A 57,671-nucleotide genomic window follows, 5' to 3' on the forward strand; every position below is an offset into this window, starting at 1 on the left:
TCTCGAAATAGTCCTCGTGCCGAACGAAGCCGCCGAGCGCGCGTGCAAGGTCAGCGGCTACGGAGGGTTTCTCGGCGATGATCAGTTTCTTGCTCATGGGGTCTTCATCAGTCCGGGAAAATGGTCACAATAGTGCTGGCGGGATGGCGCAAGCTTACAGGCTTGGGCGGGCCATGATAAGAGTACTCTGCCGCGCTTGGCAAGCAAGGCGGGCAGCAGGATTGCTTTCGCAAAGTCGCCGAAAGGGTTGCCTGACCTGCTGTAGCCGGAGTCCCGGCAGCCTCATGACAGCGAAGGGGATCGATACTCAGTGCAGCAGTCGATGGTCGCCGTCGTCGAGGAGTTCCTCGACGATCAGGGGCTCAAGTGCCTGATCGCGACTCCAGAGAATCATCAAGACGATGATCTTGAACTTGGCCAGAGGCACCGGGTTGTCAGCGAGCAGCATCGCACCTTCGACGACCAGTTCGCGCAAAGCGGGTGCCAACATGTCAGCCGCCTCAAGAAAGGCGATGAAAGCGAGGCACTCGAAGCCCAGCTTGCGCTGTTCTTCCGGCAGGTAGATGCGCAGCGCACGTTGATCGCAGGGATGCTCGATCACGGGCGTTGCTTTCAGACCGTCGAGCCAGCGCAGGGCGGTACTGATCGCCTCTTGCTCGAAGCCGACGGCGCTCAAGCGCCGCTTGAGCGTCTTGGTCTTGGGGCGGGCGCTGAAGTCGTGATAGTTCTCGAAAAGGTAGACCAGAATGTCGATCATCAGAAAGGGCTCTCAGGCTTGGGAAATTCGTTGATAGCGACCGCCCGGCAAAGTGGCGACCTGACCATCCAATTCCAAGTGGAGGAGCATCACCGAAACGACGTCAGCCGTCAAGCCGCTCCGCTGCACGAGCTCGTCCAGGCTGCAGGGATCGAATCCCATAGCCGGCAGTAGTCCGTTGTCTTGCGGACGGGCGTCACCGGGTTGCGCCGGCGTCGCAGCCGAAAGTAGTGGCCGCAGTGGGCAGGAGAGTTCGTCGAGGACATCCTGAACCGTTTCTACCAGCTTGGCACCGTCTTTGATCAACTTGTGGCAGCCGCGCGAATGCGGCGAATGAATCGATCCGGGAATGGCGAAAACCTCGCGTCCCTGTTCGGCGGCGAGGCGCGCGGTAATCAGCGAACCGCTATCGACGCTGGCCTCGACGACCAGGGTGCCGTGCGAGAAACCCGAGATCAGGCGGTTGCGGCGCGGGAAGTTGGCGGCGGCGGGCGGTACGCCAAGGGGAAACTCCGAAACGATTGCCCCTCTGGCGCTTATATCCAGGGCCAGCTGTTGGTTGGCAGCCGGGTAGAGGCGATCGATCCCGGTGCCGATGAAAGCCACGGTGTTTGACGAAGTTCGCAAGGCGCCGCGATGGGCGGCGGCGTCGATGCCCAGGGCCAGGCCGCTGGCGATGGTCAGTCCAGCCTCAGCCAGGGCGGCGGCGAAGCGCTCGGCGTTGTTGAGTCCTTGCGGAGTCGGGTTGCGACTGCCAACGACAGCCAGCGCTGGTTCATTGAGCAGGTCGAGGCGACCGCGGACGTAGAGCAGGGTCGGCGGATCGGCAATTTGCAGCAGCGCCTGCGGGTACTCCGCGTCGGCGAGAGTGAGCAGCTGTTGGCCTGGGGCTGCAGACCAGGCCAGGGCCCTTGCAATGACTGCGCGATTGTCGGTATCGAGCAGCAGGTTTGCCGCCTGGCTGCCGATGACGCCGGCGATGGTGGCGCGACCAGCTGCGAAGATGGCCTCTGGAGGTCCGAAGGCCTCAAGGAGTTTACGTTGGGTCTTGCCGCCAATCCCTGGAATCAGCGTCAGTCGTAGCCAGGCAGCCAGCGACTCCGCTGCGCCCATCTCTAGGGTGTACGGACGAAGTCGTTGACGTCTACGGTGCCTTCGGACTGCACGACCAAGCCGTAGGAAATCCGATCGAAGGTACGAAAGACGAAGAGTAGGCCGATGCGCGAGGGCGGAATGTCGATCACCGCCTTGTGGCCCTGCTCGTCGCGTTCATGAATGACGCGATTGCGCTCGAGGGCCAGGACGTGTCCGATCTCGATCCCGTCGGCTGTGCCGCGGTTGATCGAGATGATCGAGCCGCGGCCGGCCGCGTCGACGCCGCCATAAACCGAAACCACGCGCCCATCGACGTCAAAGTCCGGTTTGTGGGGAACGTAGGCGATCAGCGGGGGCGGGTTGGCGGGCAGCAGGCGGTCGCCAAAGCCGACTTCCTGCGTGGCTGTGAGCACCTCGAAGGTGGCCGGATTGCCCGCTTCGACCTGCTTCGCAGTGCCCAGGTAGAAGGCTTCATAGCCGAGGATGTCGTCGCTTTGGGGGTCCCGCAAGGGCTTGCCGTTGCGATAGATATGCCAGTCACGAGGCGCGGGATCGGCATTGGCAACGTAGGCCAGGTCGCCGTTGCCGAGGAACACCCGATCGAGCTGGGTGGCGACGATGCGCGCCACGTTGTCGAGCGCATTCGCGTCCACGACCAACGGGTCGGAGAGGAAAGGCCGGATGACGTTGGGTGGAATCGCGGGGATAGCCTGTTCGTTCATTTCGGAATGAATCTGTGGGTTGAGTCGGCCGCGCTGCAGACGCAGCATGGCGTTGCCTTGCGCGTCGCGATCGAGGACGATTACGTCACCCGGATAGATCCAGTGTGGGTTCCTGATTTCCTGCCGATTCATCCGCCAGATTTCCGGCCAGCGCCAGGGTTCCTTGAGGAAGGTTCCGGAGATTCTCCAGAGCGTGTCACCGGGCACGACCACGTGCTGTGTGGGGGCGCTATCCGCCAGTTGGAGAGCTTGCCCGGCAGCGAAACTGAGCGCGCTGACCATGGCCAGAATGAACGCGGATATAATGCGGATCATCGTGTTATCCTCGTACGAGCCTTCGTACATGGCGGTGGGGCGGGATAGCGGCGTCGCCGCATCACGTTTCGGCTGCGGGGTTCGCCCTGTTTCGCTGTTTAAGTCGCGTATGGCCGAAGTCATCCTGCGCCCGGCGCAACAAGCGTCGGAATACCCGAGACAGTACATTAGATTCTGCACGTAGTTATTTCTTCGATCAAGCCTTTTATGCCTCTACTACCGATACTCCGCTTTCCCGATCCTCGTCTGAAGCAGGTCGCCGCGCGCGTCGAATGCATCGATGACAAGCTTCGCCGGTTGGCGCGCGACATGGCCGAGACGATGTACGAAGCGCCGGGAATCGGTCTCGCCGCGACCCAGGTGGACATCCACCAGCAGTTGATCGTCATTGATGCCTCGGAAACGAGAGATCAACTGCTGACGTTGATCAACCCGGTGATCCTCGAGCAGAACGGTCTGCAGGTTTGCGAAGAAGGTTGCTTGTCGGTGCCCGGGATTTACGACAAGGTTGCGCGCGCCGAACACGTCGTGGTCCGCTATCTTGACCTTGCTGGCGAGGAGCAGACTGTCGAAGCCGTGGGTTTGCTGGCCGTTTGTCTGCAGCACGAAATTGATCATCTGCAGGGGCAGGTCTTTGTCGAGCACCTTTCGCCGCTCAAACAGTTGCGGATCAGGAACAAGCTCGCCAAGCAGGCGAAAATCACCGCGTGAAGCTGATTTTCGCCGGTACCCCCGACTTCGCACGCCTTGCCTTGCAGTCGATCATCGCGGCCGGTCATGAGGTGGCTGTGGTCCTGACGCAGCCCGACCGTGCATCGGGGCGCGGCATGGCGCAGCGAGCTTCGCCCGTCAAACAGCTGGCCCTGGCGTCCGGGATCGAGGTCCTGCAGCCATCGAGCTTGAGGGCCCTTGCCACGCAGGAACAGCTACGCGCGTTTGCTGCCGAAGCAATGGTTGTCGCCGCCTATGGGCTGATTCTTCCGCAGGCGGTGCTGGATATCCCCGCTTTTGGCTGCATCAACATCCATGCGTCGCTTTTGCCGCGCTGGCGCGGTGCGGCACCCGTGCAGCGGGCGATTCTCGCTGGCGATGCGGAGAGCGGGGTGTGCATCATGCAGATGGAGGCCGGGCTGGATAGCGGCCCGGTGCTGCTTTGCGAGCGTTTGCCGATCAATGGCGACGATACGGCAGCGGCGCTCACCGACCGCCTCGCCTTGCTCGGTGCTCGCTTGATCGTCGATGCTCTGGCTCGTCTGCCGCTGCCCCCGCAAGCGCAAGCCGAGACGGGCGCCACTTACGCGGCCAAGATCGACAAGGCCGAAGCGCCCCTCGACTGGCGTCTGCCGGCCGCGCAGCTGGCCCGCCGTGTCAGAGCCTTTAACCCTTTTCCTGGAGCTTCTTGCGTGGTCGACGGCACTCTGCTCAAGGTTTGGCGCGCCAGGGCGATCGCCGGCAATGGCTGGCCTGGCGAGATCCTCGTTGCCGACCGCGATGTTGTCGTCGTTGCTTGTGGGGACGGCGCTCTGCAGCTCGAGGAGCTTCAGAAAGCCGGCGGCAAGCGTCTGCCGGCGGCTCAGTTCCTGTTGGGAACACCTGTTGTCGCGGGTTCGCGGTGTGCTTTGCCCGCCACCTGAGTGCCCGCAGTCCGAGACTGGATCAAGGGCGACAGCCCGCGCGCGTGCGCGGTGTGGCGTGCTTGAAATTTGCGCTGCTCGGCACCACCTGAGTTGCCCTACCAACTGCTTGGTGCACTGCTGTTTTCTCGGAGGTTTCTGCAATGTTCGGTAATTGGGTAAAAACTTCGCTTCTGATGGCTGCCATTGTGGCGCTGTTTGGCGCCATTGGGGCGATGGTCGGTGGCCAGACGGGGATGTTGCTGGCGCTGCTTTTTGGCGGCGCGATGAATGTCTTCGCCTACTGGTACTCGGACAAGATGGTGCTCAAGATGTATCAGGCGCGCGAGGTTGACGAGGCGTCGGCGCCGCAGTTCTACGGCATGGTTCGCGAGCTCGCGCAACGGGCCGAGTTACCAATGCCGAAGGTGTATCTGATCGATGAAGCGCAGCCGAATGCCTTTGCCACCGGTCGCAATCCGGACAATGCTGCGGTTGCGGCGACAACCGGGATTCTGCAGTTGTTGTCGGCACGCGAAATCCGGGGCGTGATGGCGCACGAACTGGCGCATGTCCGGCACCGCGACATTCTCATTTCGACGATCTCGGCGACCATGGCCGGAGCAATCTCCGCACTCGCCAACTTCGCGATGTTCTTTGGTGGGCGTGATTCGGAGGGCCGCTCAAATCCTGTGGCGGGCATCCTGGTCGCCCTGCTTGCGCCGTTGGCCGCCTCCCTGATTCAGATGGCCATTTCGCGGGCACGCGAGTTCGAGGCTGATCGTGGTGGTGCGGAGATTTCCGGCGACGCGAATGCCTTGGCCGATGCACTGACCAAAATCGATGCTTACGCGCGCGGCATTCACCTGGCGCCAGCCGACGCGCATCCTGAAACGGCACAGATGATGATCATCAATCCCCTCTCGGGCGGTGGTATCAAGGGCCTGTTCAGCACGCATCCGGCGACCGAGGAACGCGTCGCGCGTCTGCGCGCCTTGGCGCGCACTTGAGCGGCTCTGCGGCTGATTCCATGGACTAGTGCGGGGCTGGTTCGGCGGCAATGTTTCACGTGGAACACTGCCGTGCTCCTGCTTTTCCAAACAGGCGCCGCAGTTGCTCAGCCAGGCGATAGCCGGCTTCGACAAGGCGGCGGCCGGCAATCTCCAGCGCGCTGGCGTGGAACTGGGCACTGATCGTGAGTACGGCGTCGTTGCCCGGTGGGTAGGCTGCCCGCTGTGCGAGCTGCCAGCTTTCCTCGAGCCATTGCGCGGGTTCTCCCGCTGGCGCCGCTTCTGGGTAGAGACTTGTCAGTGCCTTGACGGTGCTCTCCAGGCGCTTGTCGCGTAGCCATGGCTTGCCCGGGAGATCGTCCCAATAGTTGTGCAGGTTTGTGAACTGATGCTTCGGCTGGAAAGGGTTGATAATCCGCTGCGCGTTGCCACCGCTATCATCTTTGCCGTTCGGGCGATTGCGGCTGGCCGCGTGCAGTGGCTGATGCGCGTCGCCGACCAGATGGATCAGCCAGGGCAGCGCATAAGCGCGCTCAGTGTCGCTGCGTCTCGCGTCGCACAGGACCGTCGCTAGCGCAGTCAATTGGCGGTCCAGCGTTCCTGGCGATGAGCGCGACGACCTGCGCTTGGGATGCAAAGGGCGATCGACATAGTGCCAGCCGAGTCGACGTTCCATGTCCGGAAAGCCTTTCAGCGTTGGCGTTGGCTGCGCACGTCCGGCGGTGTAGAAGCGCCGGTCGCGGCGAATGTCGTCCGGCCAGGTCGAGGCTTCGAGAAACGCTGCGCGGTCCGCATCAGGGTCTTTGGAGCGTTCCTGCCAGCGTTCGAAGTCGGGGTGCTTGCGCAGCAAGGCAGACAGCGCAGATTTGCTGCGCTGATCTAGTTTTTCCCAGGCGATCAAGGCGGTGATGCGATGGCCAGCGGCGTTCCAGGCGGACGCCGGTGACGGGACAAGCAGTAGCAGCAGGAGTAGGGCTGTGGCCACAAACCCTGGCCGAAGCAGCAAGCCTCGTCGCGCAGACGCGGCACCTGGCCTAGCGGTCAAGGCCGAGGTCCTGATGCGAGGCCGGGTCTTCGAGCGGCTCGATGTGGATGAACACGCTGGCGTGCGGCAGTTCCCGGCGCAGCTCGCTTTCGAGCTCTTCGACGAGTTGATGCGCTCGCATTACGGTCCACGCGCCCGGGACGAGAACATGTAGCGAAATGAAGCTGCGGGCACCCGCCTCGCGGCTGCGCAAGGCATGGAAGTCGATCCCCTGGCGGCGATAACTCTTGAGGACCTCGAGAATCTGAGCCTGTTGTTCGGGCGGCAGGCTAGCATCCATCAGCCCATTGGCTGAGCGGCGCAGCAGCCGCCAGCCGGTCCAGACGATGTTGCTGGCGACCAGCAGGGCCAGGATCGGGTCCAGCCATAGCCAGCCGGTCAGCGCGACGGCGCCGACGCCAATAATGACCCCGAGCGAGGTCCACACATCGGTCAGCAGATGATGGGCATCCGCTTCCAGGGTGATCGAGCGCTGTCGTCGCCCGGTGAGCAGCAGGACCCGTCCGACGAGTAGATTGATCAGCGCGGCGACTGCCGACACCGCGAGGCCGGCGCCAACGGCCTCTAATGGCTGTGGGTTGAGCAGGCGTTCGCCGGCAGCCATGGCCATGGCGATAGCGGCGAAAAGGATCAGCAGACCTTCGAAGCCGCTCGAGAAGTACTCGGCCTTGCCGTGTCCAAAGCCATGCCCCGCGTCCTCCGGTCGTTCGGCAATCGAGAGCATGGCCAGCGCCATGCAGGCGCCGGCCAGATTGACCAGCGATTCGAGCGCATCGGAGAGCAGACCGACCGAGCCGGTGAGCAGCCAGGCAAGTGCTTTGAGAGCAATTGTCACCAGTGCTGCGGCGATGGAAAGCCAGATGTAGGGTTTTAAGGAGGGCGACGGCGAGGGCGAGGGCATGTGGCTATTATCGCCCCCCGGCGACCAGGCCGCCATCGCCAGGCATCGTGCTAAACTCGGCACACACCCTAAAGAAAAGCATCCGTCGTCGTGTCCACTTCACCTCCCTCCCCATCGCCGTCCGCGCGTACGGTGCGCATACGCAAGCCCGCCAAAGAGCAGCAGGCGGCGGTCGGGCGCGCTAGCGCGTCGGCCGCTTCGGCGTTGGCGGCCGATTCGCTGGCACTTAGCCTCTTGCTGGCGGCGCGGGTAATCGCTGCGGTTCGCGGCGGGCAAAGCCTGACGCAGGTACTGAGCACGCTCAGCAGCGAACATTCGGAAGCGCGCGCTGCTGCTCAGGACGTCGCCTACGGCAGCCTGCGTCGCTACGCTTGTGGCGAGTTTCTCCTCGGGCGCTTGCTGACGCGCGCCTTGCCGCATCCCGAAATTGAAGCGCTGCTGCTGGGCGCCCTATACCGTTTGCAGACCCGCCCTGATTCGGCGTACATGGTCGTCGACCAGGCCGTCGCGGCGGCTGCCGAGCTCGCGGGCGGGGCCTTCAAGGGCTTGGTGAATGGCGTACTGCGCAACTACCAGCGGCAGAGTCATGCCTTGCATGCGGCCATGGCCGACGACGACGAAGCGACGCAGCAGCACCCGCGCTGGTGGTTGGCCCGCCTGCGTCGTGCTTATCCGGATCGCTGGCCGGCAATCGTCGCTGCCGGCAACGCGCAGCCGCCGATGACTCTGCGCGTCAATCAGCGCCGGATCACTGTCGCTGACTACCTTGCCCGCCTGCAGGCGGCGGGCTTGTCCGCGCGCCCGCTTGGCGGTCAGGCCTTGCTCCTCGACAAACCCATGCCGGTCGATGGCTTGCCGGGCTTTGCCGACGGACTGGTATCGATTCAGGACGCTGGCGCCCAGCGTGCTGCCGAGCTGCTGGCGTCGACTGCGGGCCAGCGCGTGCTCGACGCCTGCGCGGCGCCTGGCGGCAAGACCGCGCACCTGCTTGAAGCGGCCGACCTCGATCTGCTGGCCATCGATATCGATGCCAGTCGTACGCGTCGCGTCGAGGACAACCTGCGCCGACTGGGTCTGACGGCGACGGTCAAGCCTGCTGACTGCCGAGCTCCCGAGCGATGGTGGGATGGCCAGTTGTTCGATGCGATTCTGGCCGACGTGCCCTGCTCCGCGTCCGGCGTCGTTCGTCGCCATCCGGATATCAAGTACTTGCGCCGGGAGAGTGACATCAGAGGCTTTGTTCGCGTTCAGGCGGAAATTCTGGACCGCCTCTGGCCGCTATTAAGACCGGGCGGCAGGCTGCTCTATGCCACCTGTTCCGTTTTTCCGGAAGAGAACCGTGCGCAGATCGATGCCTTCGTCTTTCGCCAGCCCGAGGCTCGGCGCCTGGCCGAAGAAGAACTCCTGCCGCAGCCTGAACATGACGGGTTCTTTTATGCCTTGTTGCAGAAAGCGGCTTAGCGCGGCTTTTTTCTTGCTGTGGCTGCTGTTCGCCTCAGCCGGCGTGCAGGCAACAGACATCAGCGCCCGCAATCCCTTGCTCGCGCTCGCTGATGAAGGTTATGTCCTGTCTGCCGACTTCAGCGTCAGTCTGAATGCGCGCCTCGAAGATGCCGTTGCCAGGGGCGTCGGGCTGTACTTCGTCATCGATTTCGAGCTCAGCCGCTCGCGCTGGTACTGGCTCGACGAACAACTTGCCAGCCGCAGCCAGTCGCTACAGCTTTCCTATCATGCCCTGACCCGCCAGTATCGTTTGTCCAGCGGCACATTGCATCAGAGCTTTGCCTCGCTCGAAGAGGCCTTGCGCATCTTGTCGCGCCTGCGCAACTGGCTAGTCTTCGACGCCAGCGTCGTGGAAGCGGATCAAACCTATCTTGCCGCGGTGCGCATGCGCCTCGACCTGAGCCAGATGCCGAAGACCTTGCAGGTCAACGCCTTGGCCAACCGGGACTGGAACCTCTCGTCGGACTGGGCTCGGTGGACCTTTACGCCGGGCGACGCCGTGCAGCCGGGGGGAACGGGCACGCAGGTCGTGCCGGTGGCGCCACCCGCGCACCTGCCGGCGGCGCCATCGAGTGGTGATGGCAAATGAAGATTCTGATCGTCGCCGCCGCATCGTTTGGCGCCATCCTGCTTTTCTTGTTGGCCTCGGCGAGCGCCAATACCGCGCTCTTTGCCAGCAACTACGCGTGGCTGCTGGCATTGAACGTCATCGTTGCCTTGTCGCTTCTGGCGCTGATCAGCTGGCAGTTGCGCTCGCTGTGGGCGGAGCATCAGGCCAAGGTCTTCGGTTCCCGCCTGAAGCTGCGCCTGATGTTGATGTTCGGCCTGATGGCCGTGCTGCCGGGCGTCTTGATCTACGCCGTGTCGGTACAGTTCGTCACCAAGAGCATCGAAACCTGGTTCGACGTCCGCGTCGAGAAGGCGCTGGAGGCAGGGCTGAACCTTGGCCGTAGCGCACTCGATTCCCTGCTTGAAGATCTAGCAGCCAAGGCGCAGACGATGGCCATGGAGCTCAGCGAACGTTCCGAAACGCAGCGTCGCCTAGAGCTCAATCGCTTGCGCGAGCAGTACGGCTTGCAATCGGCGGCGCTGTTTGCGACCAACGGCGAATTGCTGGCGACAGCCACCGGTGAACTGGCGACGCTGCTGCCGAAAAAGCCGGCAGGCGACGAGTTACGCAGAGTACTTAGCGAGCGCCGCTTGGCGCTTCTCGAAAGCCACGGCGAAAAAGACCTGTCCTTGCGGGTTCTTGTCGCCGTGACGCCGCCGGGCCTCGGCGGCGAGACGCGCATCCTGCAGTTGAGCGACCCGGTGCCGGCCGCCCTGGCGCTTAACGCCGATAGCGTACAGACCGTCTATGCGGACTATCAAGAGCTGTCGCTGGGTCGCGAGGGACTGACGCGGATCTACGCCATGACGCTGACACTGACCGTGCTCCTGGCGTTGTTCACGGCGATCGCGCTGGCTTTCGTGCTTGCCCGTCGCTTGTCGGCGCCGCTGTCAATTCTCGCCGAGGGGACGCAGGCGGTCACTGCTGGCGATTACACGCCTCGCCAGGAGGTCTACAGCGGCGACGAGCTGGGCGTGCTGACGCGCTCCTTCAAGCAGATGACCAGCCAACTCAACGACGCTCGTCGTGATAACGAGCGCCAACGCGCCGAGCTGGAAGCGGCGCGCGCTTATCTGGAATCGATTCTCGCCAACCTCTCCGCCGGGGTGCTGGTTTTCGATGCACGCTTCGTCTTGCGCACCGTCAACGAAGGTGCGCTGACCATTCTGGCCGATGACTTCAGTGTGCTGCTCGGCGTCGCGGCAGCCGATTGGCCGCGCCAGCAGGCGCTCGGCGAGGCCATTCTCGATGCCTTTGCCGAACACGACAGCAGCGAATGGCAGGAACAGATCGAGCTCGCTGCGCTGGGCAGCTTGCCGCAGCAGATCCTGCTGCTGCGCGGCACCAAATTGCCGGGTGAATCCTTGGGTGGCTACGTGGTGGTGTTCGACGACGTGACGCGGCTGATTGCCGCTCAGCGCAGTGCCGCCTGGGGCGAAGTCGCACGCCGATTGGCACACGAAATCAAGAATCCGCTGACGCCGATCCAGCTCTCGGCCGAGCGCTTGCAGATGAAGCTGGCTGACCGGCTCTTCGGCACCGACGCCGACATGCTCGCTCGCTCGACACAAACCATCATCAGACAGGTCGAGGCGATGAAGCGGATGGTCAATGATTTCAGCGACTACGCGCGCCTGCCGGCTCCCGAGCTCGCCGCCCTGGACCTCAACGCGCTGATTCGCGAAGTGCTTGGCCTCTACGAGACTTCGCGAGCGGCGATCAAGCTCAAGCTCGCGGGCGACTTGCCGCCCGTCTGGGGTGACGCCACGCAGCTGCGGCAAGTCATCCACAATCTCTTGCGCAACGCCGAGGATGCGCAGGAAATGGTCGATTCGCCGCGTATCACGATCAGCACCCTGCCCCTAGATAACATGGCCGAGATGGTGGTCAGCGACCGCGGGCCGGGCTTCCCGCCTGAAGTCATGGCGCGTGTCCTGGAGCCCTACGTGACCACCAAGGCGCGTGGCACCGGCCTCGGTCTGGCGATCGTCAAGAAGATCGTCGACGAACACCAGGGCCGCATCAAGGTCAACAACCGCCAGGCGGTCGGCGCAATGGTCAGCATTACCCTGCCGCTGGCAGCGCTGCCGACTAGCGGACATCGCTCGCACAAACTTTCCTCCGAGGCCTGACATGGCGCAAATACTGATCGTCGATGACGAAATGGGCATTCGCGAGCTGCTTTCCGAAATTCTTGCCGACGAAGGACATTCGATCACGCTCGCCGAAAATGCCGCCGCGGCGCGCAAGGTACGCGCCGATATGCGCCCCGATCTAGTCCTCCTGGACATCTGGATGCCCGATACGGATGGTATATCGCTGCTCAAGGAGTGGGCGGCGAGCGGCCTGCTGACCATGCCGGTGGTGATGATGTCCGGACATGGAACGATCGATTCGGCGGTCGAAGCCACGCGCATCGGCGCCTCCGACTTCCTCGAGAAGCCGATCGCTCTGCAGAAGCTGCTGGCCACGGTAAAGAAAGCGCTCAAGCACGAAACGGTGTTGCAGAAGAAGCCGCTGACGCTCGACGCCTTTGCACGCTCGCCACTGCTCAAGGACCTCAAGAGACGTCTCGAACAGGCCGCAGCCAAGACCTCGGTGCTGCTGCTGAAAAGTGCCTCGGGCAGCATCGCGGAAATTTGCGCGCGTACCCTGCAGACGCACCGCACGCCGTGGCTGGATCTGTCGACGGCGAGTACGCCCCTGACCCAGGAGATGCTGCACAACGCCAGCGGCGGCCTGGTCTTCATCGCCGACCTGGCGCAGCTCGGCAAGCTGCAGCAGATGAATCTTGTTTTCGCGCTCGAACGTCTCGAGCGACACAATCTGCAAATGGTCGCCGCTTCCAGTCGCTTGCTGCCGGCTTTGGTCGACGCGGGCTGGGATCCTCTGCTGGTCAATCGGCTCGGCGAAGTCTGGGTCGCGCTGCCGCAGATTTCCGGGCACGCCGACGACGTTCCCGAGATTGCCTCCTTGCTGCTCGCCCATCTTGCCGAGCGCGGTGAAGTGCCCCTGCGCGTGTTTTCGAGCGGTGCGCGTAATGCCCTGCGGCTGCATCATTGGCAGGGCGAATGGGCGGAACTGCTGGCCGCTGTAAAGAATCTCGCGCTCTCGGCGCTTGACGAAGAAATCGCCGCTGACGACGTCGAACGCCTCTTGCGGAGCGAGTCTGGCAGCGCGACCTCGCCGCTGCCGGCGCTCTTTCTCGATCAACCGCTGCGTGAAGCCAGAGAAGCCTTCGAGCGAATGTATTTCGAATATCATCTGGCTGGCGAACGCGGTAATATGACGCGTTTGGCCGAGAAAACGGGCCTCGAACGCACCCACCTGTATCGAAAGTTGAGGCAGCTTGGTCTCAATATCGGCCGGCGCGGCGACGAGCGCGAGTAAACTCTCGCCGCATGCTGCTGAGGGAGGGAAAAGTAAATGAGGATCGTCATTCTGGGCGCCGGCCAGGTCGGTGCCAGCGTTGCGGAAAGTCTCGTCTCCGAGAATAACGATATCACCGTTGTCGACAGCGATCACGAGCGCCTGGCGTTCCTGCAGGATCGCCTCGACCTGCGGACCGTGATCGGTAATGCCTCCTACCCCTCCGTACTGGCCAATGCAGGCCTCGAAGATGCCGACCTGCTGATCGCCGTAACGCAGAGTGACGAAACCAATCTCGTCGCCTGCAAGGTGGCGCACAGCGTCTTCAACGTCCCCGCCCGCATTGCCAGGTTGCGCGCGCGTGATTTCCTGGACAGCGAAACACTGCTCTTGCCCGAAAATTTCGCCGTCGATTACGCCTTGTGCCCGGAACAGGTGATCACCGAGTACATCGCGCGACTGATCGACTTTCCTGAAGCGCTGCAAGTACTCAGTTTTGCTCGCGGACGCCTGGCACTGGTCGGCCTGCGCGCTTACGCCGGTGGTTTGCTGGTCGGTAGCCCGATTTCCGAGATGCGCAACCACCTGCCACCCGAGATCGACGGGCGCATCGCTGCCATTTATCGCCATGGCGGAGCAATCACGCCGACCGGCGAGACGATCATCGCCGACGGCGACGAGGTCTTCGTTCTCGCTGCCGACGAACACATCCGCATCGTGATGCGCGAACTGCGCCGCTCGATGGAGCCGGTGCGGCGCGTGATGATTGCCGGCGGCGGCAACATTGGCCACCGTGTTGCACAGGCTCTGGAGGGCAAGTGCGAGGTCAAACTGATCGAGGTCGATCGCCGCCGGGCCGAGTTCGTTGCCAACTCGCTGAAATCGGTGCTGGTGCTCAATGGTGACGCCACCGACGAGGAGTTGCTGCAACAGGAGGGCATTGAAGAGATGGAACTCTTCCTTGCCCTGAGCAACGACGACGAAGACAACATCATGGGCGCGTCGCTGGCCAAGCGCATGGGTTGTAAGCGCGTGGTGGCCTTGATCAACCGGCGCGCCTACGCTGAACTGGTACAGGGCGGGCCCATCGACATCGCCATTTCGCCGGCACAGGTGTCGATCGGCACCTTGCTGACCTACGTTCGCCATGGTGACGTGGTGCAGGTACACAGCCTGCGTCGCGGCGCTGCCGAAGCACTCGAGATCGTCGCCCATGGCGACAAGAAAAATTCACGTGCTGTCGGCCGCCGCGTCGGCGAATTGCCGGTCATTCACGGCGCCTTCATCGCCGCCATCGTGCGCGACCTCGGCGAAACTGAAGACTTCAACTTCTTCCGCCTGGGAGCGAAGAAGCAGACCGGGCAGGTGCTCATCGCCCACAAGGACGTCGTCATCGAGACTGGTGACCACGTGATCATCTTCTGCATCGACAAGAAGGTCGTCAAGCAGGTTGAGAAACTATTCGCGGTTGGCTTCCACTTCTTTTGATCTGCAGGCATGAAACGCTTCTACCCCGTGGTCCGGGTGCTCTCGCTGGTGATCCTGATGTTCGGGTTGACCATGCTCTTTCCCTTGTCAGTTTCGTGGTTTCTCGACGACGGTGCTTTGGCGTCCTTTGACGAAGCGTTTGTGCTTACCGTCGCTACTGGCGCCGGCCTGTGGTACGTCACCCGCAAGGAAACCCGCGATCTGACGATTCGTGACGGTTTTCTGATGGTTGCGCTGGTGTGGACCCTGCTGCCGATCTACGCGGCCTTGCCGCTGGTCCTCGAACTTAAGCTCAGTTTTACCGACGCCTATTTCGAAGCCGTGTCCGGGCTGACGACCACTGGCGCGACCGTTCTCACCGGCCTCGACCAGCTACCGGTGTCGATCAACGTCTGGCGAACGCAGATGGTCTGGCTTGGCGGCATGGGCCTGATCGTTCTCGCGGTGGCCATTCTGCCCTTGCTGGGGATCGGCGGCCGACAGATGTTCAAGGCCGAGACGCCGGGGCCGATGAAGGACACCAAGATGACGCCACGCATCGCCGAAACGGCGAAGGGCCTGTGGACCGTCTATTCGCTGGCCTCCATCTGCTGCGCACTGGCCTATTATTGGGCAGGAATGAGTGGGCTGGATGCGCTCATGCACATGTTCGCCACCATGGGACTCGGCGGTTTTTCGAGTCACGACGCGAGCTTTGCCTATTTCGCCTCACCGACCATCGAAGTGGTGGCTATCGTTTTCATGCTCTTCGCCGGGATGAACTTCGCGACCCACTTCGTTGTTCTCTCCGGGCGTTCGCTGCGTCCCTACGTCTCCGACCCGGAAGCCGGCTGGTTTTTGCTGGTGACTCTCGGCAGTGTCGTTGGCATCGCCGCCTTTCTCGTCTTCCACGATGTCTATGCAAGTTTCCACGAAGCCCTGCGCGATGCCGCCTTCAACGTTGTCTCCATTGCCACGACGACCGGCTTCGCGAGCACCGATTATGCGCTGTGGCCGTTCTTCGCGCCGCTGTGGATGTTGTTTCTGTGCAGTTTTGCGACCAGCGCCGGCTCGACCGGTGGCGGCATCAAGATGATTCGCGCGCTGGTACTCTACAAGCAGGTGTATCGCGAACTGACCCGTGCCATGCACCCCAGCGCCGTTCATCCGGTAAAAGTCGGCGGTGACATCGTGCAATCCAACATTCTCTTCGCCGTGCTCGCTTTCGGCTTTGTGTACATGGTCTGCATCGCCGGCATGACCCTGCTTCTTTCCTTGTCCGGGTTGGAGATCATCACCGCCTTTTCGGCAGTCGTCGCCAGCATCAACAACACCGGGCCGGGATTGGGCCAGGTCGGGCCGGCCAGCAATTACGCCGGACTGAGCGACTTTCAGATCTGGGTGTGCACCTTCGCCATGCTCCTCGGCCGCCTCGAGATTTTCACCCTGCTGGTCGTGATGACACCGGCTTTCTGGCGGAAGTAGCGTGGAAAGGGGATAATCGCGCTTTCCGAGCACCTTTCGCTCGCCGCCGGAGTTTGCCGTGACCCGCCCATCCAACGATACTTTTCTGCGCGCGCTGCTCAAGGAGCCGACCACGCACACGCCGGTCTGGTTGATGCGTCAGGCTGGTCGCTACCTGCCCGAGTATCGTGAAACGCGTGCCCGCGCGGGCAGCTTCATGCAGTTGTGTACCAACCCTGGCCTGGCTTGCGAGGTGACTCTGCAGCCCCTGGCGCGCTTCGATCTCGACGCCGCGATTCTCTTCTCGGACATCCTGACCATCCCCGACGCGATGGGCCTCGGACTGTATTTCACCGACGGCGAAGGGCCGCGCTTCGAACGTCCCCTGCGCGAAGAATGGGCGATTCGCGACCTCAGCGCCCCCGATCCCTGGGATCACCTGCGTTATGTGATGGATGCGGTGGTGGAAATCCGGCGCGCACTGAACAACTCGGTGCCGCTGATCGGCTTTTCCGGGAGTCCTTACACCCTCGCCTGCTACATGGTCGAAGGCGCCTCGAGCACCGATTACCGCCGCGTCAAGGGCATGCTCTACGACCGACCGGACCTCTTGCATCGCATTCTTTCCGTCACTGCCGACGCCGTGGTTGCCTACCTCAACGCGCAGATTGAATCCGGTGCCCAGGCGGTGATGATCTTTGATTCCTGGGGCGGCTCCCTGTCGCCCGCAGCGTATCGCGAGTTCTCCCTTGCGTACATGCAGCGAATCGTTGCCCAATTGATCAAGAACAAGGACGGCGAGCGCGTGCCATCGATCGTGTTTACAAAAGGTGGTGGCCTGTGGCTGGAAGCGATCGCCGAGATCGGCTGTGACGCGGTCGGCCTGGACTGGACGATCGACATCGGCGAAGCCCGCCGACGCGTCGGTGACAAGGTTTCCTTGCAGGGCAATATCGACCCGGCGGTACTCTTTGCCGCACCCGAAACGATTGCCAGCGAGGCCAGGAAAGTGCTCGACGCCTACGGCCCGGGGGACACCGGGCACGTTTTCAACCTTGGCCACGGCATCTCGCAGTTCACGCCGCCGGACAATGTCAAAGCGCTGCTTGATGCGGTGCACCAGCACAGTCGGATTCTGCGCCAAAAAGCGTGTTGAGTCTGCGATTAGTGCTTGACTTGTTCACAGAACAGACTTCCGAGTTTCTGGCACGGTGGAAACTTCCTTGTAAATCAGACTTGTAGTTATAAGTTGCTGATTTATAAAACGTTTTTTAGTAGCCTGTTTTTCCGGCAACGGCTCTGAAACCCTGTCAGGACGGGCTCTTGCGGGGTTTCTCAGCGCCCTCATCCACAGAGTTATCCACAGAAACTGTGAATGAGCTAGAAACCTTAAATAACAGAAGATCTTATGCCGTACTACGAGAAGTGGCGCGAGCTTCCGCTGCTAACTAGCGATCGTTTTCTCCTCCCGACTGTCAATGGCTCTCCGACCTGATGTCCTTGCCGCAGATTGCCCGCGTCGCCCTTGATGTTCCGCTGCGCCGCCTCTTCGACTACCGCGTCGCCGATGGCGAGTCGCTGTCGGCGGGCGATATCGGCTACCGCGTACGTGTGCCCTTCGGTCGCAACGAAAAAATCGGCATTCTGGTCGAGCTGCCGGCGGCAAGCGATCTTCCGCTGGAGCAACTCAAAGTCCTTGGCGAGGTCTTTCGCGACTTGCCGCCTTTGCCCGCAGACTGGTTTCGCCTTAGCGAGTTCTGTGCTGCCTACTATCACGTAGCGCTCGGCCAGGTGATGCTGTCGACCTTGCCGGCCGGCTTGCGCGCCCTCAAGCCCGTCAAGCCCAGAGCGCCGCGGCAGGCTTCGCCAGGCGCGGCCGTGGCGGCGCCAGAACTGACTGGCGAGCAGCAGGCGGCGCTAGACTCCATCGCCGAGCTTGGCGCCGGCTTCCACGCCTACCTTTTGCACGGCGTGACCGGCAGTGGCAAGACCGAAATCTATCTCCGGCTCATTGAGCGGGCCCTGGCCGATGGACAGCAGTCGCTGCTGCTGGTCCCGGAAATCAATCTGACCCCACAGCTTGAAGCTCGCGTCGCAGCGCGTTTTCCCGCCGCCGGGCTGGTCAGTCTGCACAGCGAGCTCGGCGAGGCCGCGCGTAGCCGCAACTGGTGCGCCGCCTTGACCGGCGAAGCGCGCATCGTGCTCGGCACCCGCCTGGCGATCTTCACTCCGCTGCCCGAGCTTGGCTTGATCATCGTCGACGAGGAGCACGACCCCTCCTTCAAACAGCAGGACGGCATCCGCTATTCGGCGCGCGACCTGGCTGTCTTCCGTGCCCGCCAGCGCGCCATAAAAATCATCCTCGGTTCGGCGACGCCTTCGCTCGAAAGCTGGGCCAACGCCACCGCCGAGGCTGGTCGCGGTCGCTATCACCTGCTGCGGCTGAGTGAGCGGGCGGTTGAAGGTGCTCGACTGCCGAGCGTGCAGCGTATCGACACCCGCCTCGACAAGCCCCGGGACGGGCTTAGTCGTGTCTTGTTACGCGCCGTCGAGGAGCGCCTGGCGCGCGGCGAGCAAAGCCTGCTCTTCCTCAATCGCCGGGGCTACGCACCGGTGCTGGCCTGTGCCGCTTGCGGCTGGACCTCGCACTGCCATCGCTGCGCCGCCAATCTGGTGCTGCATCTGGTCGACCGCCGCCTGCGCTGCCATCACTGCGGCTTCGAAACGCGCTTGCCGACAGGCTGCCCGACCTGTGGCAACCAGGACCTGAGCGCCTTCGGGCGCGGCACGCAACGCCTGGAAGCGGTGCTCGCCGAGCACTTTCCCGAGGCTCGCGTGCTGCGCGTCGATCGTGATGTGGCGCGCAGCCGCAAGCAGTGGGAAGTGCTGGTGGCGAGGATTTACAGCGGCGACGCCGACATTCTGGTCGGCACCCAGATGCTCGCCAAAGGGCACGATTTCCCCAAGCTCACCCTGGTCGGCGCCATTGCTCCCGATGCCGCCTTGTTTGCCGCCGACTGGCGCGCGCCCGAGCGTCTCTTCGCGCAGTTGATGCAGGTCGCCGGCCGCGCCGGTCGCGCCGAACGTCCAGGTGAGTTTCTGATTCAGACGCAGTTCCCCGAGCATCCGCTCTACGCCGCGCTCGTCCACCATGATTTTCCCGCCTTCGCCGCCGAACAGCTCAGCGAGCGGCAACAGGCCGGCTTCCCTCCCTATGCGCACCAGGCCATGCTGCGTGCCGAAGCGCCGCTGATGGCCGACGCCCTCGGTTTTCTGAAAAGTGCGCGTACTTGCCCGGCCGTGGGCAGCGAACATTCGGTGACCTTCTACGACCCGGTGCCGATGCGCCTGGCCCGCCGCGCCAGTTTCGAACGTGGCCAGTTGCTCGTCGAGTCGCCCGCACGGCGAGTGCTGCAGCGCTTTCTTGCCGACTGGCTGCCGCAGCTGGAAGCAATCAAAGCGCCATCACGGCTGCGCTGGCACCTGGAAGTCGATCCGCTGGAGTTCTGATGCGGGGGATGGGCTATGGCTTGCCGGGATTTGTCACGCGCCGCTCTTGCGGAGATGAAATGGCTGGCCAAGGCCCTGCTCCCCTCCACCCTTGTGGGGAGAGGGGGGTTGCACTCGCTGCAAGCGGCGCGGCGCAGTGATGACCGCCGCGGTGATTGATTGACGACGACCACAGTGGCAGGGATACTCTGCCTGCATGCCGGTTAGCGGTCCTGTGGCGTGATTCATGTCACGCCGGTCAGCGAGCACATCGGCTATCTTTCCGTTTGCCGGGGAATGAGTTGCGCGCTGTCATCCACTGCGCCTGCCGCCAGCTGGCGGGGCAGTCAAAGTCAGCCGGAGCCCGTTTCCCGGCGCCAAGCGCTGCCGTGTGCCCGCCCCCGTCGAACATGATGAATATGATGAATATGATGAATGCGATGAAAACGACGAACAAGGTGCTGGGCGTGACGGGCTGCCAGCGGAAAGCAGACACAGCGCGCAGCGGACTACCCCGTCGGCGCTTTTTTTCCCAGTAGCGGCAAGGAGTCCTGACATGCCTTCCGAATTCGTAGCGGCGATTGACCTCGGGTCTAACAGCTTCCATATGATCGTCGCCCGCCTGGTCAATGGGCAGGTGCAGGTTCATGACCGTTTGCGCGAGATGGTCCAGTTGGCGGGCGGTCTCGATGCGCGCAACCGCCTGTCGCAGGAATCGCAAAAACGCGCCCTCGAATGCCTCGCACGCTTTGGCCAACGGCTGCGTGACATTCCGCCCGAGCAGTTGCGCATTGTCGGTACCAATACCCTGCGCCAGGCACGCAACAGTGCCGAGTTCGTGGCGCGCGCAGAACAGGTTCTCGGCCACAAAGTGGAGATCGTCCGCGGCCAGGAAGAAGCACGCCTGATCTACCTGGGCGTGGCGCACAGTGTCGGCGATGTCTCCGGGCAGCGCCTGGTGATCGATATTGGCGGCGGCAGCACCGAGCTGATCATCGGAGAAAAATTCGATCCCCTGCACCTGGCCAGCTTGAAGATGGGTTGCGTCAGCTTGAGCCGTGCCTGCTTTGGCGATGGGCGCTTGACCGCGAGCCGCCTGCGCGAGGCCGAACTTCTGGTGCAACTGACCCTGGAGCCGGTGCGCCAGGAATATCTGGCGCGTGGCTGGGGCGTGGTCACCGGCGCGTCGGGCTCGATCAAGGCGATCCAGGACGTGCTCATCAGCGAAGGCTGGAGCCGCGAGGGAATCACTTGCGAAGCCTTGCGCCGGCTGCGTGCCGAGCTGCTTGAAATGCGCGACACGGCGGCGATTGCCGGCCGCTGGCAACTCGACCCGGCGCGGGCGCGGGTCTTTGTCGGCGGCTTCGTTGTCCTGCACGGGCTCTGCGAGGCGCTCGCCATCGAGGAACTCGAGGTCTCCGAAGGTGCCCTGCGCGAAGGCCTGATCTATGACCTGCTGGGCCGTATCCGCCACGAGGACGTGCGCGACCGAACCATCGCCGAAGTCATCAGCCGCTTCAACCTGGACGAAGGCCAGGCGGGCCGCGTCTGTGCGACCGCACAGGCTCTGCTGCGGCAGGTCAGCAGCAAATGGCGGCTCGCCGACGAAGCGGCGGCGCCGGTGCTCGAACGCGCCGCTCGCCTGCATGAAACGGGTCTCCTGCTGACCCACGACCAGCACCACAAACACGGCGCTTACGTGCTTGAACATGCCGATTTGCCCGGCTATTCGCGCGACGATCAACTGCTGTTGTCGGCGCTGGTCAGGCGCCACCGCCGCTCTTTCCCGAGCAAGGCCTTCGCGCATTTGCCGAGCGACTGGGCGCGCATGGCGCCGCGCCTGTGCGTCCTCCTGCGCCTGGCGGTGGTGCTGCACCGTAGCCGCAGCAGCGTGCCCTTGCCGGCCATTGGGCTACGCGTCGACCGGGGACAGCTTGAGCTGCGCTTCCCGCCTGCCTGGCTTGAAGAGCATCCGCTGACCCGCGCCGACCTGCAAAACGAAGCGCGCCTGCTGCGCAAGGCGGGTTTCGCCTTGCGGCTGGGTAGCCCCGACAGCAAGCTGACGCCAGCGACCTCGGCCACGCCGGCCGCGCCATGAACAGCCAGCCGGGCCGTAGCGCTGCGCCGCGGCAGCTTGCTGCCGGGGTGTTGCCGGCGCAGGGGCCTTGTGCTGGCCGCCCGACGATCCGTGCGCCGCGCCGGTGATACGCATCTTCCTGCTCCTGCCGCTGCTCGCCGCCGCAGTCCTTTTTCTGGCCGGCCTCGAGACGGCGCCGCTGGTCAGCCGCAGCGCAAGCATTTCTCCCGCGTCGGTCGCCGAAGCTCGTGGGCTTTTGCTCAGCAACGACCCGCGCCGACTGCACCGTGGCGAACAACGAACGGCGCAGATTCCGGTGGCGCTGATCGACGAGGCCTTCAACCATCTGGCCACCCGCAGCCTGCACGGACGCGGCGCATTTGCCCTGGTCGACGAGACGGGTGAGTTCCGCTTTTGCGTTCCCGTCCAGCTTCCCGGTCTAAGCGGCGCTCGCTATCTGAATCTGCGCGCCGTTTTTCACGCCGGAGGTGGGCGTGGGCAAGCGCAGCTGGCATCCGCGTCGCTGGGATCGCTGTCGATACCACCGCGCCTGTTCGAGTGGCTGAGCGTTTCGGTGATCGAGATTGCCGGTCTTGGCGAGCAGTGGCAGCTGTTGCGGAAAGCTTTTCGTCGCCTCGACTTCGTGCCAGCGCGCAGCGCGGTCGCTTTTACCTACGTCTGGGAGCCGGGCCTGCTCGATCGTGCCCGCGCCCTCGCCTTTACTCCGGGCGATAACCAGCGTGTCGAGGCCGCGCAGCGCGCGCTGGCCAGCCTGCTCATGAACTACCCGGTCAACGCCCGCGTGCCCCTGAGCGAGGTTCTGCCTCCCTTGCTGGCCGGTCCTGAGGGTGAAGAAACGCTGCAGAAACGACGCGCGGCGCTGCTCGTCCTGGCCGCCTATGAGTCGGGAAAAAGCCTCGACGCTCTTTTTCCACAAGCCAGCGACTGGCCGCGTCCACGGCGCCTGAAGCTCGAGTTGCTGGGGCGCTACGACAGCGCGCAGCATTTCGCCATTTCGGCCGCTCTGGCGGTCTGGGCCGGCGAACCGGCGGCCAACGCCATAGGCGTGTACAAGGAAATCGACGACTCTCGCCGCGGCAGCGGATTCTCGTTTGCCGACCTGGCCGCCGATCGCGCCGGGACCCGCTTCGGGGAATTGCTGCTGGACGACCCAGCGCGCGTCAACGCCGCCCTGCGCGGGTCTCTGCGCGACAGCGATCTGGCACCGCCGCTGGGCGGGCTCCCCGAGTATCTGTCGGCAGCCCAGTTCGAGCGCCGCTACGGTGGCCAGGATAGCCCTGCCTATCGGCAAGTGAGCGCCGACATCGAGGCGCGGGTGGCCGCACTACCCCTGTATCGCTGAGCACTGGCCCGGCCAGAACAGCCGGGAAGCTGCGGCAATGCTTCTCTCTGTGACTCGCTTCAGCCTTGGCGGGGATGGAACAGCGTCCGTGCGACTTCCGGCGTGCCACTGTTGGCGCGTAGCCAGTTCAGGCGGTCTTGCAGCTTCTTCTGCCAGCTGGGCGTCAAGCCGGGCGCTGCTGACAAACGTTCCAGGATCGCCGGATCGGGTCGGTGTTCGCGCCAGATTTGCCATAGCTCGGCAAGAGAAACTGCGCCCGGCAGACGCTCGATCAATTCGAGCCGGTCGCCGCTGCTGATCGTCGCTCCTTCGAGCACACGGTAGTACCAGCCAGTCAGACCGGTCTCGGCGATCAGCCGTGCGACGCCATCGTGAGCGTAGCGATGGTCGATCTTCCAGCACGGGCTGCGCGGCTGGCTGACCTGAACCCGGGCGCGCCCGAGGCTGAAGATGTCGCCGATGAAGACCGTCCTTTCGTCGACCGCGGCGGCCGAAATGTTCTCGCCGATACTGCCGACGAGCAGTTGCGCGGCAATCGCCGGTAACTGCTCGGCCAGACGCCGATAGCTGTCCACGGCGTACTGATGCAGGGCTTTCTCTGGCCCGCCGTGGACCCGCCGGTCGGCCTGGATGTCTCCGGCCAGACCTGCAAGGCTCAGCTCCACCGGGCCAATGACCGGTTTCTTGTAGATCCCGGTCGACTGTCCGTGTTCCTCGATCCTCGTCAAGCCGCCGCTGAACAGCACGATTTCCGTCATCTCTCGTTCCATAGCCAGGCGGCGCCGCGAACGCCGGAAGAGTCGCCATGCACGTTACGCAACAGCCGCGTGCGAATGACATCGGAAAAGACGTGCCTGGCCCACAGGCGCGGCACGGCGTCATATAGACGCTGGATATTCGAAAGGCCGCCGCCGAGCACGATGACCTGTGGATCGAGGATGTTGACCACCTGCGCCAGCGCCTTGGCCAGGCGGCGCTCGTAGCGCGCCAGGGTCTGTTCGCAGTTCAGGTCACCGGTTGCGGCAGCGGCGCAGATCTGCTCGGCAGCGAGCGCTTCGCCACCATGTCGCAGGTGGTCGGCACAAAGCGCCGGCCCCGACAACCAGGTTTCGACGCAGCCGAAGCGCCCGCAGTAGCAACACGGTGGCGGCAGGCTCTCTTCTTGCGGTCTCGGTAAGGGGTTATGCCCCCATTCGCCGGCAATGCTGTTGGCTCCGTTCAGCACGCCTTGATTGACGACGATGCCGCCGCCGACGCCGGTGCCGAGAATCACCCCGAAAACGACTTCCGCGCCTTCGCCGGCGCCGTCGATGGCTTCCGAAAGAGCAAAGCAGTTGGCGTCGTTGGCCAGGCGTATTTCACGCCGTAAGAGCACCTGCAGGTCTTCGCGCAGCGCTTCGCCGATCAGGCAGGTCGAGTTGGCGTTTTTTATGCGGCCATCAACGGTCGATTCCGCGCCAGGCACGCCGATGCCGACGCTGCCGGACTCGCCAAGCTCGCTTTCCGCAGCTTCGATCAGCCCGCTGACCGTCCTGAGCGTGCCCCGGTAATCGCCCTGCGGCGTCGGACAGCGCCGCCGCAGCAAGACGCGGCCGGCGTCGTCGAGCGCGATGAGCTCGATCTTGCTGCCGCCAAGGTCTATGCCAATACGTAACACAATCGATGCGCCTTGCCTGAAATCCCGCGGACTGGTGCGGGCTGTGCTGCGGGCTACCCGCGGCTGGCCGCTGGTCGGAAAAAGGAAACCGAAACAAAAACAGGCCAGGCTCGTTTTCGCCCGATGTTGTCCCTATCTGGCGTTCACCTTGTCCAGTGCCTGCTCCCGAATCAGCAGCGCGGTCAGAAGGGCGTGCAGGACGACCGCGGGCCACAGCAGGATGCCCGTCGAAATGCCGGTGAAGCCAAGATAGGCGAGGTACAGCGTGACCGCTGCGCCGTAGACCAACATGCCGAGCCGCGGCGGGCCGGGCCAGCAGGCGAGCCCAAGGGCGATCAGGGCAATGCCGGCGACGCGGGCGACGGGTATGGCGATGCCCGTCAGCTCCTCGCCCAATAACAGGCGCCCAACGAGCGATGGGAGGATCAGCAAGGCCAGGCCGGTGGCGATTTCTCCCGCCGCGGCGAAAACCAGGGCCGATCTCATGGCCCGGCCTGGCCCTGGCTGCGCAGCTCGCTCACGCGACTCGTTTTGCGTAAGCGCCGATCCTTAGCGCTTCTGCGCATCGCTGGCCGGTGCGGCCGCTGCTGCCGCCGCCGGCGCGACCGCGGCAGGCGCGGCTTGAGCAGCCGCGCTGGGCTTTGCGCTCTCTTCCGGCGGGAAAGGTTCGAGCTTGACGGTCAGCTTGTCGATCGTGCCGGTGAACTTGAACGGCGTGTCGTAGCGATACTCGATGAGGGCCAGCGGCGTGCGCGTGTCCTCGCCGACGTCGAAGGTTTCGTCCTCCGGGAAGGTGATCGGGACGGTGTGTTCCATGGAATTCCTGGCCACTTCCTTGCCGTCCACCGAGAGAACACCCGTGCCGCCCTTGGCCAGGCCCGGACCATCCGACTTGAAGTCGAAGACGATGGTGTGCTTGCCGGCAGCCAGCTCGGGTCCTTCCCAGGTCGTGCGCTTGAGATCGAGCAGGTTGTAGAGGAATACCACCTTGCCCCGGCCGACGCCGAAGTCACCCTTGCTCAGGAACAGGCCATAGCCGCCGAAGCGGCCGCCCTGGGTGACGATCATGCCTTCCGCGCCGCCCTCGGGAATGGTGACTTCGGCGGTGATGGTGTAGGACTTGTCAATGATGCTCGGCGCAGTGCTGGCCGGCACGCCGGTCAGGCCGCCCGCATAGCTGAACTCAGTGCGCCCTGCCTTCAGGCTCGGCCGCGGCGTATTCCAGCGCGTCAGCGTCGTGTTGTCGAGCGGCAGCACGTTGTACTTCGCCGCCTCGACGTAGAAGATGCCCTGCATCTGCTTGAGCTTATCGGGCATCGTCGCCGCCAGGTCGTTGTTCTGCGTCGGATCCTCGATGACGTTGTACAGCTCCCAGCGGTAGCCGGTGATCACATCCGGCGGTTTCGCGCTGCTCAGCTCCCAGGGGCGCGTCGCCGGGGTGGTGGCCGCAACCCAGCCATCATGATAGATGGCGCGATTGCCGAGCATCTCGAAGTACTGCGTTGTGTGCCGGGTGGGCACGCCGGCATTGGCCTGGTTCCAGGTGTAGGCCATGCTCGTGCCTTCAATCGGCAACTGCTTGATGCCCTTGATCGTCTCGGGTGCCGGAATGCCGGTCGCCTCGAGGATCGTCGGAACGATGTCGATGACGTGGTGGAACTGGCGACGGATGCCGCCCGGATCGCCGATATGGCCGGGCCAGGACATGGCCACGCCCTGGGCCGTGCCGCCGAAATGCGACGGTACCTCTTTCATCCACTTGAACGGCGTGCCAAGCGCCCACGCCCAGGCCGCCGAGTAGTGCGGAAAAGTCCGCTCGGAGCCCCAGAACTCGTACCACAGGAACTGGTCCTTGATCGGTACCTCGATGCCGTTGAAGGTGGTGAACTCGTTCGGCGTGCCGTTGACCATGCCTTCGGCGCTGGCGCCGTTGTCGCCGCTGATGTAGATGATCAGCGTGTTGTCGAGCTCGCCCAGGTCCTCGACCGCCTGGATGACGCGGCCGATCTGATGATCGGTGTAGGCCTGATAGGCGCCATAGACGTCGGCCTGCTTGATGAACAGTTTCTTCTCCTCGAAGCTCAGCGAGTCCCACCGCGGCAGCTTGGCGCCGCCGTAGATCTCCTGTCCGTCCGGCCAGGGCGTCAGTTGCGCGTTCTCGGGCATGATGCCCAGCCGCTTCTGGTTGGCGAAGATCGTCTCGCGCAGCTTTTCCCAGCCGTCATCGAACAGATGCATGGCGCTGATCTTGTCGATCCATTCCTTCGTCGGGTGGTGCGGGGCGTGCGTGCCGCCCGGCACGTAGTAGACGAAGAACGGCTTCTCGGGCGCCAGCTCCTTGAGCTGCTTCATGTACTGGATGGCCTCGTCGGCCATCGCCGTGGTCAGGTTCCAGCCCGGATTGCCCTGAAAAGGATAGATCGGCGTGGTATTGCGAAACAGGTTTGGTTGCCACTGGCTGGTGTCTCCACCCACAAAGCCGTAGAAATACTCGAAGCCCATGCCGTTCGGCCACTGCTCGAACGGTCCGGCCTGGCTGTTGGCGAAGAAGGGCGTGTTGTGGTCCTTGCCGAACCACGAGGTGGCGTAGCCGTTGTCTTTCAGGATGGTGCCGATGGTGCCCTTCTCGATCGGGATGATCGAGTCGTAGCCAGGGTAGCCGGTGGCGATTTCGCCAACCACCCCGAAGCCCACCGAGTGATGATTGCGGCCGGTGATCAGCGCCGCCCGCGTCGGCGAGCACAGCGAGGTGGAGTGGAAGTTCGTATAGCGCAGACCACTCGTTGCGATGCGGTCCAGCGCCGGCGTCGGGATGACGCCGCCGAAGGTCGACGGTGCGCCGAAGCCGTCGTCGTCGCTCATGATCAGCAACACGTTCGGCGCAGCTTTCGGCGGCACGACGCGCGGCGGCCACCAGGGGGTCGACTCCGAGGCCTTTTCCTTGATCACTCCGCCGAATTTCGGATCAGGGGGCGGCAGCTGCTTCCCGCCAAGGGTGGTGGTGGCGCTCGGCGAGCCAAGGACTCCGGTGACCTGCTGCGCCTTTGCTGCGCCGACGACCGAAAGGGCTGCGAAGAAGAAAAACAGCAGCGCCGCTATGCAGCGATTCCTGGACATGGACCGACTCCCCCGGGGTGAATATGGTTCGCATTATGCCAATAATGGCCGCCGTCAGGTACTGATAGTCGGAACCCTGCGGCTAGCGCGTACCCCGATACTTCCGATGGTCAACAAGGCGAAGATCACCGCCGCGAGCAAAAGCCCCGGCACAGTCCGCCAGTCCACGACCGGGTAGCGCAGGGCCGTCAGCAGCTGCAGCAGTGCAAACACCAGGTAGGCGAAGTTTGCGACCCGGATGCGGGCGCAATTGTTTTCGTGCGCCGCGGCAAAGAGGCTGACGCCGATGGCGAGATAGAAGCTGCCGACCATGCGTGCCGTGAGCGGGCTCAGGGACCATGGCCAGAGTTGTTCCGCACTCCCTGGGGCCAGGAACAGGGCCGCCCCCATCAACACCATCATGCCGCCCAACAAGCGCTGACCGAGGCGCAGGCCGGCGGCTAGCGCCATGCCGGACGGTGGCCTCGTCGCCGCTTGACGCCACTGCGTCCAGAGGGCGGCGAACAGGCCCGGCACCAGTGCGACATAGAGGACGAGCCAGCTCCAGGCCCAAACCCTGGCGGTCCACAGCGGGCTATGGAGATGGAACTTGTCGAGGTGCAGGAGAGTGGCGATGAGAATCGAAATGAGTCCCGTGGCCACTACCCAGATGCCCACTCGCACCGCCCGCCAGTCCGATTCGCGCAATCCCTGCCCCAGCGCCGTGGCCACCGCGAGGTAGCCGCAGCCGAGGAATGAAGCCGTGATGGGCGGCTTGATGGTCCACGCGAAGTAGGCACTCGTCTGCTCGCTGAGCAGAAACAGCGAAACTCCCGCCGCGGTGACGAAAACGAAGGCTGCCCGCATAAAAAGGCGTGCAGCCTTCGTGAACGGGGTGGCAGCGGGCGGGCTGGTAGGCATGGTAACAATCCTCACACAGGTTGGCGTTTTCGTCACTGCCTGCTGGCTAGCCTGGTTTGCCGTCGAGCCGCGCGCGTGACAGCACTGGCCAGTAGCGAATCGCGTACAAGGTGAAGGCCAGCGACCAGCAAATCCCCGAGCCGATGAGCGTGCCCAGGTAGGCGTCGGGGAAGATCATCCCGCCGAAGACGCGGATCAGCGCGGCGCACAGGACCAGCACGAAAGCGGCGATCTCGTAGCGGTCGGCGACCAGGGGACGGCCGGTATGGCCGCGCGCCGTACGGGTCATCATGCCCAGGGTCATGCCGCCGATGGCGCCGATGGTCAGTGCATGCAGCGCCAGCGCCTCGGCGACCAGGCCGAGCGCCGCCGAGGCGCGCAGTACGAGGTACACGACGATCCAGGCGTAGGCCGCATGCAGCACCCACACCAGCGGTGTGCGCAGGGTTCGCCAGGGTTGCCAGAGGTAGAGCCGGGCTGCGTGGGCCAGGGCGGCGGTCAGCGCGATGATCGTGATCAGCGCCGCGGGAGCGGGTAGAACGTCCGCCACCAGCAAGAGCAGAACGCTCCCCAGGGCGAGCTTTTCAATGAGCGGATGGCGGGTCGCCAGTGTTCCGGGGATGCCGTTGTTGGTGAACATCGGGATCACGCGCCCACCCATCACCGCGATGATGAACAGAACCATGTCGAGCCCGACCAGCAAGCTGGCTCGTTCGGGCCAGGCCAGCAAGCCGAGCCAGGAAAGATGCATCGCCAGCACCGCTGCGCCAAGCAGCATCAGCAAGGGGACGAAGAAATAGTTGCGCTGGTTACGGCTCTTCCACAGCGGAATGGCTAGCGCGATGGCGGCCGCCACCGGCAAGGCGGCGTTGGCGATCGCTGCCGCCATCGCGTAGGGCGTCAGCATCAGGACCCGCCCGGCGACCCACAGTAGCGCGAAAGCGAGCAGGGCGGCGCCGCTCGGTGTTGGCTGTCCGGTCCAGTTACGGCTGGCTGTGAACAGAAAGCCGACGATCACTGCCAGCGTGTACCCGAAGAGCATCTCGTGACCGTGCCAGGCCGGGCTGTGTGCCAAAGCGGCCGGCAGATAGCCGGCGTATTGGGCGATCCAGAGCGGAATCGACAGCGCGGCGAAGATGCTGGCGAGCAGGTAGAACGGACGAAAGCCCAGCGCCCAGAGGGCGAATTTCGCCGCCGGCACGCCGCTTGGCGCTTGCCGTTCGTCGATAGTGCTCGGTTTGGACATGGCGATAGTCATCCGGGGAAAGTTGGTTTGGGTGCCGGCGGCGCGCGCAGAGACGGTGATTGCGCCCAGCTTCCGATCGAGATTTGGCTACTGAACTCTATCCGCGCGCCAGGGTTGTTTCCAAGGACGCGAGTCCTGGGCGCTTGCCCTCTATGCGTAGTAACTCGCCACGTAGTCCTCAAAGGGCCCCTGCGGCAGCGATTCCAATCGCTGTTGCTCGGCCAGCGAGGCTTGCACGCTGGCCTCGAACCTGGCCAAGGTAGCCGCGTCCAGCGACTGGGCCAGCAAGCTCTCGTGGTGCTGCTGGGACTGCTGCATGGCGAATTTGAAGTAGCCTTTGTTTTCCCTGGCGGCAAGCAGCACCTGGGCCGACGGCGTCGTCTCCGGGTGATCAATTCGCGTGCGCAAGCTGGCCAGCGTGCGGCTGTAGTTATCGCCACCGTAAGCCACATCCAGCATCTGCGCAAAAGGCTGCATGTCGTCAAACAGGGCGTGTGCAATGGGCCGGAAAGCTTGTTCGCGGTTGTACACCAGCAGGGTCAGGTCAGGCTGGCGGCCCTGGTTGACGATACGGGTCTGGTTTTCGTCGTTCTCCCCCTGCTCGCGAGCCGAAATGGGCGGACTCTGATGAAAAAGGCACATCAGCAACAGGATGTCGGCAAAGGTACTTTGCGCGGGGACAATGCCGATGTCTACGAACGGGTTCAGGTCAAACAGGCGCACTTCCAGGTATTCGACACCGTATTTCTTCAAGGCCAGCGCCGGGCGCTCGCCGGCCTTGGCGACGCGCTTGGGCCGGATGCCGGCATAAAATTCGTTCTCAATCTGCAGCAGGTTCGCGTTGAGTTGCTTCCAGCGCTCGCCTTCGCGCACGCCCAGCTTTTCGTAGAACGGATCAGGGGTGCGAATCGCCGTCTCCAGTGCCCGGGTGTACTCGGCCAGCGAATTGAAACTGACGTGCAGTTGATCTTGCGCCCGGTTCTGATAGCCCAGGTCGCTCATGCGCAGGCTGGTCGCGTAGGGGCGGAACAGGGTGCCTGGAACGAGCTCCTGGAGGCCTGAGCGGCGGCCTTGCAGGAATGACTGACAGATTGCGGGCGAGGCACCAAACAGGTAGGGAATCAACCAGCCAAAACGCATAAAATTGCGAATCAATCCGAAATAGCGCTCGCTGACAAAGTCCTGCAGGCTGCCTGTTCCGGAGCAGCAGCCTTTCAAGATCACCCAGAACTCCTCAGGCAGCGACCAGTTGTAGTGCGAGCCGGCAATCGTCTGCATGTGCCGCCCATAGCGAAGGCCCAGGCCTTCGCGATAAACAGACTTCATTTTGGCGGAGTTGGAGCTGCCGTAGTTGGCGATGGCGATGGTCTTGTCGTCGCCGACGACGCAGGGCATGGAACCTGCCCACATGATTTCTCCCCGCATCTGCCGGGCCGTGAAGCGGTGGATGTCGCGCAGGAAATCCAGGGGAAAGGCCGGGTCTTGTGATGGAGGGGTGATGAACTCCAGCAGCGCTTCGGCGTAGTCGGTGGTAATCCAGGGGTGGGTGAGTTTGGAGCCCAGCGTCAGGGGGTGAGGGGTTTGCGCTAGATAGGCGCTGGCGTCTACGCGCAAGCATTCGCGCTCGTAGCCGCGCGTGATAGCGCGCAAAACCTGCGCGTGATCTGGCGAGAAGAACTGCCGCATCTCATCGCAACATGTGAACTTCAACATTAGCCGTCCTTCTTTGCGTAAATCGGGGTTGCGTCCGCCGCTCTCCAGCCGCCTGTCGGATGTTCCCGGGGCGATGAGCCGTGCCTCAGAGAATCATGGATTTTCACGCAAGCGAGTCTTTTCATGGGCAGCTTTGTTGTCGCTGCCCGCCAGGCTTTCCATTCCACGTGCCTGCTCATCGCTGGCCGCCAGTTCCATTTCCAGCTGCCGGTGGACGCGATTTGGCGAGCCGGTATGCCTGGCCAGCAGGTCGTAGGCGACGGGCACCACAAAGAGGGTGAACAAGGTGGCCGAGAGGATGCCGCAGAGCACTACCGTGCCGATGACCGTGCGTGTTTCCGTGCCGGCACCGGCTGACAGGAGCAGCGGAACGGCACCGGCGGCGGTAGTGATGCCGGTCATGACGATCGGGCGCAGGCGGATTTCGGCGGCCTCGATGAGGGCGGCGCGGAAAGGTCTGCCGGCGTCGCGCAGCTGGTTGGCAAATTCGACGATCAGAATGCCGTTCTTGGCGGCAAGGCCGACGAGCATGATCAGGCCGATCTGGCTGTAGAGGTTGAGTGTCTGGCCGGAAAAATAAAGGCCGAGGAGTGCCCCGGCCATCGCCAGCGGCACGGTGAGCATGATCACGAAGGGATGGATCCAGCTCTCGAACTGCGCGGCCAGCACCAGGAAAACGATGACCACGCCAAGCACGAAGGCAAAGAGGATGGTGCCGCCGGTCGACTTGAAGTCCTCCGACTGGCCCTTGTAGTCGATGATCACTTCGCTGGGCAGGTGTTCCCGGGTCAATTTCTCGAGGCTGCGCAGAGCGTCGCCCAACGCAACGCCTTCGGCGAGATTGGCTTCCAGGGTGATCGCACGCACCCGGTTGTAACGGTTGAGCTGAAGCGAATCGGCAAACTCCTCGAGCCGCACCAGGTTGCCAAGTGGTATCAGTGCCTGCGTGCGCGCCGAGCGGACGTGGATGTTCTCCAGACTGGCCGGGGTGCGCTGCGTGCCGCGCTCGCCTTTCAGGATCACGTCGTATTCTTCGCCGGCATCAATATAGGTGGTGACTTTCCGCGCGCCGAGCACCGTTTCCAGCGTCCGCCCGATGTCGCCGATGCTGACCCCGAGTTCGGCGGCGCGGTCGTAGTCGATCACCACGCGCAGTTGCGGCTTGGTCTCCTTGTAGTCCCAGTCCAGTCCGACCAGGCCAGGGTTGTTGGCGTTGATCTGCTCGACCAAAGTGTCGCGCCATTGCGCGAGTTGTTCATAGGTGCCGCCGCCGATGACGAACTGCACCGGTTTCTGGATGCGCGAGCCGAAACCCTGGCGCATGACCGGGAAAGCGCGCACGCCGGGCAGATCCTTGAGACGTTGGTTGACATCGGCCATGATTTCCCAGGCCGAGCGTCGCTGCGACCAGTCGCTGAGGACGTTGATGACGATACCGGTATTGAAGATCTCGAAATTGCCGAAGGCGCGCGGTGCGCGCACCAGCATGCGTGCGATCTCGCCGCTTTCCACCAGCGGCATCAGGCGCTGCTCGATCTCGGTCATGTAGGCCGCGATGTAGGGGTATGAACTTCCTTCCGGGCCACTGACCATCACGTAAAAGACGCCCCGGTCTTCGCGCGGCGCGTACTCATCGGGGATGTTCCGGTACAGCCATATCGAGCTGGCAAGCAGGGCGAGAAAGAGCAGGATAATGATCCAGCTGTGCCGCAGGGAGCCTTGCAGCAGGGTGTGATAGCTCTTGCGCACCCTGCCGAACAAGCGATCGACAAGCCCCGAAAGGCGCGCGTGCTCGGCATCCTGGCGCAGGATCTTCGAGGCCAGCATCGGCGACAGAGACAGGGCAACAAAACTCGAGAAACACACGGCAGCCGCCATGGTCAGCGAAAACTCGGCAAACAGGCGGCCGATATTGCCCTGCAGGAAGGCAATCGGCACGAACACCGCAACCAGCACGACGGTGGTGGCGATGACGGCGAAACCCACCTGGCGGGTGCCGCGGTAGGCGGCCACGAGACGCGTTTCGCCGTACTCCTGCATGCGTCGGTGAATGTTCTCGATAACCACGATGGCATCGTCGACGACCAGGCCAATGGCCAGGACCAGCGCCAGCAGGGTGAGGATGTTGAGCGAGAAATCGAGCGCCAGCAGGACCATGAAAGTGGCCACCAGCGAGACCGGCACGGTCACCGCCGGTACCAGCATGGCGCGCAGACTGCCGAGGAAGAGAAAAATCACGCCGACGACCATGGCGATGGCGAGGAAGAGCGTCTTGTAGACTTCGTGGATCGCGCCCTCGACGAAGACCGAGCTGTCATAGCTCTGCTTGATCGCCATGCCCGCCGGCAGAGTGCTGTTGATGCGCTCCATCGCTGCCTTCGCCGCCTTGGCGACGGCCAGAGTATTGGCCGTGGACTGCTTGGTGATGCCGATGCCGACCATCGGCACGCCGTTGCCGCGGAAGAAGAGGCGGTCTTCGGTGGTGCCGCGCACGACGCGCGCGACGTCGGCGAGGCGTACCAGGTAGCCGTCGTCACCGCGTGCCAGCACCAGCTGCGCAAAGTCCTGCGCGGTCAGGAAACTGCGCTGCGTGCGCACCGTGAACTGACGGTTTTCGGAGTCGATACTGCCGGCTGGCAGCTCCAGGTTTTCGGCGCGCAGTGCGCCCTCGACGTCGGCGACCGTGAGTTTGCGCGCCGCCAGTTCGCGGCGGTCCAGCCAGATGCGCATGGCGTATTCCTGGCCGCCGCCGACGCGCACTCGAGCGACGCCGTCGAGCACCGAAAAGCGGTCCATCAGGTAGCGCCGGGCGTAGTCGGTCAGTTCCGGGATGCTCATGCCGTCGCCAGCCAGGTTGAGCCACATGATCACGTCTTCATTGCTGTCCTGCTTCTGGATGTCCGGTGGCTCGGCTTCCTCGGGCAGGTCATCGACGATCGCCGAGACGCGGTCGCGAATGTCGTTGGCGGCGGCATCGATGTCGCGACCAACGGCGAATTCGAGCGTGATTCGCGAGCGCCCATCTTCGCTGCTCGAGGCAATGAAGCGAATTCCCTCGATACCCGAAATACGCTCTTCGATCAACTTGGTGACGCGGTTCTCGACGACGTTGGCGGCCGCGCCCGGGTAGCCGGTCTCGACGGTAACGATCGGCGGATCGATGTCCGGGTACTCGCGCAGCGGCAGGCGCTCGAAGGAGAGCAGGCCGAAGGCGATGAGCAGCAGGGACATCACCGAGGCGAACACCGGCCGGGTGACCGATACGTCGGAGAGAATCATGGGGTAGCGACGCCGCCGGGCAGCGAGCGCAGCAGTTCGGCCAGGTTGCGGCTGCCATCGTCAATAGCAATGATATGGACCGCCTGCCCGGGGTGCAGCTGCATGTGGCCGTGGGTGATGACCTGTTCGTCCACCGCGACGCCCTTGACGACTTCGACCAGCCCGGGGCGACGTCCACCGATCTGCAATTCACGCTTGTCGACCTTGCCGTCCGCGTTGACCACGAAGACGAACTGTTGCTCACCGAGCGGCAGCAGCGATTCCTCCGGGATGAGCAGTGTCGTGCGCGGCTCCTGCTGTACAAGGACGTTCATCAGCAGGCCGGGCCTGAGCAGGTGCTCGGGGTTCGGCAGCGTCGCGCGCACGCGAATCGAACGGGTGACCGGATCGATACGGCTATTCACCGCCTTGATCGTGCCGTGAAAGCGGCGTCCAGGAAAGGCGCGGCTGCTGGCGCTTACCTCCAGGCCGGGGCGCAGCACCTCGAGGTAAGTAGCGGCGACCGGAAACTCGAGTTTGACGGCGCTGTCGTCGTCGACCGTGGTGATCAGGTCGCCGGGCTCGACCAGTGCCCCGACGCTCAGGTCGCGCAGGCCGACAACGCCGGCGAATGGCGCCTTGATCAGTCGGTCCGCCAGGCGCGACTCGATGGCCGCCAGTCGGGCGCGCGCCGTTTCCCAGTCACGCTGGCGTTCGTCGAGAAGCGATTTGGCTGCGGTGCCCTTGGCGGCCAGCGACTGGAAACGCTGATACTGACGCAGCGCTTCGCTGACCGTGGCGCGCGCTTCCTCGAGCTGGGCGTGCTCCTCGCGGCTGCTCAATTCGGCGAGTAGCTGGCCCTTTTCGACCCGGTCGCCGTCGTCGAAGTGGAGGGCGCTGACGGTTTCCGTGACCGTTGCCGTCAAGGCGACCGATTCCCTGGCGGCGACCGTGCCCAGCGCTTCGATGCTGTCGGCGAACTGGATCTGGCGGGCCGGAGCGACGATCACGCTCGCTGGCGGCGGGTCCGCTGCCAGGGCCGGGCCGCAGAGCAGGGCCAGGCTGGCAAGCAGCAGGTGCAGGTGGGTGTTGCTGCGCATGGGTCTCCCATCGGTTTGCGCGCTATCTATTCAGTGTGGATACGCGTTCGCATAGTAGCAGCTAGGCCAACTGACCGCAGCGGTCGGGCGAAGTTCGGGCGTGGCGCGAGCAGGCGCGGTCAATGCTGCGCACGCCACTTGCTGGGACTGCAGTTCGCCCAGCTACGAAACGCTCGCGAGAAGGCATTCGGATCGTCGTAGCGCAGCGCAGCGCCAATCGCCGACACGGACAGGGCGGTATTCTGGAGGAACTGCTGCGCAAGCTCGAAGCGCGTTTGATTGATCAGTTGCTGGAGGTTCGTTCCTTCTTCCTCCAGTCGCCGCCGCAGCGTTCGTTCGTGGACGGCAAACAGGCCCGCGACCGCCTTGGCCGAAGCCATGCCGCTGAGCAGCATTTGCGGCAGCATGCTTTGCACGCGCTCGGAAAAGCCCATCGGCCCCCTGGCTTCCGCATCCCGGATCGCTGTGCTGACCCGCTCAAGGCGATTCGCGTCGGCGCCTTCGATTTCCTTTCCCAGCCAGGACGGAGCGAATATCATTCCCGACACTTCGGCCTCGAAGGCAACATTGGCGCCGAACAGCCGGTGATACGCGGCGGTACTGGCGGGCGGCGCGTGCAAGAACTGTGCGCGCAGCGCCTTCCAGGAAGATCCGCACAGCTCGGCAAGGATGCGGTAGCCGATCATGATCGCCGCATCCTGAATTTGCGTGAGTGCTGGCAAGCCGTGGTGGAAAACCGAATACCCGAGAACGACACGGGAAGGGTCGGGAGTGAGCAGTAGCGGCGCTGCGCCTCGGTCGTGGACGTGGAAATACCGTAGCAGGGCACGAATCGCCTCGCCGAGCGGACCGAGGCTCTGCAACTCGAAGCGCTCACCGACCAGCAGTCCGAAATGAAGGCAGCCGGTGAGCGCCACGGAGGTTTCAAAAAGAACGCCCAGGGCCTCGATCGCGATCCTGTTGTCGGCATTGTCGAATAGCCGCTGATCGATTCTGGCCAGGGCAAACACGTCCTGCGGGCTGACTCCCAGTTCGCTGAGGACGAGCGGGATTGCGAGAATCGGGCCGACGCAAATCTCCCCTCGTCTGCTGGTCGTCAGTGAATCCAACGACGGCCCTTGCGCTTGGTGTTTCATGACCACGGGTCTGCTCCCTGGGTGTAGTAAGTCCGTGCGTTTTGTGCGGCCCGGGCACTTCAGCTCGGCGATCAACACGGCAAAAGAGAATCTGTCCGGAACTGCAAGGCATCATATGCCCCAAAGTTGCAATATTTAACAGGCATGACTATTCGGGAGGAAACCATGTCCAGGATTCGCAGTTTCACCACCACCCTATGCCTGCTCCTCACTGCCCTGCTGGTGGCCAGCCCGGCCACGGCGCAGCAGGTCACCGGCACCCTGGGGTCACCCAGTGCTACCACCAGCATCAGCGCTAAACAACTTCCGGCGCCCGATCCGGCGTTCGGCGGGGTCATCAAGGACGACGCGCTGCAGTCGACGCCCTGGTGGGCGCCGCGCATCGTGCCGCCGAAGGGTGCGCCGAACGTGTTGCTGATCATCACCGACGACGCCGGCTTCGGCGTCCCCAGCACTTTTGGCGGTGTCATTCCGACGCCAACGATGGACCGTATTGCCAACGAAGGCTTGCGCTACAACCGTGTGTTCTCGACCGCCCTGTGCTCGCCGACGCGCGCGGCGCTGATTACCGGGCGCAATCACCACTCGGCCGGTTTTGGCGTGATTTCCGAGCAGTCCACCGGCTTCCCCGGCTACAACAGCATTATCGGCAAGGACAAGGCAACGATCGGTCGCATTCTGCTCGACAACGGCTATTCCACAGCCTGGTTTGGCAAGGACCACAACACGCCGGCCTTTGCCGCCAGCCAGGTCGGGCCTTTCGATCAGTGGCCGACCGGCATGGGCTTCGAGTACTTCTACGGTTTCGTCGGCGGCGACGCCAACCAGTGGCAGCCGAACCTGTTCCGCAATACCACGCAAATCTATCCCTTCGAGGGCAAGCCGGGCTGGAACCTCATCACCGGGATGGCTGATGATGCCATCGACTACATGACGCGCATTCATCAGACTGACCCCAGCAAGCCGATCTTCATCAAATACGCGCCCGGCGCCACGCACGCACCGCATCATCCGACGAGAGAGTGGGTGGAGAAGATCAGGGCGATGCACCTTTTCGACGATGGCTACAACAAGCTGCGCGAGACCATCTTCGAGAACCAGAAGAAGCTCGGCGTGATCGCCAAGGATGCGAAGCTGACGCCCTGGCCCAATGAGCTTCTGAAGCCCTGGGATCAACTCGGCGCGGAGGAGAAGAAATTGTTCATCCGCCAGGTCGAGATCTTCGCCGCCTATGCCGCCTACAACGACCACGAGATCGGCCGCGTGATCCAGTCCTTCGCGGACCTGGGCAGGCTCGACAACACGCTGATCATCTACATCAACGGCGACAACGGCACCAGCGCCGAGGGTGGCCCGCTGGGTACCCCCAACGAGGTGGCGTTCTTCAACGGCCTCAACGAGATTCCGGTCGACGTGCAGATGAAGTTCTACGACGTCTGGGGCACCGAGCTCACCTACAACCACATGTCGGCCGGCTGGTCATGGGCCTTTGACACGCCGTTCGACTGGTTCAAGCAGAACGCCTCCCGGCTCGGCGGCATCAACCAGAACATGGTCGTGTATACCAAACCGATGGTCGGCTTGCCGCAGGGTGATTCGCCGTTCCTGCTGGATGCGTCGTACACGATTACGGCGGAAATCACCGTCCCCGAAGGCGGTGCCGAAGGCATGATCCTGACCTCGGGTGGGCGCTTTGCCGGCTACGGCTTCTACCTGCTCAAGGGCAAGCCGGTGTTCCTGTGGAACCTGGTCGATCTGATGCGCATCAAGTGGGAGGGGCCAGAAGCTCTCGCTGCAGGTAAGCACACGCTGGAGTTCGACTTTACGTACGACGGTCTCGGCCTCGGCACGCTCGCTTTCAACAACATGAGCGGGCTCGGCCGTCCCGGCACCGGCACCCTCAAGGTGGACGGCAAGGACGTGCAGACCATCAACATGAAACGTACCTTGCCGATGATCCTGCAGTGGGACGAGAGTTTCGACATCGGTTCCGACACCCTGACCGGGGTGAACGACACCGACTACAAGCCGCCATTCCCGCTGACAGCCAAGCTCAACAAGCTCACGATCAAGGTCGATCGGCCGGAGCTTACGCCGGAGGACATCAAGAAGCTCGATGGTGCGCAGGCCGAGGCGCTCGACGGCAAACCGCTGACTCGCGTGCAACCCGCGCCCATGTAGTCGGCAAGCGGGCGGCGTACAGCGCGAGCGCAGGAGCGTGCGTCGCGGGATCTTCGGGCAGGCGGGGCGTTGCGCATGGAATGTCCCGCCTTTTCGGTGCTGACCGTGCAGGGCTCACGATTCCTGTCTCTCTGCGGCACTACTTTGAAACCAGCAAACCAAGCGGAGAAACGCATGAGACCTGAGCTTTCGAAATGCCTCCTGGCGGCACTGCTGGCGTGCTGCCTGGTCGGGGTGACTTCCTCCTATGCAGCCAAGCCGCAGCAGATGAGCACGCCCATCGCTCCCGGGGTGATGGTGCCGGATACGGTGAGTACGTCAATCGGCACTCTGAAACTCGACTACGGCTATCCAGATGACGCGACGACACAGACGGTCTATGACAATCTTGATGCCTCGAGAGCACTGCAGGCCTACCTGCTTGCCATTCCAATCGTGAATCAGGTGAGTATGCGTAGCACGCTGCGCGAGTTCGGACCGGTAAACCAAACGGACGTGATCTGGGAAGACCTCGTTGATTCGAAAACCGTTGAACTCACAGCCAACGACAACACCATCTACAGCTTCATTTGGCTGAATACGAAGAAGGGGCCGCTGGTGGTTGAGGTTCCCCCCATGGTCCTGGGGCTCATTGACTGACTTCTGGTACAAATGGGTGGCTGACATCGGCATCACCGGTCCCGACAAGGGCAAGGGCGGCAAGTATCTGATACTGCCACCAGGCTACGCCGGCAAAGTGCCTGAAGGATATTTCGTTGTCCGTCCGAGCATCTATGGCAACTGGATGCCCTTCCGCTCCTTTCTGGTCGATGGATCGACCAGGCCCGGCGTCGAGTCGGCCAAGAAACATCTCAAGATCTATCAGCTCTCCGATGCGGCCAATCCGCCCGAGATGAAGTTCGTCAATGCCTCCGGACTTCCTTCGAACTTCGTTCCTCCCGGCGACTACAGCTTCTGGAGTCTCCTGAACGAAGCCATTCAGGAAGAACCCAGCGCCGGAAGCGACCCGACAACCCTTGGCCTGTTTGCCTCGATCGGCATCGAGAAGGGCAAGCCCTTCGATCCCGATGCGCGGATGAAAAAGATTCTGACCGACGCCGCCAATATCGGCACCGTGACCGCGCGGGCGATTGCCTTCAGAATGCGCGAAGAAGACGCCTTCTTCTACTACTTCGCCACGGGCGTCACCCCGGCCATGGCCGAAAAAATGGTCGGCAAGGGCTCGCAGTATCCTTGGTCCGCACAGGACGCCGACGGCAAACCCTTTGAAGGCGGGAAAAACTACAAGCTGCATCTTCCGCCGAATATTCCGGTCGCGGACTTCTGGTCGGTCGTCGTCTATGACAACCAGACGCGCTCGATGGTCCAGACCGATCAGCAGTTCCCCAGCGTCAGCAGCCAGAACAAGGATATGGTGGTCAACAAGGATGGCTCTGTCGATGTCTATTTTGGCCCCAAAGCTCCGGCTGGAAAGGAAGGCAATTGGGTGCAGACGATTCCCGGAAAAGGTTGGTTCATGATCCTGCGTCTGTATGGACCACTTGAGCCGTGGTTCGACAAGAGCTGGCGACCGGGCGAGATCGAGTTGCAGCCCTAGCCTGAGTGTGGCGACCGACGCCGGGCACAACGCGCCCCGCGGGGCGCTGGCCATTTCGATCTTCGAATTGTGTTGTCAAAGGCTGCGTAGCCGGCTGGCCAGTGCAGTGCTGCATTCTTGATGAGACGTTCGGCAACCCTCTCCTACCCACCGTCATTGCGAGGAGGCGCAGCCGACGTGGCAATGACGTGCGGGCGGGTGGTGTAGCGCCGAACTTCCAATAAGGCTTTCAGCAAGCCGGACAGCGGCGCGAAGCCAACGTGGTAGCCGGAATCTATAGAGGTTCCATACTGCGTGCAACACTACACTGGCAGCCGCCGCCGGTGGCCAGCCGGAACTTGGGAAAGCACATGGCCGGGCGGCTGCTCCGGCTTAGTTGTTGTTCATTTCCGCAGCCGCTTGCCGCATCGTTCTTCTCGGAACGGTGAAATCTATCGCCGGGCAAGGTGCCTGCGAACCGATCAAGATCACCATATGCCCTTTGGGCACTTTCTTCTGTACTTCGGCGTCGATATAAAGGGTATTCATGGCTACTGGCGGGCTGCTCCCCTGCCATATCACCTCCTTCGATCGCGTATAGATGATGTAGCACGCGGAGGAGGCCACCGTCGAAAAAGAAAATGCCAGCAAAGCGAAAATAGCTCTCATGTCAGACCTCTCGATAGTCCTGCAACGACAATGCCTCGCGCTCGGCGCCAATTCTAGCGCCGATCAAGGTGTTCTCGGCGGAATGAGTTTCCCCCGAAATTTTTCCTTCCAAGGGTAAACCAAACCACCCTAACGGGGAGGGATGCTTGACGCCTGGTCGGCGAGAGCGCTATCCAGCAGCCGCTCACATTCCACCATCAGCGTGCGTCCAATCTCGGACTCGTAGCGGGCATCGAGCGCTTCCATCATTTCGTGCGCCGTGTGCAGTCCGGCTTCCCGCGACAGGGTGTCGGCAACCTGCCGTGCCAGTTGTTCGCTCAAGGCAGACAGCTGCCGTCGCTCGGCGAGGGGCAGTCGGCGTTGCGAGCGCGCCAACCAGTCGGCGGCGAGAGTGGCACCCTGGCCTTCTTTCAGCCACTGATCATGGCTGTAGTAGACCGACAAGCGCTCGGCAGCGAGGGCAAAGATCAAGGCGATGCTTAGCCCGCGATCAGTCGCTGGCGAAAGCAAGGCGTTTTCCCTGCTCATCTGCGCCCCGACCACCGGCAAGGGGGCAAACGCCGCTCGTGCCTGGTGATTCGCCTGAGCATTCCGGCCCGCACTCCATTGCGCGGCGTGGACATGGCCATCCAATAAGCAGTCACTGCCTGTTCGCTTCCTTGCGGGGGGGCTGATCCGGTCCCGGTTCCGGCCCGGACTGAGCCTCTGGCGCCGGCACCGGTTCGGCTGCAAGCTTCGCCGCTGCAGTTTGCGCGCGCTGTTGGGCAATGAAGCCCAGAGCCAGCTGCTGATAGAGTTCCGGACTGACACGTCCGCTTACTGCCTTGGCGATCAGCGTGACCGCCATCAGGCTGATGACCATCTCGTGACCGTCGAGCATTTCCATGACGATGATCGCCGCCGTGATCGGCGATTGGGTGACCGCGGCCAGGAAGGCAGCCATGCACAGCGCTGTCACCGGTACTGCTTCGGCACCGAAACCGAGAATGGCGCTGGTACTGGCGCCAATGGCTGCGCCGACGGCCAGGCAGGGGGCGAAAATACCGCCGGGAATGCCCGAATAATAGGTGATGACCGTGGCTACGAAGCGGGTGACCGGAGCGTGCCACGGGGCCGACAAGGCGTCGCTGGAAAGGAGCGACGAGCTGACCGCGTAGCCGCTTCCGAAAGACAAGCCGCCACCAAGCCAGCCGACCAGGGCAATGAGCAGCCCGCAGCCGCCGGCAAACAGCACCGGTCGCGCGCTGCGCCAGCGCCAGAGGATGAAGTTGGGCTGTTGTTGTGGCCACAGCAGCAGACGGCTGAAGACACCGCCGAGCACCCCGCAGGCCATGCCATAGAACAGCACCGGGCCAACGATCTCGGTGAATTGCGAGATCTTCATGCGCCCGAAGTGGTAATAATTACCCTCCAGCGCGATGGCCACCAGGCCCGACAGGATGATCGTGCCGACCAGGATTCCGGTCGTCTTGGCTTCGAGGCGTTTGCCCAATTCCTCGACGGCGAAGACGATACCGGCGAGTGGTGTGTTGAAGGCGGCAGCGATTCCTGCCGCGCCGCCGGCGAGAATCAAATCCGCCGGGGCAATCGCCCGTGCGTGCGGCAGAAAGCGGTGCGAGAAGTGCAGAATCGACGCCGCAACCTGCACCGACGGTCCTTCGCGACCGGCGGAAAAGCCGCCCAGCAGGGCCATCGATCCGACGACGATCTTGCCGCAGGCGATGCGTAGCGAAACCAGACCGCTGACCGATTCCCCGCGCGCGGCAAGATGCGTCGCCGCGATGACCTGCGGGATACCGCTGCCCTGTCCGCCCGGGAAAAATTTCCGCGTCAGCCAGACAGCCAGCATCCCGGCCAGCGGCGCAGTGACAAACGGCATCCAGGGGAAGGGCAAGCCGGGATGGAAGTTGTAGAGGTCGAAAAAAGTCTTCAGCGCGAGGTCAGTGAGTCTCGTGAAGGCGACCACGGCCAGGCCCGCGCAAGCCGCGGCCCCCCACAAGGTCAAACGCGTACGCCACCTGAAGGTGCTGAGTCTGCCGCGAAGAGGATTCAGATTTTTCATTGGCATCCTGTCGGTGTAGTTGATGGCTGGCGCGACGCGCGGGACTGGTCAGAATGCGGCAAGCGGCGGGAGGAGGGTGCGCCGCGGTGGCAGGCTGCGCCGACGGAAAATTGCAAGTTCGGGCAGCGGACAAGCGCGCAGTCTAGCATCCGCGGCGGCAACTGTGAGCAGACCGGCAAGTGGCGCGCAAATCGCTGCCGGGTGGTCGACCGCCGCGACATGATGAGCGCCGGTATGCTAGGCTCAGACGTCGCAGTTTGACACTTCAAGGAGGTCCCATGAGCCGGCGCCCATTACGTATTGGCCTTTCGGCGCGCATTTATCATCCGCAGGCCGGCGCAACGGCCCTGCTCTCCAAATCGCTGCACTACCTCGAACAGTCGGTGGCGCATTGGGTGATGGCGCGCGATGTGATGGTGTTCATGATTCCGGCGGTGAGCGGTGACGGCATCGTCAATCGCAGCAGTATCCGCCTCTCGGACTACGCGGAGTACCTCGACGGCCTGCTCCTGCAAGGCGGCGCCGACGTCAGCCCGCAAAGCTATGGCGAGGAGGCGCTGCATCCGGATTGGGGGGGGGGATATCGTGCGTGATGCCTACGAAATGGAACTGCTGCACGAATTCATCGAAGCCGGCAAGGCGGTTTTGGGCATCTGTCGCGGTGCGCAGGTGATCAACGTGGCCCGCGGCGGAACGCTCTATCAGGACATTGCGACGCAGATCGAGGCTGCGGGAGCGCATGTCCATGACGATTATGACCGCCACAGCCATGCCATTGCCTGGGAGGAGGATGCGGGCCTGGCCAGGCTCTATCCCGGTGCCAGCGGTGGCAAGGTGATCTCGATTCATCACCAGTCGATCAAAGCGCTTGGCCGCGGCCTGACCGTTGAGGCTCGTGGCGCGAGCGACGGAGTGATCGAAGCGGTACGCCTGCAAGGCAAACCCTATGTGCTGGGTTTGCAGTGGCATCCCGAGTTTCATCCGCCGGGAAGTCCGGACTTGCTGGACAGTACGCCAATTCTCGACGAGTTTCTCAACGCCGCGCGTGGCCATCGCTGGTGAAGCGGTACGCTGGCGGCGAAGGGTGGCTAGCGGTCAGCTGGCCGCCCTTCGCCGCTGCCTCAAAGCTCGCCTTCCACGGCCAGTAGCGCGACCGGGAAGCTGGCCAGGATCTCGCCGATCGGCAATTGCGCGCTTGCCGAATGACTCTCGCCGCTGAGCAGATTGCGCCAGCCAGCGGCGGCTAGCCCGTCGGGCAGTTCGAGCATGGTATCGGTCCACACCTCATTGCCCAGCGGCAGCACCCGGTTATCGCCGAGCAGGCGCACCGGCAGCAGCGGCACAACGACGACAATGGCGCGCTCGCCGTGGCGGCGGGCGTAGGCGCAGACGTGCGCCGCGTGTTCGCCGCTGACTTTCAGGGGCAGGTAGTCACCCTGCTCGAGAACCTCCGGCCAGCGCGCGCGCAGCGCCAGACTCTGCCACAGCGTGTACAGCTTGATGCGCCCGTCGGTCATGTCGGCGACCAGCGGTCGCAGGCGGTCGGGCCACTGTTCCGACGGCCCGTCGACCAGCGCCTGCACCTGCGCCAGCAGCTCGCGGCGCAGCGCAAAGTCTACCGGCCGGCGGTTGTCCGGGTCGACCAGGTTGAACTGCCATAGCTCGCAGCCCTGGTAGATGTCCGGCACGCCCGGTGAGGTGACCTTGATCAGCGCCTGGGCCAGGGCATTGATCAGGCCGTGGTGGCTGATCGTCTGCAGCATGAGTGCGAAGTCGGCGAGGAACAGGTTCTTGTCGCCGGGTGCCAGCAGGGCGTGGACAAAGTCGCTGACCGCGCCTTCGTACGCGCTGTTGACCTGCACCCAGCTGCTGTGCTCCTTGCCTTCACGCAGGGCCTTGATCATATAGGCATCGATACGCGTCCGGTACTCGGCCAGTTCATCGTCGTTCGGCGGGGTCAGCGGCCAGGTGCCGAGCAGTGTCTGGTAGAGCAGATACTCGTCGTTACGCGACGGGGCTTCAACGCCATCGACCAGATGTTTGCGGCCGCGATTGAGACGCCGCCAGCGCTTGAGCATCAGTTTCCACGCCGCCGGGATCTCGGAGAGCACGTTGATGCGCGCGCGCGCGTCCTCGGAACGCTTGCTGTCGTGTGTCGAGGTGGCGAGCATGTTGTGCGGCCAGCGGACGGCACGGGCACGCGTGGCGGCATGGAAGGCGGCCACCGAAATGCCGAAGCGGCGCGGCTCGCCGCCGACGTCGTTGAGCGAGCTCAGGCGATGGTAACGGTAGAAGGCAGTGTCTTCGACACCCTTGGCCATCACCGGTGACGACACCTGCTGAAACTTCATGGCGAAGGCTTCGAGCGGCTCGCGGTAGGAGGCGCTGCGGCCGCGGGCGAGATCGGTGGTCAGCACGCCCTCGAGGAAGTCGTAGATGCCGGTATCGAACAGCGGGCTGCGTTTTTTTGCCACCGCCACTGCCCAGGCGATGTGGCGGCGGTCGTCGGCCGACAGTTCGCCATAGGCAACGTAGCTGCGATAGACGGGGAAACAGGCCACGACTTCGATCAAGGCTTCGCGAAGACCGTTGAGGGTGAAGTCGCAGGTGTCCCGGTCGGCGGCAGCGATACGCGCCAGGCGGTTGGCGAGGACGCTGAACTCGCTCGCCAGCGCGGTGTGCATGATCAGCTTCTTGGCGTCGTAGGCGAGTTCTTCGAAGTCGCTGTCGACACCCGTGAAATCGCGGTAGATACGCGTCATGCGTCGCTCTGAGGCGGTATCGACGAAGAGGTTGTTGACCAGGTTGGAAAAGCGATAGCCGGTGGCGCCATGGATCGGCCAGTCATCCGGCAGGCGCTCGTGCTCGGCGAGGATTTTTTCGATGACCAGATAGATGGGCAGTGCTTCGCCGGGTGCCAGCGGCTTGCCGCCTGCCGCCTGTTGCAGCTGGCGGAAATACGCACCAGGGTCGAACATTCCGTCCGGATGGTCGATACGCAGCCCTTCAACCTTGCCCTGGGCGACGAGATCGAGAATCAGATGATGGGTGGCGTCGAACACCGCCGGGTCTTCCATGCGCAAGGCGGCGAGGTCGTTGATATCGAAAAAGCGGCGATAGTTGATTTCGTCGCAGGCCACCCGCCAGTAGGCGAGACGGTAGCCCTGTACCTGGATCAGCTCGTGCAGCAGGTCGAAGCTGGCCGGATGCCCGGGGCGGCCGTTGAACTCGGCGAGATTGTCGGCGATGTGGTGGGCGATGTCGGCATGTGCTTCGGTGAACGCCGCCAGGTGGCGCTTATGCACTTCCTTGTCGCGTTGCCGCTCGGCCATTTTCGGCGCTTTGCTGTTGGTCCGTGCCGGCAGGTGCCCGAAGGCGGTGAGCAGGGTTTCCAGTTCGCCGTAGCGCTCGTGCCCTTCGCCCAGGGTGGTCGCCAGGCGTTCGCGGCGATGCCCGACGATACGCGGGTAGCTGGCCGGGTCCACCGGCAGCCGGTGCTGGTAGTAGAAGATGCTGAACTCGCCGCGCACGGCGTCGTAGTCCAGGCGCAGTTCGCCGGCGTTGAGCACCTGCCCGTAGTGCGCGCCCAGCAGCGGCAACAGGACCTTGCCTTTGAGCTCGCGGTTGAGCGGGTCCCAGTCGATATCGAAGAACGCGCCCCAGGCCGAGGCCGGACCGTTTTCCAGGACGTCCAGCCACCAGGCGTTGTCCGAGCCCATGATTCCCATATGGTTGGGAACCACGTCGATGACCTGTGACAGACCGTTTTCCTTGAGGGCGGCGGCGAAGTCCTCGAATTCCTGAGGGGTGCCGATTTCCGGATTGAGTTCGGCGTGTCCGACGATGTCGTAACCGTGCGTGCTGCCGGGTCGCGCCCGCAGATAAGGCGAGGCGTAGCAGTGGCTGATTCCCAGCGCCGCCAGATAGGACGATAGCGCTCCGGCCTGGGCAAAGGTGAAGTCGCGGTTGAACTGCATCCGGTACGTCGCGCGCGGGATGATCGTTGCCCGCGAAGGCATCGTCATTTCCTCGGGCGGTACGACCGCCGTGCCGCGCTCGTTGATCAGCTGTTCGCCAACGGCGCCGAAACGTCCGTCTTGCGGCCAGTCTTCGAGATCCAGCGGCAGCCGGCGCCGCCAGTTGGGATGCTGGTCGTCACGGCTGCCGGGCAGATTGGCCTGCTCGATAGTGCCGAGAATGTCCTCGGGCTGGACGACCAGCAGCTGGGCCGGCGTTCGCGCCAGGAAAGCGTGGATGGCGACCACGAAGTCCTGTGTGATCTCGGGGACCGAAAAAGGGTGCACGCTGGCGCCCTCGGGCAGCAAGTCGGCGTGCTTCAGCGCCATCAGGAAGCGCGCGCGATCCTGGGCGCGGTCGACGACCATGTGCTCGAACTGCGCTTCGTCGGGGAAAAGCTGCAGCGCCGCGCGGGTGTCGATATCGTGGCCTTTCCAGAAGCCCTTCAAGGTCGGTAGATCGTGGGTACTGACGGCGACCAGCGCCTGCCGCGGATACTCGCCAGGTGGCTTGAAGTTGCCGTCCTTGCTGCGCTCGAAAAGGAAGGGGCGGTAGGAGAGCACGCCGGCGCTCGCCAAACGCGGCCGGAAGCCGTCCGGAACGGTGCCCAGGTCTTCGCCGATGACCATGCAGCGATTGCGCTGGCTTTCCAGCGCGACGATGGCCAGCAGGTCGGCGAGCCGATAGTTGACGTAGGCGCCTTCCGTCGCCGGTCGGCCAACGGGAACCCAGAACAGACGCGCCAGGCCCATCACATGGTCGATGCGCAGCGCGCCACAGTGGCGCATGTTGGCGCGCAGCATGGCGATGAAGGGTGCGTAGGCGGCTTCGCGCAGGCGGTGCGGCACTAGCGGCGGTAGCCCCCAGTCCTGACCGACGGGGTTGAACTCGTCGGGTGGCGCGCCGACGTAAGCGGCGCCGGCAAAGGCGTTTTGCCACGCCCAGGCTTCCGAGCCGCCGGGATTAACGCCGACCGCCAAATCCTGATAGAGGCCGACGCCAAGGCCGCGACGCCACGATTGCTGGCCCAGTGCCGTCAGTTGTTCGTCGGCGAGCCACTGCAGCCAGGCCGAGTATTCGACGGCTTCGGCATGTTCATCGGCGAAGGCGGCTACCGCGACTGCCTGTGGGTCACGGTATTCCGTGGGCCACGCGGGCCAGCCCCAGATGGCGGGGTTCTCCTGCTGGAAGTGCGCCTGCAAGGCCTCGAAACGGGCGTGCAACTCGAGTGTCTGGCCGCCTTGCGTGCGAAACAGGCGGAAAGCGCGTGCCCGGGCGCTGTCATTGCCCAGATGCTGGTCCCGGAAATGGCGGTAAAGTGCGCTCAGAATTTCGCGCTTGGCGGCCGAGACTTCCTGGTAGTCGACCTCGTCGGCGACGCGCAGGCGCCGCAGCCGGCCCTGGAAGCGCTCGGAGGCGACCAGCTGGCGGGCCGCCTCGCATTCGCTGAACTCGGGGACGGCTTCGACGTCGATGTACAGCACATTGACGAAGCAGCGGCTGGACGGGCTGTAGGGGCTGATCCGCGCCGGGTCGTCCGGGAACAGGGCGTGGAGTGGATTGACGCCGATTACCCCGCCACCGGCGTCCGCTGACAGATCGATCAGGGTGCGCAGGTCGCCGAAGTCACCGATGCCCCAGTTGCGCCGCGAGCGGACGCCGTAGAGTTGCACCGTCGGACCCCAGACGCGACCGTCTCCCTGCACGGCGTCGGGCAGGTAACAGCTAGCCGGGGCGACCACCAGGGTCATCGCCACCTGCGCCAGGCCGCCGCTGCCCGGTTGTTCGACTTCCAGGCGGTAGTAACCGGCTTCACTCGGTGGCGGCAGTTGCAGTTCCCCGCGCAGGAAGTCGACCCCGTCCACGCGCTGCTCGGCGAGTCTTGGCAGCTTGCCGGGCTCGAATTCGCCGCTGCTCGCGGTGCCGTTCTCGGCGCTCAGGATCCAGCGGTGTGGCTGGCCGGCACGCGCCACCGGCAGTGAGACGGCCAGTGTTGGCGTTTCGCCGAGTGCAACCACCTTGACCGGCGGCAGTGGCCGTCGCCACTCATCTTGCTGCAGGCCTTGCAGCAGTGTTGCCGGGTCGGCATCGGCCGGGAAGTGCATCGCCGCCAGCAGGGCGCGCAAAGTCTTTTCGGAGGTGGCGTGCGGTTTTCCCCAGACGTCGTCATAGCCGGCACTGATGCCGCAATGCTCGGCAAGTTGTGCCAGGGCGTCGTGGCGCTTTTCGTCAGCGGCGCTCATGGGCGGTCTCCGATGTGCAGATGCCAGGCCACCGACCATGCCGGCAGTTGGCCGCTGGCGAGTGCGCCAGCGTCAAGATTGGCGGTCGCGAAGAGCAGCTGGCCGCTGGCCGGTGTGGCGACCAGCTGATCGTCACCAAGATTGGCAAGCAGGGTCAGCAGGCTGCGGTCGCCGAGAGTCCAGTTGATCGACAAGCAACGTGGCGACAACAGCTTCAGCTGCGGATCACCATTGCCCATGCCGGCCAGACGCGGCGCAATCCACTGGTGACGTAGCGAGAGCAGTTGCCGGTGCAGTTCCAGGGTGGCGCGGTGTGGCTCACGGTCGATTGCGCTCCAGTCGAGAACGCCGGCTGCGAAGGTCTCCAGCGCGTTCGGATCGGGGATGCTGGCGCGCACTTCTGGATCGGCAAAGCGCGCGAAGCGTCCGAATTCGCGGCGGCGGCCTTCGGTCACCAGGCGCGCCAGTTCGGGGCCGAAGTCGCAGAAGAACTGGAAGGGCTGGGTGGTCGCAAACTCCTCGCCCATGAACAGCAGCGGCGGCTGCGGCGCGAGCAGCAGGATGCTGGTGACGGCCTCCATCGCCGCCGGCGGAGCGAGGTGAGCGAGACGCTCGCCGAAAGCGCGGTTGCCGATCTGGTCGTGGTTCTGCAGGAAATTGATGAACGCTGCCGGCGGCAGGTGGGCGCTCGCTTCGCCACGCCGTTCGCCATGCGCGAAAGTCGAGGCTTCACCCTGATAGGCGAAGCCCTCGCTGAGGCAGCGACCGAGACGGCGCACCGGTTCGGCCGCGTAGTCGCTGTAGTAGCCGTCGGTTTCGCCCGTGGCCACGACGTGAAAGCAGTGGTGGATGTCGTCGTTCCACTGTGCGGTGCCATGCACCAGACGGCCGGACTCGTTGCGGGCGAGATAGCGCGCCTGATTGCGCTCGTTCTCGAGCACCATGTGCACGTGCCGCGCGCGTCCCGGCACCGCCTTGAAGGCGGCGGCAAGCTCCTCGATGATGTCCGGCGAGCTGTCGTCGCAGATGGCGTGGATGGCATCGAGGCGCAGGCCGTCGAGATGGAACTCCTCCAGCCAGTAGAGGACGTTGTGCACGAAGAAATCGCGTACCGCGCGGCTGCCTTCGCCATCGAAGTTGATCGCCGCACCCCAGGGGGTTTCGTGGCGCGGGTTGAAGAAGTCGGGGGCGTAGGCGTGCAGATAGTTGCCTTCCGGACCAAAGTGGTTGTACACCACGTCGAGCAGGACCATCAGGCCGCGCTCGTGGGCGGCGGCGATCAGGCGCTTGAAGTCTTCCGGTCGGCCGTAGGCGGCGTCGGGTGCGAACGGCAGGACGCCGTCGTAGCCCCAGTTGCGCTGCCCCGGGAAGTCCGAGACGGGCATGATTTCGAGCGCGGTGACGCCGAGTTCGACGAGATAGTCGAGGCGCTCGATGGCGCCAGCGAAGTCGCCGGCCTTGGTGAAGCTGCCGATATGCAACTCGTAGATTACGGCTTCCTCCCACGGCCGACCGCGCCATTCGCTGTCGGGCCAGTCGAAGGCGGCAGGGGCAACGATTTCGGAAGCCCCATGCACGTCGTCAGGGTTGTAGCGCGATGCCGGATCGGGAACCAGCAAACCATCCGGCAGCTTGAACAGATAGCGACCGCCGGCTTGTGCTTCGGCGACGGTGAGTTCGAACCAGCCGCCCGCGGCAGCGGTCATCGGCAGTTCGGGGGCACCGTCGAGCTGCAGGCCGACAGCGTCTACGCCGGGCGCCCAGAGGCGAAAACGGACGCCGCCTTCGGCGAGGACTTCGGCACCGAAAGGCATGTTGTGCTGGCGTTTCATAATTTCTTCCTTTGCTGCAGGAGAGCCAGCGAACGGCTTTCGAGGGGGTAAATGTCACCGCCCTGGAAGACGCCGTCCGGCGCCAGGCCATTGGCGATGTGCGTATCGAGGACGCTCAGCCACTCGCAGGTCTCGGGCAGCACCGGCAGGCGGAAGTCGAGGTTTTCGTGATAGCTGTTGAAGAGCAGCACGAAGTTGTCGTCGTGTACCGGGCGGCCGCGCCGGTCGCGCTCTTGCATCGCTTCGCCGCTGAGATAGACACCCAGGCACTGCGCGTAGCTGTGCGACCACTCCTCATCGTTCATCTCGCTGCCATCGGGTTTCAGCCAGTGGATGTCCTTGAGCAGCGAACCCTCGGGGGCGCTGCCGTGGAAGAAGTTGCGGCGGCGGAAAACCGGATGCTCACGGCGCAGTGCAATGACCCGTTGCACGAAAGCCAGGAAATCGCGGTCGGCTGGCGAGAGATCCCAGTTGACCCAGCTAATCTCGTTGTCCTGGCAGTAGGCATTGTTGTTGCCGCCCTGGCTACGTCCCATTTCGTCGCCAGCGAGAAGCATTGGCACACCCTGCGAAAAGAACAGTGTCGCCAGCAGGTTGCGTTTCTGCCGCGCGCGCAGTTCGTTGATCTCGGCGTCGTCGGTCGGTCCCTCGGCACCGCAGTTCCAGGAACGGTTGTTGTCGTTACCGTCGCGGTTGTCTTCGCCGTTGGCTGCGTTGTGCTTGTCGTTGTAACTGACCAGATCGTGCAGCGTGAAGCCGTCGTGGGCGGTGACGAAGTTGACGCTCGCCCAGGGCTTGCGGCCACTGTGCTGGTAGAAGTCGCTGGAGCCGGTGAGGCGGCTGGCGAAGTCGCCGATCAGGCCGCTGTCGCCCTTCCAGTGCGCGCGCATGGTGTCGCGGTAGTGGTCGTTCCACTCGCCCCAACCGGCCGGGAAGTTGCCGACCTGGTAACCGCCTTCGCCGAGGTCCCAGGGTTCGGCGATCAGCTTGACCTGCGACAGCACCGGATCCTGCAGCAGGATATCGAAGAAGGCGCCGAGCTTGTCGACCGCATGCAGTTCGCGCGCCAGCGCCGAAGCGAGGTCGAAACGGAAGCCGTCGACGTGCATTTCCAACACCCAGTAGCGCAGCGAGTCCATGATCAGCTGCAGCATGCGTGGCTGCTGCAGGTCGAGGGTGTTGCCGCAGCCGGTGTAGTCCATGTAGTAGCGTGGATTGTCAGCGACCAGACGATAGTACGCGGCGTTGTCGACGCCCCGGAAAGAGAGCATCGGGCCGAGATGGTTGCCCTCGGCGGTGTGGTTGTAGACCACGTCGAGAATGACTTCGATGCCGTGCGAGTGCAGGGTCTTGACCATCGTCTTGAACTCGCTGACCACGCCGGTGGAACTGAAGCGGGCGTCGGGCGCGAAGAAGCCGATCGAGTTGTAGCCCCAGTAGTTGGTGAGGCCACGATCGATCAGATGGCGGTCGTTGAGGAAGGCATGCACCGGCATCAGCTCGACCGAAGTAACGCCGAGGCGCTTGAAGTGATCGATCACCGGTGCCGTCGCCATACCGGCGTAGGTGCCGCGCAGCGCTGGCGGCACCTCGGGGTGCTTCATGGTGAAGCCACGCACATGCGTCTCGTAGATCACCATGTCCGCCCAGGGAATGTTCGGTGCCTTGTCGTTGCCCCAGGTGAAGGCCCGGTCGATGACCCGGCACTTGGGCATGCCGGCGGCGTTGTCACGACGGTCGAAGGACAGGTCCTCGTTACGGTGACCGATCTTGTAGCCGAAATGCGCGTCGCTCCAGCGCACCTCGCCGACGATATCCTTGGCGTAAGGCTCGATGAGCAGCTTGTTGCCGTTGAAGCGGTGGCCGCGCGCGGGTTCGTAGGGACCGTACACCCGGTAGCCGTAGAGCAGGCCGGGCCGCGCCTCGGGCAGGTAGCAGTGCCAGACCAGATTGGTCTGCTCGCGCAATTCGATGCGCTGCACTTCCTTCTTTCCGGTCGGATCGAACAGACACAGTTCGACGCGTTCGGCGTGTTCGGAAAAGAGGGCGAAATTGACGCCCTCGCCGTCCCATGTAGCGCCACGTGGTGTAGGTGCGCCCGGCCAAACGGCGGTAACGGGAAGGTTCATGGTGGACCTCCTAAATTTGGTAGCGGGTTACGTCAGGGACATCCAGACCTTTGGCCAAAACCACTACGCCGCCGTTGCTGACCGTATAGCGGGCGCGGTCGGCGGCGGCATCGAAGCCGATGCGTGAGTTTGGCTCGACGACGTTGTAGCGGTCGACAATGACCCGCTTGAGACGCGAGCCACGGCGGATGACGGTGTAGTCCATGATCAGGCAGTCGTCGATCTCGACGTCTTCCTCGACGACGACTTCACGACGCAGCATCGAGTTGCTGATGCGCGCGTTCTTGATCAGCGAGCCGGCGGCGATGGTGCTGTTGCTGATGTTGCCGGAGATCAGTGGTGATGGTCCCTGGTAGGAACTCGAGTTGATGAACCATTTCGGATTGAAGAGGTTGAAGCGCGGTTTGGCGCCGAGGACGTCGTAGTGGGCTTCGTAATAGGCGTCGATGTCGCCGACGTCGCGCCAGTAGGACTGTTCCTCATAATCCGCGACACCCGGAACGTGGTTGTCAGCGAAGTTGTAGGCCAGGACCTGGTGCGTCTTGATCAGCCGCGGCAGGATGTGGTGGCCGAAATCGTGCTCGTCGTTCTCATTGGCCTCGCGCAGCGCTTTCAACAGGACGTCGGTGTTGAACAGGTAGTTGCCCATCGAGCCGTAGGCGCGCGTCGGGTCGCTGAGCATCGCCGGTGGATTCGCCGGTTTCTCGAGGAAGCTGCGGATGCGGTGTCGCTTGTCGGCGTCGATGATGCCGAAGGCCGAGGCAGCGGCCAGGGGTACCGGAATCGCCGCCACCGACACATGCGCCGAATTCCGGCGGTGGAAATCGATCATCTGGCGCACATCCATGCGGTAGATGTGATCGGCGCCGAAGACGGCAACCATGTCCGGCGAGTGGCGCTCGATGAGGTTGATGTTCTGGAAGACGGCGTCGGAGGTCCCCTGGAACCACTCCGCACCACCGCCGCGCATTTGCGGCGGCACGACGGTGACGAACTGGCCGGTGTAGGCGTTGGAGTTTCCCCAGGCCTTGGCGACGTGCTCGATCAGCGACTGCGACTTGTACTGAACCATCAGGTAGATGCCGCGGATCTCCGAGTTCACCAGGTTACTGAGCACGAAGTCGGCGATCCGGTAGCGGCCGCCGAAAGGCACCGCCGGCTTGGAGCGTTGTGCAGTCAGAGGATGCAGCCGGGAACCCTGGCCGCCAGCCAGGACCATCGCAAGTACTTTCATGGTGTTCTCTCCTTAACGGGTAAAAATCAGCTGGGTTCTTTATCTTCGAGGTTCCTGAGCAGGCTGAAGAGGGGCACCGAGACCCAGTCTGGCCGGTTGCCCATTTCGTAACGCAGCTCGTAGAGCGCTTTCTCGATCACGAAGAACTCGATCAGTCGTTCAGCGCCACCAGGCTCCTCCGGCCATGCCGGGCAGCCCTGTACGGCAGCGCGGTAGCCGCTCATGAAGGCATCGCGGACCTGCTCCTCCCAGCTCTCGACCAGCGGCCCGGCACGATGGCGGTCGACTGGGTCTTCGTTGGTCAGGCGGTTGGTGGCCACTGCTGCCGCATAGCTGAACGAGCGCAGCATGCCGGCAACGTCGCGTAGGGGCGAATGTTTCTGGCGGCGCTCGTCCATTGAACGCGCGGGTTCGCCCTCGAAGTCGATGATTACAAAATCATTTTCCACGCGCAGCACCTGGCCGAGGTGGTAGTCGCCGTGATAGCGCATCTTGGCGGCGCTGATGCCGGCCAGTGCCTGCGGCGAAATGCGCTCCAGGAGCACCGGTCGCAATGCCGACAGGCGATCGCAGCCTTCGCGCACCTCCGCGGGGAAGTTCTCGCTGCGCCGTTCGAGCTCGTCGAGCGTGGCTACCGCTTCAGCTTTCAGGGCCGTCGCCCAGTCGCTCATGTCCTGGGTGGTGATCGGCTCGCGTTCGAAGGCCGGGTCGCCAGTCGAACGACCGAAAGCCTGGTGCAGCTCACCGGTACGGCGGCCGAGAACCTCGACCAGCGTCACGAAGTAGGCGTGCGGGTTGCCGTCAAGCTCGTCGGACGCGATGGCAACTTCGGAGAGATAGCGTTCAAGGTAGTCGAGCGTGAAGTTCCAGCTGTCACCCTGGTTCTTGGTGTAGCCCTGCAACAGCGCGAGCGTCATCGTCTGGCCATCGGCACGACGGATTTCGACCGAGCCGGCGACCGGCGCAATGTGTTCGTAAGGCGAGGTATCGGTCAGGAAGCGACCGACTTCGACTTCGGGATTGGTACCCGTCTGCAGGCGACGATAGCCCTTGAGGAACAACTTGTCGCCGAAGTACACCGCGGTATTGCTCTGTTCCAGCGACGGATGACGTACCGGCGCGTCGAGGCCGGCGGCGAGTTTGGCAAACGCCGGCGAGGCGTGGAACTCGAGGCGACCGCGGGCAAAGGGTATGGTCACGTTCTTGCCGATACCCTCGGCCAGGTCGCGGCAGAAGCCATCCGAGCCGAAGGCACCGTAAAGCAGGCCGGTGCGGTCCTGCTGACGCACTCGCGCCAATGCCCAAGAGGCCAGCAAGGCACGCTCCTCTTCGCTGGTTTGGTCGTCCCAGCAGATCGCCAGCGGCAGGAAGTAGACCTGCGGCTCGATGCCGGCACAGTGCACTTCGATGATGGTCAGCAGCCAGCTGCCCTTGTCGGTATCCCACGGCGCCTGCTCGATGATGTTGATGCTCTCGATGGCGTGCCCTTTGCCGGCAAACCAGCGCTTGGTGACCACATAGGGTGCCAGCACCTTGTGTTGCAGCTGGTCGCGGGTGGTGGCGGCGATTGCCCGGCGCACGGTGGTGGCGGTGGTCTTGCCACCCGAGAAAGTCAGCCAGCCCTCGGTGAGCACCAGAACCGGCAGTTCGGCGCGCGCCAGGCGTTCTTCGTGCCAGTACGGCACTTCGGCGTCGGTGGTCAGGCGGAAGCAGTAGGTGCCGTGGCCGGCCAGGGTCAGCAGGTAGGGCAGGTCGCCGATCGGCGGGAAGGCCGAGCGGCCGAGCAGTTCGACCGGCACGCGCGTCTTGAACGCCACCAGGTCGAGTTCCACCGGTTGTGCGTTGCGCGACAGATTGACCACGCAGAGCAGGGTCTCGTCCTGGTACTCGCGCACATAGGCGAGGATCTTGCGGTTTCCCGGCTCGAGGAAGGTGATGCTGCCACGGCCGAAAGCCTTGTAGTTCTTGCGTACCGCGATCAGGCGCTTGGTCCAGTGCAGCAGTGACGAGGGGTTGCGCGCCTGTGCTTCGACGTTGATCGCCTCGTAGCCGTAGATCGGGTCCATGTTCGGCGGCAGGTAAAGTCGCTGCGGATCGGCTCTGGAGAAGCCGGCATTGCGGTCCGGGCTCCACTGCATCGGCGTGCGCACGCCATTGCGGTCGCCGAGATAGATGTTGTCACCCATGCCGATTTCGTCACCATAGTAGAGTACCGGTGAGCCGGGCAGGGTCAGGATCAGGAACTTCACCAGTTCGATTTTGTGGCGGTTGTTGTCCATCAACGGAGCCAGGCGGCGGCGAATGCCGACGTTGACGCGCATCCGCGGGTCGGACGCATAGGCCTTATACATGAAGGCGCGTTCGCTCTCGGTGACCATCTCCAGCGTCAGTTCATCGTGGTTGCGCAGGAAGATCGCCCACTGGCAGTTGTCGGGGATTTCCGGCGTCTGGTTCATGATCTCGATGATCGGATGGCGTTCTTCCTGGGCCACGGCCATGAAGATGCGTGGCATCACCGGGAAGTTGTAGGCCATGTGACACTCGTCGCCGTCGCCGAAGTACTCACGCACGTCTTCCGGCCACATATTGGCCTCGGCGAGCAGCATGCGGTTCTTGTAGCGCGAATCGATGACCGCGCGGATTTGCTTGATCACTTCGTGCGTTTCGGGGACGTTCTCGTTGTTCGTCCCTTCGCGAACGCAGAGGTAGGGGATTGCGTCGAGGCGCAGACCATCGACGCCCATATCCAGCCAGAAGCGCATGATGCGGATCACCGCCTTGACGACGTCCTGATTGTTGTG

40 protein-coding genes and 1 pseudogene (2 of these 41 running past the window's edge) are annotated in these 57,671 nt (G+C 63.5%); 17 read left to right on the forward strand and 24 right to left on the reverse strand.

The window, feature by feature from the left end; genetic code table 11:
* From E4Q23_RS01665 to E4Q23_RS01680, 4 genes are all read right to left on the reverse strand, one after another.
* A protein-coding gene (locus E4Q23_RS01665) for a DNA topoisomerase III (RefSeq protein ID WP_169065020.1) crosses the window boundary here: on the reverse strand, positions 1-97 show its beginning. It extends 2,480 nt beyond the left edge of the window; only the first 97 of its 2,577 coding nucleotides appear in the window; its start codon is at positions 95-97; the stop codon falls past the left edge of the window.
* 210 nt (positions 98-307) lie between these two features.
* Entirely contained in the window at positions 308-757 is a 450-nt protein-coding gene (locus E4Q23_RS01670) for a DUF494 family protein (RefSeq protein ID WP_169065021.1), read from the reverse strand.
* Between the two features lie 12 nt (positions 758-769).
* Complete coding sequence (dprA, locus tag E4Q23_RS01675) at positions 770-1,870, reverse strand: DNA-processing protein DprA (protein ID WP_169065022.1); 1,101 nt, start codon at positions 1,868-1,870, stop codon at positions 770-772.
* A 2-nt stretch (positions 1,871-1,872) separates the two neighbouring features.
* Positions 1,873-2,889, reverse strand: a complete 1,017-nt coding sequence (locus E4Q23_RS01680) for a LysM peptidoglycan-binding domain-containing protein (protein ID WP_169065023.1) — start codon at positions 2,887-2,889, stop codon at positions 1,873-1,875.
* A gap of 207 nt (positions 2,890-3,096) precedes the next feature.
* Here E4Q23_RS01680 and def point away from each other — a divergent pair, with 207 nt between their 5' ends.
* The 3 genes from def to htpX all read left to right on the forward strand — a co-directional run bounded on the left by def (position 3,097) and on the right by htpX (position 5,512).
* Complete coding sequence (gene def / locus E4Q23_RS01685; protein WP_169065024.1) at positions 3,097-3,600, forward strand: peptide deformylase; 504 nt, start codon at positions 3,097-3,099, stop codon at positions 3,598-3,600.
* A complete protein-coding gene (gene fmt / locus E4Q23_RS01690) occupies positions 3,597-4,523 on the forward strand; it encodes a methionyl-tRNA formyltransferase (RefSeq protein ID WP_169065025.1) in 927 nt (308 codons plus the stop codon). The genes def and fmt overlap by 4 nt, the downstream gene beginning before the upstream one ends.
* A gap of 143 nt (positions 4,524-4,666) precedes the next feature.
* On the forward strand, positions 4,667-5,512 hold the full coding sequence (gene htpX / locus E4Q23_RS01695; protein WP_169065026.1) for a zinc metalloprotease HtpX: 846 nt from the start codon (positions 4,667-4,669) through the stop codon (positions 5,510-5,512).
* 55 nt (positions 5,513-5,567) lie between these two features.
* Here htpX and E4Q23_RS01700 read toward each other — a convergent pair whose 3' ends face one another.
* Together E4Q23_RS01700 and E4Q23_RS01705 are read right to left on the reverse strand one after the other, a co-directional pair.
* Positions 5,568-6,497, reverse strand: a complete 930-nt coding sequence (locus E4Q23_RS01700; protein WP_169065027.1) for a S1/P1 nuclease — start codon at positions 6,495-6,497, stop codon at positions 5,568-5,570.
* 49 nt (positions 6,498-6,546) lie between these two features.
* Complete coding sequence (locus E4Q23_RS01705) at positions 6,547-7,458, reverse strand: cation diffusion facilitator family transporter (protein WP_211203586.1); 912 nt, start codon at positions 7,456-7,458, stop codon at positions 6,547-6,549.
* A gap of 90 nt (positions 7,459-7,548) precedes the next feature.
* Between E4Q23_RS01705 and rsmB the strand changes: the two genes are divergently transcribed.
* The 10 genes from rsmB (at position 7,549) to E4Q23_RS01755 (ending at position 22,800) form a co-directional block, all read left to right on the forward strand.
* Positions 7,549-8,919, forward strand: a complete 1,371-nt coding sequence (gene rsmB / locus E4Q23_RS01710; RefSeq protein ID WP_423753291.1) for a 16S rRNA (cytosine(967)-C(5))-methyltransferase RsmB — start codon at positions 7,549-7,551, stop codon at positions 8,917-8,919.
* Between the two features lie 13 nt (positions 8,920-8,932).
* Positions 8,933-9,550 carry a DUF4390 domain-containing protein gene (locus tag E4Q23_RS01715; protein WP_248595186.1) on the forward strand — a complete coding sequence of 206 codons (618 nt, stop codon included), beginning with the start codon at positions 8,933-8,935 and terminating at the stop codon, positions 9,548-9,550.
* The gene (locus E4Q23_RS01720) at positions 9,547-11,703 is read left to right on the forward strand and encodes a sensor histidine kinase (RefSeq protein WP_169065030.1); all 2,157 of its coding nucleotides are present in this window, start codon (positions 9,547-9,549) and stop codon (positions 11,701-11,703) included. The genes E4Q23_RS01715 and E4Q23_RS01720 overlap by 4 nt, the downstream gene beginning before the upstream one ends.
* A 1-nt stretch (position 11,704) precedes the next feature.
* A complete protein-coding gene (locus E4Q23_RS01725) occupies positions 11,705-12,961 on the forward strand; it encodes a sigma-54-dependent transcriptional regulator (RefSeq protein WP_169065031.1) in 1,257 nt (418 codons plus the stop codon).
* Positions 12,962-12,997: 36 nt separating this feature from the next.
* Complete coding sequence (trkA, locus tag E4Q23_RS01730; RefSeq protein WP_169065032.1) at positions 12,998-14,428, forward strand: Trk system potassium transporter TrkA; 1,431 nt, start codon at positions 12,998-13,000, stop codon at positions 14,426-14,428.
* Between the two features lie 9 nt (positions 14,429-14,437).
* Positions 14,438-15,892, forward strand: coding sequence for a TrkH family potassium uptake protein (locus E4Q23_RS01735; protein ID WP_169065033.1), 1,455 nt, complete (start codon positions 14,438-14,440; stop codon positions 15,890-15,892).
* A 58-nt stretch (positions 15,893-15,950) separates the two neighbouring features.
* Entirely contained in the window at positions 15,951-17,027 is a 1,077-nt protein-coding gene (gene hemE / locus E4Q23_RS01740) for a uroporphyrinogen decarboxylase (protein ID WP_169065034.1), read from the forward strand.
* Between the two features lie 338 nt (positions 17,028-17,365).
* Positions 17,366-19,381 carry a primosomal protein N' gene (locus E4Q23_RS01745; protein ID WP_169065035.1) on the forward strand — a complete coding sequence of 672 codons (2,016 nt, stop codon included), beginning with the start codon at positions 17,366-17,368 and terminating at the stop codon, positions 19,379-19,381.
* Positions 19,382-19,916: 535 nt separating this feature from the next.
* The gene (locus E4Q23_RS01750) at positions 19,917-21,458 is read left to right on the forward strand and encodes an exopolyphosphatase (protein WP_169065036.1); all 1,542 of its coding nucleotides are present in this window, start codon (positions 19,917-19,919) and stop codon (positions 21,456-21,458) included.
* A 67-nt stretch (positions 21,459-21,525) separates the two neighbouring features.
* The gene (locus E4Q23_RS01755) at positions 21,526-22,800 is read left to right on the forward strand and encodes a hypothetical protein (protein WP_169065037.1); all 1,275 of its coding nucleotides are present in this window, start codon (positions 21,526-21,528) and stop codon (positions 22,798-22,800) included.
* A gap of 59 nt (positions 22,801-22,859) precedes the next feature.
* On the opposite strand, the gene E4Q23_RS01760 is transcribed toward E4Q23_RS01755, so the two are convergent.
* The 10 genes from E4Q23_RS01760 to E4Q23_RS01805 all read right to left on the reverse strand — a co-directional run bounded on the left by E4Q23_RS01760 (position 22,860) and on the right by E4Q23_RS01805 (position 36,927).
* Positions 22,860-23,558: an MOSC domain-containing protein gene (locus E4Q23_RS01760; protein WP_169065038.1), complete on the reverse strand. Its 699-nt coding sequence runs from the start codon at positions 23,556-23,558 to the stop codon at positions 22,860-22,862.
* A complete protein-coding gene (locus E4Q23_RS01765; protein WP_423753292.1) occupies positions 23,555-24,457 on the reverse strand; it encodes an ROK family protein in 903 nt (300 codons plus the stop codon). Before E4Q23_RS01765 ends, E4Q23_RS01760 begins: the two co-directional genes overlap by 4 nt.
* Positions 24,458-24,589: 132 nt before the next feature.
* Positions 24,590-24,943 carry a hypothetical protein gene (locus E4Q23_RS01770; protein ID WP_169065039.1) on the reverse strand — a complete coding sequence of 118 codons (354 nt, stop codon included), beginning with the start codon at positions 24,941-24,943 and terminating at the stop codon, positions 24,590-24,592.
* A gap of 63 nt (positions 24,944-25,006) precedes the next feature.
* Positions 25,007-27,574 carry an arylsulfatase gene (locus tag E4Q23_RS01775; protein WP_169065040.1) on the reverse strand — a complete coding sequence of 856 codons (2,568 nt, stop codon included), beginning with the start codon at positions 27,572-27,574 and terminating at the stop codon, positions 25,007-25,009.
* A 54-nt stretch (positions 27,575-27,628) separates the two neighbouring features.
* On the reverse strand, positions 27,629-28,474 hold the full coding sequence (locus E4Q23_RS01780; RefSeq protein WP_169065041.1) for a hypothetical protein: 846 nt from the start codon (positions 28,472-28,474) through the stop codon (positions 27,629-27,631).
* A gap of 46 nt (positions 28,475-28,520) precedes the next feature.
* Positions 28,521-29,720, reverse strand: coding sequence for an NnrS family protein (locus tag E4Q23_RS01785; RefSeq protein WP_169065042.1), 1,200 nt, complete (start codon positions 29,718-29,720; stop codon positions 28,521-28,523).
* A gap of 150 nt (positions 29,721-29,870) precedes the next feature.
* Complete coding sequence (gene gshA / locus E4Q23_RS01790) at positions 29,871-31,433, reverse strand: glutamate--cysteine ligase (protein ID WP_169065043.1); 1,563 nt, start codon at positions 31,431-31,433, stop codon at positions 29,871-29,873.
* A 93-nt stretch (positions 31,434-31,526) separates the two neighbouring features.
* Positions 31,527-34,712 carry an efflux RND transporter permease subunit gene (locus E4Q23_RS01795; protein ID WP_169065044.1) on the reverse strand — a complete coding sequence of 1,062 codons (3,186 nt, stop codon included), beginning with the start codon at positions 34,710-34,712 and terminating at the stop codon, positions 31,527-31,529.
* The gene (locus E4Q23_RS01800; RefSeq protein ID WP_169065045.1) at positions 34,709-35,791 is read right to left on the reverse strand and encodes an efflux RND transporter periplasmic adaptor subunit; all 1,083 of its coding nucleotides are present in this window, start codon (positions 35,789-35,791) and stop codon (positions 34,709-34,711) included. The genes E4Q23_RS01795 and E4Q23_RS01800 overlap by 4 nt, the downstream gene beginning before the upstream one ends.
* Positions 35,792-35,910: 119 nt before the next feature.
* Positions 35,911-36,927 (reverse strand): AraC family transcriptional regulator, encoded by a 1,017-nt coding sequence (locus E4Q23_RS01805; RefSeq protein ID WP_169065074.1) that lies wholly within the window; start codon positions 36,925-36,927, stop codon positions 35,911-35,913.
* Positions 36,928-37,092: 165 nt separating this feature from the next.
* On the opposite strand from E4Q23_RS01805, the gene E4Q23_RS01810 reads away from it, so the two are divergent.
* Entirely contained in the window at positions 37,093-39,108 is a 2,016-nt protein-coding gene (locus E4Q23_RS01810) for a sulfatase-like hydrolase/transferase (RefSeq protein ID WP_169065046.1), read from the forward strand.
* 174 nt (positions 39,109-39,282) lie between these two features.
* Positions 39,283-40,705: pseudogene (locus tag E4Q23_RS24470) on the forward strand (DUF1254 domain-containing protein).
* A 372-nt stretch (positions 40,706-41,077) separates the two neighbouring features.
* On the opposite strand, the gene E4Q23_RS01820 reads toward E4Q23_RS24470, so the two are convergent.
* From E4Q23_RS01820 to E4Q23_RS01830, 3 genes are all read right to left on the reverse strand, one after another.
* Positions 41,078-41,353: a hypothetical protein gene (locus E4Q23_RS01820; RefSeq protein WP_169065047.1), complete on the reverse strand. Its 276-nt coding sequence runs from the start codon at positions 41,351-41,353 to the stop codon at positions 41,078-41,080.
* Between the two features lie 129 nt (positions 41,354-41,482).
* Positions 41,483-41,881, reverse strand: a complete 399-nt coding sequence (locus tag E4Q23_RS01825; RefSeq protein WP_169065075.1) for a hypothetical protein — start codon at positions 41,879-41,881, stop codon at positions 41,483-41,485.
* 112 nt (positions 41,882-41,993) lie between these two features.
* Positions 41,994-43,415 carry a chloride channel protein gene (locus E4Q23_RS01830; protein ID WP_423753293.1) on the reverse strand — a complete coding sequence of 474 codons (1,422 nt, stop codon included), beginning with the start codon at positions 43,413-43,415 and terminating at the stop codon, positions 41,994-41,996.
* Positions 43,416-43,693: 278 nt separating this feature from the next.
* On the opposite strand from E4Q23_RS01830, the gene E4Q23_RS24735 reads away from it, so the two are divergent.
* Both E4Q23_RS24735 and E4Q23_RS24740 read left to right on the forward strand, forming a co-directional pair.
* Positions 43,694-44,008, forward strand: coding sequence for a gamma-glutamyl-gamma-aminobutyrate hydrolase family protein (locus E4Q23_RS24735; RefSeq protein ID WP_336511584.1), 315 nt, complete (start codon positions 43,694-43,696; stop codon positions 44,006-44,008).
* On the forward strand, positions 44,001-44,477 hold the full coding sequence (locus E4Q23_RS24740) for a gamma-glutamyl-gamma-aminobutyrate hydrolase family protein (protein ID WP_336511585.1): 477 nt from the start codon (positions 44,001-44,003) through the stop codon (positions 44,475-44,477). Before E4Q23_RS24735 ends, E4Q23_RS24740 begins: the two co-directional genes overlap by 8 nt.
* Before the next feature lie 59 nt (positions 44,478-44,536).
* On the opposite strand, the gene E4Q23_RS01840 is transcribed toward E4Q23_RS24740, so the two are convergent.
* The 5 genes in view from E4Q23_RS01840 to treS are tightly spaced (at most 26 nt apart) and all read right to left on the reverse strand, a layout consistent with a single transcriptional unit that may run on beyond the window.
* A complete protein-coding gene (locus E4Q23_RS01840) occupies positions 44,537-49,675 on the reverse strand; it encodes a malto-oligosyltrehalose synthase (protein ID WP_169065049.1) in 5,139 nt (1,712 codons plus the stop codon).
* Complete coding sequence (gene treZ, locus E4Q23_RS01845; protein ID WP_169065050.1) at positions 49,672-51,507, reverse strand: malto-oligosyltrehalose trehalohydrolase; 1,836 nt, start codon at positions 51,505-51,507, stop codon at positions 49,672-49,674. Before treZ ends, E4Q23_RS01840 begins: the two co-directional genes overlap by 4 nt.
* Positions 51,504-53,636, reverse strand: coding sequence for a glycogen debranching protein GlgX (gene glgX / locus E4Q23_RS01850; protein WP_169065051.1), 2,133 nt, complete (start codon positions 53,634-53,636; stop codon positions 51,504-51,506). The genes treZ and glgX overlap by 4 nt, the downstream gene beginning before the upstream one ends.
* Before the next feature lie 10 nt (positions 53,637-53,646).
* On the reverse strand, positions 53,647-54,870 hold the full coding sequence (locus tag E4Q23_RS01855) for a glucose-1-phosphate adenylyltransferase (RefSeq protein ID WP_169065052.1): 1,224 nt from the start codon (positions 54,868-54,870) through the stop codon (positions 53,647-53,649).
* 26 nt (positions 54,871-54,896) lie between these two features.
* Positions 54,897-57,671 carry the 3' portion of a maltose alpha-D-glucosyltransferase gene (treS, locus tag E4Q23_RS01860; protein WP_248595187.1) on the reverse strand. 573 nt of this gene lie beyond the right edge of the window, so 2,775 of the gene's 3,348 nt are visible here — the last part of the coding sequence; its start codon lies beyond the right edge, outside the window; the stop codon is at positions 54,897-54,899.

Source organism: Candidatus Accumulibacter phosphatis, from assembly GCF_012939955.1.
GTDB classification, from domain to species: Bacteria; Pseudomonadota; Gammaproteobacteria; order Burkholderiales; family Rhodocyclaceae; genus Accumulibacter; species Accumulibacter delftensis.

Bases quoted from the DNA above. Each gene is read 5' to 3' on its own strand.
- E4Q23_RS01805 (WP_169065074.1), bottom strand. From the start codon at position 36,927: ATGAAACACCAAGCGCAAGGGCCGTCGTTGGATTCACTGACGACCAGC.
- E4Q23_RS01725 (WP_169065031.1), top strand. From the start codon at position 11,705: ATGGCGCAAATACTGATCGTCGATGACGAAATGGGCATTCGCGAGCTG.
- E4Q23_RS01760 (WP_169065038.1), bottom strand. From the start codon at position 23,558: ATGACGGAAATCGTGCTGTTCAGCGGCGGCTTGACGAGGATCGAGGAA.
- E4Q23_RS24735 (WP_336511584.1), top strand. From the start codon at position 43,694: ATGAGCCGGCGCCCATTACGTATTGGCCTTTCGGCGCGCATTTATCAT.
- E4Q23_RS01770 (WP_169065039.1), bottom strand. From the start codon at position 24,943: ATGAGATCGGCCCTGGTTTTCGCCGCGGCGGGAGAAATCGCCACCGGC.
- htpX (WP_169065026.1), top strand. From the start codon at position 4,667: ATGTTCGGTAATTGGGTAAAAACTTCGCTTCTGATGGCTGCCATTGTG.
- treZ (WP_169065050.1), bottom strand. From the start codon at position 51,507: ATGAAACGCCAGCACAACATGCCTTTCGGTGCCGAAGTCCTCGCCGAA.
- E4Q23_RS01705 (WP_211203586.1), bottom strand. From the start codon at position 7,458: ATGCCCTCGCCCTCGCCGTCGCCCTCCTTAAAACCCTACATCTGGCTT.
- E4Q23_RS01795 (WP_169065044.1), bottom strand. From the start codon at position 34,712: ATGATTCTCTCCGACGTATCGGTCACCCGGCCGGTGTTCGCCTCGGTG.
- E4Q23_RS01800 (WP_169065045.1), bottom strand. From the start codon at position 35,791: ATGCGCAGCAACACCCACCTGCACCTGCTGCTTGCCAGCCTGGCCCTG.
- E4Q23_RS01775 (WP_169065040.1), bottom strand. From the start codon at position 27,574: ATGTCCAGGAATCGCTGCATAGCGGCGCTGCTGTTTTTCTTCTTCGCA.
- glgX (WP_169065051.1), bottom strand. From the start codon at position 53,636: ATGAACCTTCCCGTTACCGCCGTTTGGCCGGGCGCACCTACACCACGT.
- dprA (WP_169065022.1), bottom strand. From the start codon at position 1,870: ATGGGCGCAGCGGAGTCGCTGGCTGCCTGGCTACGACTGACGCTGATT.
- E4Q23_RS01780 (WP_169065041.1), bottom strand. From the start codon at position 28,474: ATGCCTACCAGCCCGCCCGCTGCCACCCCGTTCACGAAGGCTGCACGC.
- trkA (WP_169065032.1), top strand. From the start codon at position 12,998: ATGAGGATCGTCATTCTGGGCGCCGGCCAGGTCGGTGCCAGCGTTGCG.
- E4Q23_RS01720 (WP_169065030.1), top strand. From the start codon at position 9,547: ATGAAGATTCTGATCGTCGCCGCCGCATCGTTTGGCGCCATCCTGCTT.
- E4Q23_RS01745 (WP_169065035.1), top strand. From the start codon at position 17,366: ATGTCCTTGCCGCAGATTGCCCGCGTCGCCCTTGATGTTCCGCTGCGC.
- E4Q23_RS01785 (WP_169065042.1), bottom strand. From the start codon at position 29,720: ATGTCCAAACCGAGCACTATCGACGAACGGCAAGCGCCAAGCGGCGTG.
- E4Q23_RS01750 (WP_169065036.1), top strand. From the start codon at position 19,917: ATGCCTTCCGAATTCGTAGCGGCGATTGACCTCGGGTCTAACAGCTTC.
- E4Q23_RS01855 (WP_169065052.1), bottom strand. From the start codon at position 54,870: ATGAAAGTACTTGCGATGGTCCTGGCTGGCGGCCAGGGTTCCCGGCTG.
- E4Q23_RS01830 (WP_423753293.1), bottom strand. From the start codon at position 43,415: ATGAAAAATCTGAATCCTCTTCGCGGCAGACTCAGCACCTTCAGGTGG.
- E4Q23_RS01680 (WP_169065023.1), bottom strand. From the start codon at position 2,889: ATGATCCGCATTATATCCGCGTTCATTCTGGCCATGGTCAGCGCGCTC.
- E4Q23_RS01840 (WP_169065049.1), bottom strand. From the start codon at position 49,675: ATGAGCGCCGCTGACGAAAAGCGCCACGACGCCCTGGCACAACTTGCC.
- E4Q23_RS01735 (WP_169065033.1), top strand. From the start codon at position 14,438: ATGAAACGCTTCTACCCCGTGGTCCGGGTGCTCTCGCTGGTGATCCTG.
- E4Q23_RS01810 (WP_169065046.1), top strand. From the start codon at position 37,093: ATGTCCAGGATTCGCAGTTTCACCACCACCCTATGCCTGCTCCTCACT.
- E4Q23_RS01670 (WP_169065021.1), bottom strand. From the start codon at position 757: ATGATCGACATTCTGGTCTACCTTTTCGAGAACTATCACGACTTCAGC.
- E4Q23_RS01820 (WP_169065047.1), bottom strand. From the start codon at position 41,353: ATGAGAGCTATTTTCGCTTTGCTGGCATTTTCTTTTTCGACGGTGGCC.
- E4Q23_RS01825 (WP_169065075.1), bottom strand. From the start codon at position 41,881: ATGAGCAGGGAAAACGCCTTGCTTTCGCCAGCGACTGATCGCGGGCTA.
- def (WP_169065024.1), top strand. From the start codon at position 3,097: ATGCCTCTACTACCGATACTCCGCTTTCCCGATCCTCGTCTGAAGCAG.
- gshA (WP_169065043.1), bottom strand. From the start codon at position 31,433: ATGTTGAAGTTCACATGTTGCGATGAGATGCGGCAGTTCTTCTCGCCA.